General features: G+C 66.9%; 52 protein-coding genes and 1 tRNA gene (2 of these 53 cut by a window edge). 30 read left to right on the top strand and 23 right to left on the bottom strand.

All coding sequences use genetic code 11. The features are described 5' to 3' along the window. Both DZC73_RS02025 and DZC73_RS02020 read left to right on the top strand, forming a co-directional pair. A protein-coding gene (locus DZC73_RS02025; protein WP_124538520.1) for a purine-nucleoside phosphorylase crosses the window boundary here: on the top strand, window positions 1-960 show its 3' portion. It extends 96 nt beyond the left edge of the window; 960 of the gene's 1,056 nt are visible here — the last part of the coding sequence; its start codon lies off the left edge, out of view; it ends in the stop codon at window positions 958-960. A 92-nt stretch (window positions 961-1,052) separates the two neighbouring features. Continuing rightward, window positions 1,053-3,308, top strand: coding sequence for a TonB-dependent receptor (locus DZC73_RS02020; RefSeq protein WP_198414760.1), 2,256 nt, complete (start codon window positions 1,053-1,055; stop codon window positions 3,306-3,308). Here DZC73_RS02020 and DZC73_RS02015 read toward each other — a convergent pair whose 3' ends face one another. From DZC73_RS02015 to tsaE, 4 genes are read right to left on the bottom strand one after another with little or no spacing between them, the layout of a single operon-like run. Further along, window positions 3,309-4,241: a 2-hydroxyacid dehydrogenase gene (locus tag DZC73_RS02015; protein WP_124538519.1), complete on the bottom strand. Its 933-nt coding sequence runs from the start codon at window positions 4,239-4,241 to the stop codon at window positions 3,309-3,311. Next, on the bottom strand, window positions 4,241-4,747 hold the full coding sequence (locus DZC73_RS02010) for a GNAT family N-acetyltransferase (RefSeq protein WP_124538518.1): 507 nt from the start codon (window positions 4,745-4,747) through the stop codon (window positions 4,241-4,243). Before DZC73_RS02010 ends, DZC73_RS02015 begins: the two co-directional genes overlap by 1 nt. A gap of 12 nt (window positions 4,748-4,759) precedes the next feature. Further along, entirely contained in the window at window positions 4,760-6,160 is a 1,401-nt protein-coding gene (locus DZC73_RS02005) for an N-acetylmuramoyl-L-alanine amidase (protein ID WP_407924081.1), read from the bottom strand. Further along, on the bottom strand, window positions 6,157-6,636 hold the full coding sequence (gene tsaE, locus DZC73_RS02000; protein WP_235834954.1) for a tRNA (adenosine(37)-N6)-threonylcarbamoyltransferase complex ATPase subunit type 1 TsaE: 480 nt from the start codon (window positions 6,634-6,636) through the stop codon (window positions 6,157-6,159). The genes DZC73_RS02005 and tsaE overlap by 4 nt, the downstream gene beginning before the upstream one ends. On the opposite strand from tsaE, the gene queG reads away from it, so the two are divergent. The 7 genes from queG to sixA all read left to right on the top strand — a co-directional run bounded on the left by queG (window position 6,622) and on the right by sixA (window position 14,398). Next, window positions 6,622-7,734, top strand: a complete 1,113-nt coding sequence (gene queG / locus DZC73_RS01995; RefSeq protein WP_124538517.1) for a tRNA epoxyqueuosine(34) reductase QueG — start codon at window positions 6,622-6,624, stop codon at window positions 7,732-7,734. The two genes, tsaE and queG, sit on opposite strands and share 15 nt — an antisense overlap. Before the next feature lie 106 nt (window positions 7,735-7,840). Beyond that, the gene (locus DZC73_RS01990; protein ID WP_124538516.1) at window positions 7,841-8,815 is read left to right on the top strand and encodes a tripartite tricarboxylate transporter substrate binding protein BugE; all 975 of its coding nucleotides are present in this window, start codon (window positions 7,841-7,843) and stop codon (window positions 8,813-8,815) included. A 91-nt stretch (window positions 8,816-8,906) separates the two neighbouring features. Then, complete coding sequence (gene xerD / locus DZC73_RS01985; protein ID WP_124538515.1) at window positions 8,907-9,809, top strand: site-specific tyrosine recombinase XerD; 903 nt, start codon at window positions 8,907-8,909, stop codon at window positions 9,807-9,809. Between the two features lie 72 nt (window positions 9,810-9,881). Further along, window positions 9,882-10,745, top strand: coding sequence for a UDP-2,3-diacylglucosamine diphosphatase (locus tag DZC73_RS01980; protein ID WP_124538514.1), 864 nt, complete (start codon window positions 9,882-9,884; stop codon window positions 10,743-10,745). Window positions 10,746-10,803: 58 nt separating this feature from the next. Continuing rightward, entirely contained in the window at window positions 10,804-11,859 is a 1,056-nt protein-coding gene (locus DZC73_RS01975) for a glycosyltransferase family 4 protein (RefSeq protein ID WP_124538513.1), read from the top strand. Further along, complete coding sequence (gene ppk1, locus DZC73_RS01970) at window positions 11,856-13,937, top strand: polyphosphate kinase 1 (RefSeq protein ID WP_124538512.1); 2,082 nt, start codon at window positions 11,856-11,858, stop codon at window positions 13,935-13,937. The genes DZC73_RS01975 and ppk1 overlap by 4 nt, the downstream gene beginning before the upstream one ends. Continuing rightward, the gene (sixA, locus tag DZC73_RS01965; protein WP_124538511.1) at window positions 13,937-14,398 is read left to right on the top strand and encodes a phosphohistidine phosphatase SixA; all 462 of its coding nucleotides are present in this window, start codon (window positions 13,937-13,939) and stop codon (window positions 14,396-14,398) included. The genes ppk1 and sixA overlap by 1 nt, the downstream gene beginning before the upstream one ends. A 21-nt stretch (window positions 14,399-14,419) precedes the next feature. Here sixA and DZC73_RS01960 read toward each other — a convergent pair whose 3' ends face one another. Together DZC73_RS01960 and ppx are read right to left on the bottom strand one after the other, a co-directional pair. After that, on the bottom strand, window positions 14,420-16,060 hold the full coding sequence (locus DZC73_RS01960) for a hypothetical protein (protein ID WP_124538510.1): 1,641 nt from the start codon (window positions 16,058-16,060) through the stop codon (window positions 14,420-14,422). A gap of 149 nt (window positions 16,061-16,209) precedes the next feature. Further along, the gene (gene ppx / locus DZC73_RS01955; protein WP_124538509.1) at window positions 16,210-17,733 is read right to left on the bottom strand and encodes an exopolyphosphatase; all 1,524 of its coding nucleotides are present in this window, start codon (window positions 17,731-17,733) and stop codon (window positions 16,210-16,212) included. Window positions 17,734-17,849: 116 nt separating this feature from the next. Between ppx and DZC73_RS01950 the strand changes: the two genes are divergently transcribed. After that, window positions 17,850-18,623, top strand: coding sequence for a ZIP family metal transporter (locus DZC73_RS01950; protein ID WP_124538508.1), 774 nt, complete (start codon window positions 17,850-17,852; stop codon window positions 18,621-18,623). 7 nt (window positions 18,624-18,630) lie between these two features. On the opposite strand, the gene DZC73_RS01945 is transcribed toward DZC73_RS01950, so the two are convergent. The 4 genes from DZC73_RS01945 to DZC73_RS01930 all read right to left on the bottom strand — a co-directional run bounded on the left by DZC73_RS01945 (window position 18,631) and on the right by DZC73_RS01930 (window position 22,068). Further along, complete coding sequence (locus DZC73_RS01945; protein WP_124538507.1) at window positions 18,631-19,065, bottom strand: universal stress protein; 435 nt, start codon at window positions 19,063-19,065, stop codon at window positions 18,631-18,633. A gap of 101 nt (window positions 19,066-19,166) precedes the next feature. Then, entirely contained in the window at window positions 19,167-20,006 is an 840-nt protein-coding gene (locus DZC73_RS01940) for a sulfurtransferase (protein WP_124538506.1), read from the bottom strand. Next, on the bottom strand, window positions 20,003-20,905 hold the full coding sequence (locus DZC73_RS01935; RefSeq protein ID WP_198414759.1) for a DMT family transporter: 903 nt from the start codon (window positions 20,903-20,905) through the stop codon (window positions 20,003-20,005). Before DZC73_RS01935 ends, DZC73_RS01940 begins: the two co-directional genes overlap by 4 nt. A gap of 53 nt (window positions 20,906-20,958) precedes the next feature. Continuing rightward, window positions 20,959-22,068, bottom strand: coding sequence for an aromatic ring-hydroxylating oxygenase subunit alpha (locus DZC73_RS01930; protein WP_124538505.1), 1,110 nt, complete (start codon window positions 22,066-22,068; stop codon window positions 20,959-20,961). Between the two features lie 283 nt (window positions 22,069-22,351). Here DZC73_RS01930 and DZC73_RS01925 point away from each other — a divergent pair, with 283 nt between their 5' ends. From DZC73_RS01925 to folE2, 4 genes are all read left to right on the top strand, one after another. After that, window positions 22,352-22,594 carry an exodeoxyribonuclease VII small subunit gene (locus DZC73_RS01925; protein WP_124538504.1) on the top strand — a complete coding sequence of 81 codons (243 nt, stop codon included), beginning with the start codon at window positions 22,352-22,354 and terminating at the stop codon, window positions 22,592-22,594. Continuing rightward, the gene (locus DZC73_RS01920) at window positions 22,591-23,481 is read left to right on the top strand and encodes a polyprenyl synthetase family protein (protein ID WP_124538503.1); all 891 of its coding nucleotides are present in this window, start codon (window positions 22,591-22,593) and stop codon (window positions 23,479-23,481) included. The genes DZC73_RS01925 and DZC73_RS01920 overlap by 4 nt, the downstream gene beginning before the upstream one ends. 14 nt (window positions 23,482-23,495) lie before the next feature. Next, window positions 23,496-25,415, top strand: a complete 1,920-nt coding sequence (gene dxs / locus DZC73_RS01915; protein ID WP_124538502.1) for a 1-deoxy-D-xylulose-5-phosphate synthase — start codon at window positions 23,496-23,498, stop codon at window positions 25,413-25,415. A 132-nt stretch (window positions 25,416-25,547) separates the two neighbouring features. Beyond that, window positions 25,548-26,336, top strand: a complete 789-nt coding sequence (gene folE2 / locus DZC73_RS01910) for a GTP cyclohydrolase FolE2 (RefSeq protein WP_124538501.1) — start codon at window positions 25,548-25,550, stop codon at window positions 26,334-26,336. 135 nt (window positions 26,337-26,471) lie between these two features. Here the strand turns inward: folE2 and DZC73_RS01905 are convergent, their stop codons facing one another. Beyond that, window positions 26,472-27,998, bottom strand: a complete 1,527-nt coding sequence (locus DZC73_RS01905; protein ID WP_124538500.1) for a fumarate hydratase — start codon at window positions 27,996-27,998, stop codon at window positions 26,472-26,474. Between the two features lie 97 nt (window positions 27,999-28,095). Continuing rightward, on the bottom strand, window positions 28,096-28,692 hold the full coding sequence (locus DZC73_RS01900) for a TIGR00645 family protein (RefSeq protein WP_124538499.1): 597 nt from the start codon (window positions 28,690-28,692) through the stop codon (window positions 28,096-28,098). A 146-nt stretch (window positions 28,693-28,838) separates the two neighbouring features. Between DZC73_RS01900 and acs the strand changes: the two genes are divergently transcribed. Next, window positions 28,839-30,809, top strand: a complete 1,971-nt coding sequence (gene acs, locus DZC73_RS01895; RefSeq protein WP_124538498.1) for an acetate--CoA ligase — start codon at window positions 28,839-28,841, stop codon at window positions 30,807-30,809. A gap of 67 nt (window positions 30,810-30,876) precedes the next feature. Here acs and DZC73_RS01890 read toward each other — a convergent pair whose 3' ends face one another. After that, window positions 30,877-31,179, bottom strand: a complete 303-nt coding sequence (locus DZC73_RS01890; RefSeq protein WP_124538497.1) for a c-type cytochrome — start codon at window positions 31,177-31,179, stop codon at window positions 30,877-30,879. Window positions 31,180-31,299: 120 nt separating this feature from the next. Between DZC73_RS01890 and DZC73_RS01885 the strand changes: the two genes are divergently transcribed. After that, window positions 31,300-31,581 (top strand): TIGR04438 family Trp-rich protein, encoded by a 282-nt coding sequence (locus DZC73_RS01885; RefSeq protein WP_124538496.1) that lies wholly within the window; start codon window positions 31,300-31,302, stop codon window positions 31,579-31,581. Window positions 31,582-31,711: 130 nt separating this feature from the next. Here the strand turns inward: DZC73_RS01885 and ilvD are convergent, their stop codons facing one another. Then, window positions 31,712-33,391: a dihydroxy-acid dehydratase gene (gene ilvD, locus DZC73_RS01880; RefSeq protein WP_124538495.1), complete on the bottom strand. Its 1,680-nt coding sequence runs from the start codon at window positions 33,389-33,391 to the stop codon at window positions 31,712-31,714. A gap of 113 nt (window positions 33,392-33,504) precedes the next feature. Between ilvD and lgt the strand changes: the two genes are divergently transcribed. The 4 genes from lgt to DZC73_RS01860 all read left to right on the top strand — a co-directional run bounded on the left by lgt (window position 33,505) and on the right by DZC73_RS01860 (window position 37,291). Continuing rightward, window positions 33,505-34,308, top strand: coding sequence for a prolipoprotein diacylglyceryl transferase (gene lgt / locus DZC73_RS01875; protein ID WP_124538494.1), 804 nt, complete (start codon window positions 33,505-33,507; stop codon window positions 34,306-34,308). Then, window positions 34,305-35,009 carry a DNA polymerase III subunit epsilon gene (dnaQ, locus tag DZC73_RS01870; protein WP_124538493.1) on the top strand — a complete coding sequence of 235 codons (705 nt, stop codon included), beginning with the start codon at window positions 34,305-34,307 and terminating at the stop codon, window positions 35,007-35,009. Before lgt ends, dnaQ begins: the two co-directional genes overlap by 4 nt. 21 nt (window positions 35,010-35,030) lie before the next feature. After that, window positions 35,031-35,105: transfer RNA gene (locus tag DZC73_RS01865), tRNA-Val, on the top strand. 302 nt (window positions 35,106-35,407) lie between these two features. Continuing rightward, a complete protein-coding gene (locus DZC73_RS01860) occupies window positions 35,408-37,291 on the top strand; it encodes a carbohydrate-binding module family 20 domain-containing protein (protein ID WP_124538492.1) in 1,884 nt (627 codons plus the stop codon). Between the two features lie 21 nt (window positions 37,292-37,312). Here the strand turns inward: DZC73_RS01860 and DZC73_RS01855 are convergent, their stop codons facing one another. The 4 genes from DZC73_RS01855 to DZC73_RS01840 all read right to left on the bottom strand — a co-directional run bounded on the left by DZC73_RS01855 (window position 37,313) and on the right by DZC73_RS01840 (window position 40,964). Next, window positions 37,313-38,272 (bottom strand): quinone oxidoreductase family protein, encoded by a 960-nt coding sequence (locus DZC73_RS01855; RefSeq protein ID WP_124538491.1) that lies wholly within the window; start codon window positions 38,270-38,272, stop codon window positions 37,313-37,315. Continuing rightward, window positions 38,269-38,877 (bottom strand): glutathione transferase GstA, encoded by a 609-nt coding sequence (gene gstA / locus DZC73_RS01850; RefSeq protein ID WP_124538490.1) that lies wholly within the window; start codon window positions 38,875-38,877, stop codon window positions 38,269-38,271. Before gstA ends, DZC73_RS01855 begins: the two co-directional genes overlap by 4 nt. A gap of 106 nt (window positions 38,878-38,983) precedes the next feature. Next, window positions 38,984-40,516, bottom strand: coding sequence for a carotenoid oxygenase family protein (locus DZC73_RS01845; RefSeq protein WP_124538489.1), 1,533 nt, complete (start codon window positions 40,514-40,516; stop codon window positions 38,984-38,986). Between the two features lie 22 nt (window positions 40,517-40,538). Next, window positions 40,539-40,964 (bottom strand): DUF2141 domain-containing protein, encoded by a 426-nt coding sequence (locus tag DZC73_RS01840; RefSeq protein ID WP_124538488.1) that lies wholly within the window; start codon window positions 40,962-40,964, stop codon window positions 40,539-40,541. Window positions 40,965-41,158: 194 nt separating this feature from the next. Between DZC73_RS01840 and DZC73_RS01835 the strand changes: the two genes are divergently transcribed. Then, window positions 41,159-41,674 (top strand): hypothetical protein, encoded by a 516-nt coding sequence (locus DZC73_RS01835; RefSeq protein WP_198414758.1) that lies wholly within the window; start codon window positions 41,159-41,161, stop codon window positions 41,672-41,674. A 79-nt stretch (window positions 41,675-41,753) separates the two neighbouring features. On the opposite strand, the gene DZC73_RS01830 is transcribed toward DZC73_RS01835, so the two are convergent. Continuing rightward, window positions 41,754-42,833 (bottom strand): chitosanase, encoded by a 1,080-nt coding sequence (locus DZC73_RS01830; protein ID WP_328589468.1) that lies wholly within the window; start codon window positions 42,831-42,833, stop codon window positions 41,754-41,756. Between the two features lie 197 nt (window positions 42,834-43,030). Here DZC73_RS01830 and DZC73_RS01825 point away from each other — a divergent pair, with 197 nt between their 5' ends. The 4 genes from DZC73_RS01825 (at window position 43,031) to DZC73_RS01810 (ending at window position 47,425) form a co-directional block, all read left to right on the top strand. Then, on the top strand, window positions 43,031-43,471 hold the full coding sequence (locus DZC73_RS01825; protein ID WP_124538487.1) for an SET domain-containing protein: 441 nt from the start codon (window positions 43,031-43,033) through the stop codon (window positions 43,469-43,471). A gap of 115 nt (window positions 43,472-43,586) precedes the next feature. Continuing rightward, a complete protein-coding gene (locus DZC73_RS01820) occupies window positions 43,587-44,918 on the top strand; it encodes a dicarboxylate/amino acid:cation symporter (RefSeq protein WP_124538486.1) in 1,332 nt (443 codons plus the stop codon). Between the two features lie 34 nt (window positions 44,919-44,952). Then, window positions 44,953-46,311: a lytic murein transglycosylase gene (locus DZC73_RS01815; protein ID WP_124538485.1), complete on the top strand. Its 1,359-nt coding sequence runs from the start codon at window positions 44,953-44,955 to the stop codon at window positions 46,309-46,311. Window positions 46,312-46,318: 7 nt separating this feature from the next. After that, window positions 46,319-47,425 carry an NAD(P)/FAD-dependent oxidoreductase gene (locus tag DZC73_RS01810; RefSeq protein WP_124538484.1) on the top strand — a complete coding sequence of 369 codons (1,107 nt, stop codon included), beginning with the start codon at window positions 46,319-46,321 and terminating at the stop codon, window positions 47,423-47,425. A gap of 33 nt (window positions 47,426-47,458) precedes the next feature. Here DZC73_RS01810 and DZC73_RS01805 read toward each other — a convergent pair whose 3' ends face one another. From DZC73_RS01805 to DZC73_RS01790, 4 genes are read right to left on the bottom strand one after another with little or no spacing between them, the layout of a single operon-like run. Next, a complete protein-coding gene (locus DZC73_RS01805; protein WP_124538483.1) occupies window positions 47,459-48,196 on the bottom strand; it encodes an arginyltransferase in 738 nt (245 codons plus the stop codon). Continuing rightward, window positions 48,193-48,966, bottom strand: coding sequence for a leucyl/phenylalanyl-tRNA--protein transferase (gene aat, locus DZC73_RS01800; RefSeq protein WP_124538482.1), 774 nt, complete (start codon window positions 48,964-48,966; stop codon window positions 48,193-48,195). The genes DZC73_RS01805 and aat overlap by 4 nt, the downstream gene beginning before the upstream one ends. Next, window positions 48,944-49,342 carry an AtuA-related protein gene (locus tag DZC73_RS01795; protein WP_235834953.1) on the bottom strand — a complete coding sequence of 133 codons (399 nt, stop codon included), beginning with the start codon at window positions 49,340-49,342 and terminating at the stop codon, window positions 48,944-48,946. Before DZC73_RS01795 ends, aat begins: the two co-directional genes overlap by 23 nt. Then, complete coding sequence (locus DZC73_RS01790; RefSeq protein ID WP_124538481.1) at window positions 49,339-50,742, bottom strand: acyclic terpene utilization AtuA family protein; 1,404 nt, start codon at window positions 50,740-50,742, stop codon at window positions 49,339-49,341. Before DZC73_RS01790 ends, DZC73_RS01795 begins: the two co-directional genes overlap by 4 nt. 87 nt (window positions 50,743-50,829) lie before the next feature. Between DZC73_RS01790 and DZC73_RS01785 the strand changes: the two genes are divergently transcribed. The 5 genes in view from DZC73_RS01785 to DZC73_RS01765 are tightly spaced (at most 4 nt apart) and all read left to right on the top strand, a layout consistent with a single transcriptional unit that may run on beyond the window. After that, window positions 50,830-51,705, top strand: coding sequence for a branched-chain amino acid ABC transporter permease (locus DZC73_RS01785; protein WP_124538480.1), 876 nt, complete (start codon window positions 50,830-50,832; stop codon window positions 51,703-51,705). Between the two features lie 4 nt (window positions 51,706-51,709). Continuing rightward, window positions 51,710-52,786 (top strand): branched-chain amino acid ABC transporter permease, encoded by a 1,077-nt coding sequence (locus tag DZC73_RS01780; RefSeq protein WP_124538479.1) that lies wholly within the window; start codon window positions 51,710-51,712, stop codon window positions 52,784-52,786. After that, window positions 52,783-53,589 carry an ABC transporter ATP-binding protein gene (locus DZC73_RS01775; protein ID WP_124538478.1) on the top strand — a complete coding sequence of 269 codons (807 nt, stop codon included), beginning with the start codon at window positions 52,783-52,785 and terminating at the stop codon, window positions 53,587-53,589. The genes DZC73_RS01780 and DZC73_RS01775 overlap by 4 nt, the downstream gene beginning before the upstream one ends. Next, a complete protein-coding gene (locus DZC73_RS01770; protein ID WP_124538477.1) occupies window positions 53,586-54,356 on the top strand; it encodes an ABC transporter ATP-binding protein in 771 nt (256 codons plus the stop codon). The genes DZC73_RS01775 and DZC73_RS01770 overlap by 4 nt, the downstream gene beginning before the upstream one ends. Further along, window positions 54,353-55,516, top strand: the 5' portion of a protein-coding gene (locus tag DZC73_RS01765; protein ID WP_124538476.1) for an AMP-dependent synthetase/ligase. 690 nt of this gene lie beyond the right edge of the window; the window shows 1,164 of its 1,854 coding nt (coding positions 1-1,164); it begins with the start codon at window positions 54,353-54,355; its stop codon lies beyond the right edge, outside the window. The genes DZC73_RS01770 and DZC73_RS01765 overlap by 4 nt, the downstream gene beginning before the upstream one ends.

The following is a 55,516-nucleotide window of genomic DNA, read 5'->3' as shown; positions in this document are numbered from 1 at the left end:
GCACCACGAGCGCTCAAGGTGCTCATCATCACGATGTTCGAGCCCGAGGCCGCGCCGTGGATCGAGCCCTTGCACCTCACTGACAAGGTGCCCGTGCCCGGCCTGCTGCCTGACAGCCCGGCCCTGCGCTGCAACGCCGACGATGTGTGCCTGCTGACCGCCGGCATGGGGCACGCCAATGTGGCCGCGTCCACGCTCGCCGTGACGCTGGACCCGCGCTTCGACCTCACGCACACCTGGTTCCTCATCGCAGGCATCGCGGGCATCGACCCCGCACAAGGCACGATCGGCTCCGCGGCCTGGGCGCGGTACCTGGTGGACTTCGGCATCGCCCACGAGATCGATGCGCGCGAGATGCCCAAGTCGTGGAAGACGGGCTACTTCGGCATCATGACGAAGCAGCCCGGCGAGAAGCCGAAATTCGACTACCACACCGAGGCCTTCCAGCTCGACGAGGCCTTGCTGCAGAAGGCCCTGGCCCTGTCGCGCAACGCCACGCTGGAAGACAACGACAAGGCGCGTGCCTACCGCGCTCGCTACAAGTCGGCGCCGGCCAACCAGCCGCCGGCGGTCATCCAGTGCGACACGCTGGGCGGCGACACCTGGTGGCACGGGCACCGCCTGGGCGCGCACGCCCGCGAGTGGACCCGCCTGCTCACCGACGGCAAGGGCCGCTACTGCACCACGCAGCAGGAAGACAACGCCACCTACAACGCATTGATGCGTGCCGCCGCCGCAGGGCGCGTGGACATCAAGCGCCTGGCCGTGCTGCGCACCGGATCGAACTTCGATCGCCCCGCGCCGGGGCAATCCGCACATGCATCGCTCATCGCGTCGACCACTGGTGCATCGGGCGGGTTCATGCCGGCCACGCACAACCTCTACAAGGTCGGCGGCCCGCTGGTGGAAGACATCGTGCGCCATTGGGACCAGTGGCGCGAGGGCGTGCCGCCGCCCTGACATCCGTCCTGACAAACGTTTGTGCGAACGGCACCGCGCGTGGCATGACGGTTGCGAAAGACGGTGCATTACTTCAACAGAGGGACTGCCTCATGCCTTCACTCGCCATCCGAGCGGGCCGCGCCATCGTGGCCCGCCCAGCGCATTGCCCCGCCTTGCCGAGCCCGCTGCCCGCCATGCTGGCCCTGGCCTTCGCGGGTTCCGGTGTGCTTGCCCAGGACGCCAAGCCCAACGTGCTGGCACCGGTGGTCGTCACTGCCGAGCGGCGCGCCGAGAACATCAAGGACGTGCCAGTCTCGGTCAGTACCATCGGCGGCGAAACGCTGGACGTGCTGAACTCCGGCGGCGAGGACATCCGCTTCCTCTCCGGCCGCGTGCCCAGCCTGAACATCGAGTCGTCCTTCGGACGTGCCTTTCCGCGCTTCTACATCCGCGGCTACGGCAACACCGACTTCCGGCTCAATGCCTCGCAGCCCGTGTCGCTCATCGTGGACGACGTGGTGCAGGAGAACCCCATCCTCAAGGGCTTTCCCATCTTCGACACCGACAAGGTGGAAGTGCTCGCCGGTCCGCAGGGCACGCTGTTCGGACGCAACACGCCGGCCGGCGTGGTGAAGTTCGATTCGGTCGCCCCCAGCCAGAAGGCGGGGGGCTATTTCAACGGCGGCATCGGCAGCTTCAACAGCGTGAACCTCGAAGGGGCCTACACCGTGCCCTTGAATGCGCAGTGGTCCACGCGTGTGTCGGCCCAGGTGCAGCATCGCGGCGACTGGGTGAAGAACACCTTCGCCGCCGGACCCACGCAAGACCTGGAAGGCTATGACGACAGCGCGTTGCGAGGACAACTGCTGTACCAGCCCTCGCGCGACTTCAGCGCGCTGCTCAACCTGCACGCGCGCGACCTGAGCGGCAGCGCGCGGCTCTTCCGCGCGAACATCATCAAGAAGGGCAGCAACGACCTGGTGGATGGCTTCGACCCGAAGCAGATCTCCATCGACGGCAAGAACGAGCAGCGCGTCAACACCAGCGGCACCAGCCTGCGGCTGAAGTGGCAGCTCGATGGACTTGCACTGCATTCCATCACCGGCTATGAGACGGTGCGCAGCTTCAGCCGCGGCGACATCGATGGCGGCTACGGTGCCGCGTTCGCGCCGCCTTCGGGACCGGGCACGATTCCGTTCCCCTCCGAGACGGCCGATGCGATGCGGGGCCACGGCCAGTTCACGCAGGAGTTCCGCGTGGAATCCACCGCGGCCGGCCCCTTGAAGTGGCAAGGCGGCGTCTACCTCTTCCACGAGGACTACCACATCGACAGCAGCAGCTACGACTCGCTGGGTGGCGGTGCGCAAACGGGGCTCACCACCACGCGGCAGAAGAACGACGCGTGGGCGCTGTTCGGCTCGGTCAACTACGAGCTGAGCCCGGTGCTCAAGCTGCGCGGCGGCCTGCGCTACACGCATGACAAGAAGGACCTCGCGACCGATCCGGACCCGTCGCTGGATGCATCCAACGGCTTGTCCACCAACACGAGCGACTCCAAGGTGAGCTGGGACCTGAGCGGCACCTACGCGCTGACGCCTGAGGCCAACGTGTATGCGCGCATCGCCACGGGCTTCCGCGGCTCCAGCATCCAGCCTGCGTCGCCCTTTGGTGCCATGTCGTCGGCCGGGCCGGAGAGCACCACGTCCTACGAAGTCGGCGTGAAGGCCGACGTGTTCGATCGCCGTGCCCGCGTGGCCTTCAGCCTCTTCCACTACGACGTGCGCGACCAGCAGCTCACCGCGGTCGGCGGCACCAGCAACCTCACGCGGCTGCTCAACGCGAAGAAGTCGATGGGGCAGGGCATCGAAGGCACCGTCGAGGCTTACCTCGCGGACAACCTGCTGGTCACGCTCAACGGCAGCTACAACCTCACGAAGATCAAGGACCCGGGGCTGGCGGTGGGCGTGTGCGCCGCCTGCACCGTGCTGGATCCGGTCAACAGCTCAGGCCAGGCCCTGATCGACGGCAACCCGCTGCCCAACGCGCCGCGCTGGATCGGCAACGTCACCGTGCGCTACGGCGTGCCGGCGGCCAACGGCGGCGAGTACTTCGTGTTCACCGACTGGTCGTACCGCAGCAGCGTCAACTTCTTCCTCTACGAGTCAAAGGAATTCACAGGGCGCTCGCTGCTCACCGGCGGACTGCGCGTGGGCTACTCGTGGGCGAACGGCAAGTACGAGGCGGCGCTGTTCGGCCGCAACATCACCAACCAGATCCGCGTGACCGGCGGCATCGACTTCAACAACCTGACGGGCTTCATCAACGAGCCGCGCACCTGGGGGGCGCAGTTCAAGGCGATGTTCTGATCAGATCGGCGTGCGCAGAGGCCGGCCGGCGAAATGCAGGTCAGCGTTCTCCAGGAAGCATTCCAACGAAGCCTGCATCGACTCCGGCGACCAGCCGGCGATGTGGGGCGTGAGCACCACGTTCGCCAGGTCCAGCAGTTCGGCCGGTGGCTTGGGTTCGGTCTCGTAGACGTCCAGGCCGGCGCCACCGAGTTCACCGGCGCGCAGTGCGGCGGCCAGGGCCGAGGTGTCGACGACGCTTCCACGCGCGATGTTGACGAGGAAGCCTTGCGGGCCCAGCGCCTGGAGCACGGACGCGTCGATGAGGTGCTTCGTCGACGCGCCGCCGGGCGTGGCGATGACGAGGACATCGCACCATTCGGCCAGCGCCTGCACGCTGTCGAAGTAGCGGTGGGGCACGTCGTGGCGCGCTGACCGGTTGTGATAGCCAACCGGCATGTCGAAGGCGGCGCCGCGCTGCGCGATCTTCTTGCCGATGGTGCCCAGGCCCAGCACGCCCAGCCGCTTGCGTGCCAGCTGCGGGCGCATCGGCAGGTCATCTCGCCACAGGCCTTGGCGGCAGGCCTTGTCCAGCGCAGGAATGGCGCGCACGGTGGCGAGCATCAGCGCCAGCGCGTGGTCGGCCACGCAGTCGTCGTTGGTGCCGGCACCGTTGGCCAGGGCGATGCCGCGGGCGCGTGCATAGTCCACCGCCAGGTTCTCGTAGCCGGCGCCGAGTGCGCAAGCCAAGGTGAGCTTGGGCATTGCGTCGATCTCGTCAGCGCGCAGGCCAGTGACGCCATTGGTGAGGACGATCTCTACCCGTGTGCCATGTGAAGCCACCGCCGCAGCCCGCTCGGAAGCCGTGGGTGCATGGATCACCTCGAACCGCTCGTGCAGCGTGCTCAGGCTGCGCTCGCCCATGGTGATCAGCAGAAGCAACGTGCGTTTCATCATTCCGTCCCGAACAGCCGAACGTCTTCATCGCTGCCGGCAAGGCGGATCAGCTTCTCGAACTTCAGGCCTACCTTGCCCAGCAGCCGGATGGACTTGTCGTTGTCCACCGAGGTGATGGCCACCACGCGCGGCAGCTTCAGTGTCTGGAGGGCATGCGCCATCACCGCGTTGGCCGCCTCGAACGCATAGCCCTGGCCGCTGTGGCGCTCCAGGAAGGCGAAGCCGATGTCCACGTCGTCCAGCGTGTCGCGCTTGATGAGTCCGCACATGCCCAGCGTCGCGCCGTCGCTCTTGCGCTCCACCGCCCACAGCCCGAAGCCATGCTTGCCGTACATCGCGACCGGCCCTTTCTCGATGTACTCGCGCGCTGCGTCCTCGGTGCGGATGCCGCGGTCGCCGATGAAGCGCAGCCAGCCCGGCTCGTTCAGCAGTTCGAGGGTGAAGGCGGCGTCGCCTTCGTGGAGTTCGCGCAGTCGGGTGCGTTCGGTCTCGAGAATGCTCATGCGTTGGGTGTTCTACAGCGTGCGTTGCCGTGCCAGCGGCGGGTTCTTGGCGAAGTAGCGCTTGATGCCGGTGGTCAGCGCATCCACCAGCTGCGACTGGTACTTTGCGTCGCGCAGCTTGGTCTCTTCCTCGGGGTTGGAGATGAAGGCCGTCTCCACCAGGATGGACGGGATGTCGGGCGCCTTCAGCACCGCGAAGCCGGCCTGCTCCACCGAGCCCTTGTGCAGGCGGCCGACCTTGCCGATCTGCCCCAGCACCTCGTGGCCGATCTTCATGCTGTCCTTGATCTGCGCGGTGGTGCTCATGTCCAGCAGGGTGCGCATCACGCTCGCATCCTTGGCCTTGATGTTCACGCCGCCCACCAAGTCGGCGGCGTTCTCCTTGTCAGCCATCCAGCGCGCGGCGCTGCTGCTGGCGCCGCGCTCGCTCAAGGCAAACACCGACGCGCCGCGCGCCTCGGGCGTGAAGAAGGCATCGGCGTGGATGGAGACGAACAGGTCCGCCTGCACGCGGCGGGCCTTGCGCACGCGCTCGTGCAGCGGCACGAAGAAGTCGGCGTCGCGCGTGAGCATGGCGCGCATGCCGGGCACGGCGTTGATCTCATCGCGCAGTTGCAGGGCCACCTGCAGCACCACGTCCTTCTCGCGCAGGCCGCTGGGGCCGACGGCGCCGGGGTCCTCGCCACCATGGCCTGGGTCGAGTGCGACGACGACGAGGCGGTCGAACCTGGTCTGGTGCTGCTGGGCAGTGACGACGGCATTGGGTGTCGACGCGGCCGTCACCGGAACCGACGCCGGCGGCGCCGTCGCCAGGCCCACGCCCGATGCCGCGCTCATGGGCTTGTCCACCTTGCCGATGAACTCGCCCAGCGCATCGCGCACGGCCTTGGCCGCCTGCTGCTCCGCCGCTTCCTTGTCGCGGATGAGCGCGAGCAGCGGGTCATGCTCCTGCGTCGGGTATAGGTCGAACACCAGCCGGTGCTGGTAGGCCGCCACCGGCGACAGGGTGAACACCTGCGGCGCGGTGGGCTGCTTCAGGTCGATCACCAGGCGGACCACGCGCGGCAGGTTCTGCCCGACGCGCACGCCGGCGATGTAGGGGTCGTCCGAGCGCACCTTGCCCACCAGCTCGCGCAGGCTCGGGCTGAGTTCGAGGCCGTCCACGTCGATCACCAGGCGCGAGGGGTTCTCGGCCATGAAGTGCTTGGCGGACAAGGCGGCATCGGACTCGATGGTCACCCGCGTGTAGTCCTGCGCCGGCCAGACGCGCACGGCCACGATGCTCGCGCCGAAGGCCAGCTCGCGGCTGCCCAGCAGCAGGGCCAGCGTGCCCATGGCGCGCAAGGCGGCGCGGCGCGACATGCGCGGATCGGGCTGCATGGGCACGAGGTCGGGAAGTTCCGCGGCGCTCATTTCAGCAGCTCCTGTCCGAGCGGCGTCAGCGCCGCGAGGCTCACATGGCGCTCGTCATGCTCGCCGATGGCGATCGCCACGCGCAGGTCGGGCACGGGCAGCAACCCATGCGCCTTGTCGGGCCATTCGGTCAACTTGAGGCCTTCGGCAACGAACACGTCGCGAAAGCCGGCGTCTTCCCATTCCTGCGGGTCGTTGAAGCGGTAGAAGTCAAAGTGCCAGGCATTGAATTCCGGCAGCTCGTAGGGCTCCATCACCGCGTAGGTCGGGCTCTTGATGCGGCCTTCGACGCCCAGCGCATGCAGCAGGTGGCGCACGAAGGTCGTCTTGCCGGCACCCAGCGTGCCATGCAGTTCGATGAAGGCGCGCCGGATGGCAGGGTGGGCCGCCAGCCGGGCGGCGGTGGCGGCGCAATCGGCCTCGCCGGACCAGACGAGGCTTGCGGTTTCTAGAATCGGTGGATGACCGGTGCTCAAGACTTGAATGCGGATGCGTTGTTGCCCTTGCTGCGGCAATGGGCCGCGGCACTGGGATTTTCACAGATCGGTGTGGCCGATGTGGACCTGGCCAGCGCCGAGCCGGGGCTCATGCGCTGGCTGGACAACGGCTTTCACGGCTCCATGGACTACATGGCCACGCACGGACTCAAGCGCGCGCGTCCAGCAGAACTCGTGCCCGGCACGGTGCGTGTCATCACCGCGCGCATGGACTATCTTCCCTCGAACACGCCCGAGGGCTGGCAGGCCATCGAATGGCAGCGGCTGGCCGATCCAATGCAGGCCAATGTGTCGATGTACGCACGAGGCCGCGACTATCACAAGGTCTTGCGCTCGCGGCTGCAGAAGCTGGCCGACCAGCTGGCGGAGGAAGTCGGTCCCTTCGGCTTTCGCGTGTTCACCGATTCGGCCCCGGTGCTGGAGGTGGAACTCGCCTCGCGCAGCGGCATCGGCTGGCGCGGCAAGCACACGTTGACGCTGCACCGCGAGGCCGGCTCCATGTTCTTCCTGGGCGAGATCTACGTGGACATGCCGCTGCCGCTGACCGAGCCGGTGCAGGCGCACTGCGGCAGCTGCACCGCCTGCATCGACGTGTGCCCGACCAAGGCCATCATCGCGCCCTACCGGGTGGATGCGCGCCGCTGCATCGCCTACCTCACCATCGAAGACCGCGGCCCCATCCCCGTGGAGATGCGCGCGGCCATCGGCAACCGCATCTACGGCTGCGACGACTGCCAGCTCGTGTGCCCCTGGAACAAGTTCGCCCAACGCGCCACCGTGCCCGACTTCGATGCGCGCGAAGGCCTGTCCGATGCCCAACTGCTGCACCTGTGGGCCTGGAGCGAAGACGACTTCCTGCGCTACACCGAGGGCAGCCCCATCCGCCGCATCGGGCATGAGGCGTGGCTGCGCAACATCGCCGTGGCCCTGGGCAACGCGCTGCGGGCAACCGGCCGTGGGGACATCGCCGACGCGTTACGCTCGCGGCGAGAATCCGCCTGCGCGCTGGTGCGCGAGCACATCGACTGGGCCCTGGCCCAGGCCGGCCTCGGGGAAAACTCGGGGGGTGGATCGTAGTTCCCACAATCGCGCGATCAGCGCGCGGCGTCACCATGCTCGTCAACAAGAAGGCGGCGGGCGAGGGAGTCGCGCGGCGCCGGACGGCATCGCAACAGGAGACTTCATGCAACGCAGAACCGTGGTTCAAGCAGGCCTGGTGGCCGCCTCGCTCATCGCAGCAGGTGGCGCATGGGCAGAGACTTATCCGTCCAAGCCGGTGCGGCTGATCGTGCCGTTCGCACCCGGCGGCACCACCGACATCGTGGCCCGCGTGGTCGCCGAGAAGGCCGGCCCGGCGCTGGGCCAGACCATGCTGGTCGAGAACAAGGCCGGTGGCGGCGGCTCGGTGGGCGCCACCGAAATTGCGCGGTCCACACCCGACGGCTACACGCTGGGCATGGCCACCGTGTCCACCACCGCGGCCAACCCGGCCATCAACCCGAAGATTCCGTACAACCCGCTGACGGACTTCACGCCGATCATCAACGTGGCGGCCACGCCGAATGTGATCGCGGTGCATCCGTCCTTCCCGGCCAAGGACTACAAGAGTTTCCTGGCCCTGGTCAAGGCCAACCCCGGCAAGTTCAGCTACGGCACGTCCGGCACCGGCGGCATCGGCCACCTGCAGATGGAGCTGTTCAAGAGCCTGACGGGCACCTTCGTGACCCACATTCCCTACCGCGGTGCGGGCCCTGCGCTGAATGACACGGTGGCCGGCCAGGTGCCGATGATCTTCGACAACCTGCCGTCGGCGCTGCCCTTCATCAAAGACGGGCGGCTGATCGCCATCGTGGTGTCGGCGCCGACCCGCCTGCCGCAGCTGCCCAACGTGCCCACGTTCAAGGAAGTGGGCCTGGAGCCGGTGAACCGCATGGCCTTCTACGGCATCCACGGTCCGAAGGGCTTGCCCAAGGACGTGGTCGACAAGGTCTACGCGGCGGTGAAGAAGGCGGTGGATGACCCGGGCGTCAAGAAGCGCATCGAGGACACGGGCTCCATCATCATCGCCAACACGCCGGATCAGTTCGCCACGCAGATCAAGGCGGAGTACGACGTGTACAAGAAGGTGGTGGCCGACCAGAAGCTCAAGCTCGACTGAGGCCGGACCTCGTTGTCCATTCCAGGGGCCTGCGGGCCCCTTTCTCTTGGGCGCCTTTCTCTTGGTCGCCTGAAGCACAATCGCGTCACGCATGAGCATTCCCGCCGCCAGCCAGGAGAGCATCGACCGCTTCATCGACGCCCTGTGGGTCGAGGACGGCCTGTCCGCGAACACGCTCGCGGCCTACCGGCGCGACCTCACGCTGTATGCGCAGTGGCTGGGCAAGACGCACGAACGCGACCTCAGCGCCACGCGCGAGACCGACCTGCGCGAGTACAGCGTCGCCCGGCACGCCGGCAGCAAGGCCACCAGCAGCAACCGGCGGTTGACGGTGTTCAAGCGCTATTTCCGCTGGGCCCTGCGCGAGCACCTCGCCACGGCGGATCCGACCCTGCGGCTGCTGGCGGCCAAGCAGCCGATGCGCGTTCCGAAGGTCCTGAGCGAGTCGCAGGTGGAGGCCTTGCTGACCGCACCTGACGTGGACACGCCGCTGGGCCTGCGCGACCGCACGATGCTGGAGCTGATGTACGCCAGCGGCCTGCGGGTGAGCGAGCTGGTCGGGCTGAAGACCGTGCATGTGAGCCTGGCCGAAGGCGCGCTGCGTGCCACCGGCAAGGGGGCCAAGGAGCGGCTCGTGCCCTTCGGCGAGGAGGCGCATTCCTGGATCACGCGCTACCTGGCGGAGGCGCGCAGCGACATCCTGCAGGGCCAGGCCAGCGATGCCCTGTTCGTCACCGCCCGCGGCGGGCCGATGACGCGGCAGATGTTCTGGAAGCTCGTCAAGCAGCATGCGCTGCGCGGCGGCGTGCACGTGCCCTTGTCGCCGCACACGCTGCGCCACGCCTTCGCCACGCACCTGCTCAACCACGGCGCCGACCTGCGCGCGGTGCAGATGCTGCTGGGCCATGCGGACATCTCCACCACCACCATCTACACCCACGTGGCCCGCGAGCGGCTGCGCACCATGCATGCGCAGCACCATCCGCGTGGCTGAGGCCTCCGCCGTCATCGGTCTTTCACAAGCCTGCCATGACCGCGTCACCCGCGTGAGAAACCATGCGGGTCCATGCAACGCGACGCCAACTTCCTGCGCGCATGGAACGATGCCGCGCCCGACGCCCAGCCGGAGCCCGAGCCCCGGCTGAGGTTCCGCAGCGTCTGGATCTCGGACCTGCACCTGGGCACGCCAGGCTGCCAGGCGCATGCGTTGCTCGACTTCCTCAAGCACGTGGAGAGCGAGAACCTCTTCCTCGTGGGCGACATCATCGACGGCTGGCAGCTCAAGCGCAGCTGGTACTGGCCGCAGGCACACAACGACGTCATCCAGAAGCTGCTGCGCAAGGCCCGCAAGGGCACGAAGGTCGTCTTCATCCCCGGCAACCACGACGAGTTCGCGCGCCGCTACGTGGAGCACAACTTCGGCGGCGTGGACGTGGCCGAGGAGTGGGTCCACGAGACGGCTGACGGCCGCAAGCTGTGGATCATCCACGGCGACCTCTTCGATGCTGTCATCCAGTGCGCCAAGTGGCTGGCCTACGTGGGCGACAGCGCCTACGAGTTCACGCTGCGTCTGAACCGCTGGCTCAACTCGCTGCGTGCGCGGCTGGGGCTGCCGTACTGGTCGCTGTCCAAGTACCTCAAGCTCAAGGTCAAGCGGGCGGTGAGCTACGTGGGCGACTTCGAGAACGCCGTGGCGCGCGAGGCCCGCAAGCGCGGCATGCACGGCGTGGTGTGCGGGCACATCCACCATGCGGAGCTGCGCGACATCGACGGCATCCTCTACGCCAACGACGGCGACTGGGTGGAAAGCCTCACGGCGCTGGTCGAGCATGCGGATGGACGGCTGGAGATCATCGATTGGTCCAAGCCGCCACTGCCTGCGGCGCAGCCGGTGCTGGTTCAGGAACAACAACTGCCGGTGGCTGCATGAGCCCCGCCCGGCCGCCCGAAGGGGCTCGCGCCGCAGTGCGCAGCACGGAGGCTCCCAGATGAAGCTTGCACTTGTCACGGATGCCTGGTTGCCGCAGGTCAATGGCGTGGTCACCACCTTGCTGGAACTGCAGGACGGCCTGTGGTCCCGCGGGCACGAGGTGGCGGTCATCGAGCCCTCCGCCTTCCGGCGCTTCGCCTGCCCGGGCTACCGTGAGATCGAGCTGGCCTGGCTGCCCGGTGCCCAGGTCGAGCGCATGCTCGACGAGGCGCAGCCGGATGCGATCCACATCGCCACCGAAGGCCCGCTGGGCAGCGCCGCGCGCCGCTACTGCCTGAAGCGAGGCCTCGCCTTCACCACCGCGTTCCACACGCGCTTCCCCGACATCCTGGCCAAGGCGCTGCACGTCCCGCAAAGCTGGGGCTACGCCTGGTTCCGGCGTTTCCACGCACCGTCGTCGGGCGTGATGGTGCCCACCGAAGGCATGCTGAAGATCCTGCAGGGCTACCGGTTCCAGAACCTGCGCCAGTGGTCGCACGGCGTGGACCTGTCGCTGTTCCAGCCCACGCCGGATGCGGACCTGAAGATGCCGCACCCGGTCTTCCTGTACGTGGGCCGCGTGTCCTACGAGAAGAACCTGGAGGCCTTCCTGACACTGGACCTGCCCGGCACCAAGGTGGTCTACGGCGTCGGGCCGTTGCTGGACTCGCTGCGGGCGAAGTACCCCGAGGTGCAGTGGCGCGGCGTGGTCCCTCGGACCGAGCTGGTGAAGATCTACAGCGCCGCCGACGTCTTCGTCTTCCCAAGCCACAGCGAAACCTTCGGCCTGGTCATGCTGGAAGCCATGGCCTGCGGCCTGCCGGTGGCGGCCTTCCCGGTGCCTGGCCCCCTGGACGTGGTGGGGTCTTCCGACGGCGGCGTGCTGCACGACGACCTGCGCCACGCGGCGCTGGAGGCTTTGAAGATTCCCAGAGACCGGGCCCGCGCCAGGGCTTTGGAGTTCGACTGGAAGCCGGTGTGCGACCAGTTCATCAGCTTCCTGGTGCCCGTGGGCGCTGGCCGGGAGGGGACTGTCACGAAACCGTCGCGAAATGTTCATAAACTGAGTTCATGAGTCCCGACACTGCTGCGGTCAGTGCCTTGCCTGCACTGCTCAGCCGCGAACGCGCCATCCTTGAATTCAATCGCCGCGTCCTGGCCCAGGCCAGGCGGGTGGACGTTCCCTTGCTGGAACGGCTGCGCTACGTCTGCATCGTCTCGTCCAACATGGACGAGTTCTTCGAGGTGCGCTTCGCCGACTACATCGAGGCGGCCCGCCAGCCCGGCGCGGGCGTGTCCAACCGCGACCTCGAATCCGTCGCCGCCGAGGCGCACGCCATCATCGACGAGCAGTACGCCGTCTTCAACGACGAGGTGATGCCGCTGCTGCAGCGCGAAGGCATCGTCATCCTCAACCACTTCGACCGCAATGAGCAGCAGCGCAAGTGGGTGGACGACTTCTTCCAGAAGCAGGTGCGGCCGCTGCTGGTGCCGGTGGGGCTGGACCCCTCGCACCCCTTTCCGCAGGTCGCCAACAAGTCGCTGAACTTCATCGTGCGCCTGAGTGGGCGCGACGCCTTCGGCCGCGAGAACACCATCGCGATCGTGAAGGTGCCGCGGGTGCTGCCACGGGTCATCAAGCTGCCCGATGCGATCGCGCCCAAGGGCAAGCAAGCCTTCGTGCAGCTCACGAGCGTCATCCGCGCGCACCTGGAGGAGCTGTTCCCGGGCCGCGAGGTGGAGGCCTTCTCGCAGTTCCGCGTGACCCGCGATTCCGACCTGGAAGTCGACGAGGACGACGTCATCAACCTTCGCCAGGCGCTGCGCTCGGGCCTGACGACGCGCCACTTCGGCCAGGCCATCCGCCTGGAGGTGGTGAGCACCTGCCCGCCGGAGCTGTTCGAGTTCCTGCTGGAACAGTTCAGCCTGCCGCCGGCCGCGCTGTACAAGGTGAATGGCCCCGTCAACCTGGTGCGCCTGAACCAGCTCATCGACCAGGCCGATGCGCCCGCGCTGCGCTTTCCGGCCTTCGAGGGCGCCTGGCCGCAGGGCCGGCTGCCGCGGCAGGAATCGATCTTCGCCCGGCTGCGCCACAACGACGTGCTGCTGCACCATCCCTTCGAGTCCTTCGAGCCGGTGGTGCAGTTCCTGCGCGAGGCGGTGCACGACCCCGACGTGCTGGCCATCAAGCAGACCATCTACCGCACCGGCAGCGAATCGCCGCTGATGGACCTGCTCATCGAGGCCGCCCGCCGCGGCAAGGAAGTGATGGCGGTGGTGGAGCTCAAGGCCCGCTTCGACGAAGAGGCCAACATCAACTGGGCCGAGCGGCTGGAAGCCGTGGGTGCGCAGGTGGTGTACGGCATCGTCGGCCTGAAGACGCATGCCAAGCTGCTGCTGGTGACGCGCCGCGAAGAAGGGCGCCTGCGCCGCTACGCACACCTGTCCACCGGCAACTACAACCCCAAGACCGCGCGGATGTACACCGACGTGGGCTACCTCACGGCCGACCCCGACCTCACGTCCGATGCGGACGCCGTGTTCCAGCAACTGGCCAGCCTGGGCAAGATGAAGGCGCCCAAGCTGCTGCTGCAGGCGCCGTTCACGCTGCACCGGCGCACCATGCAGTACATCGCCATGGTGGGCGATGCGGCCGCCAAGGGGCAGCCGGCGCGCATCGTCGCGAAGATCAATGCGCTGACGGACGTGCCGCTCATCGAGGCGCTCATCCGCGCTTCGCAGGCCGGCGCGGAAGTCGACCTCATCGTGCGCGGTGCCTGCATGCTGCCGCCAGGGATCGCCGGCGTCACCGACCGCATCCGCGTGCGCTCGGTGGTGGGCCGCTTCCTGGAGCATTCGCGCATCCTGTACTTCCGCTGGGGTCCGAGCGAAGCAGACGAGGCCCTGTTCCTGTCCAGCGCCGACTGGATGAGCCGCAACATGTTCCGCCGCATCGAAGTGGCCTGGCCCATCCGCGATGCGGCGCTGCGCCAGCGCGTGATCGACGAGTGCCTCGTGCCCTACCTGCACGACGGCCGTGATGCCTGGACACTCGCGCCCGACGGCAGCTACGCCAGGGTCGGCACCGATGGCCCGAGCGCACAGCACGCGCTCATGCAGTGGTTCACGCCCCCTGTGGCAGCGGACGCCTGATGGACCTCATCCTCTGGCGCCACGCGGAAGCGCAGGTCGAGCGAGAGGGGCAGGCCGACGTGGACCGCCCGCTCACCTCCAAGGGCGAGCGTCAGGCGCAACGCATGGCCGAGTGGCTCAACCAGCGGCTGGCGCATTCCACGCGCATCCTGGTGAGCCCTGCGCTGCGGGCGCAGCAGACCGCCAAGGCACTGGGCAAGAACTTCAAGACGCTGGATGCGCTCGCACCCGACGCGACCGGCGAGGCCTTGCTGAAGGCCGCCCGGTGGCCGGATGCCGGCGAGCCGGTGCTGGTGGTGGGCCACCAGCCCACGCTGGGCCTGGTGGCGGCCTATCTGCTGTGCGAGCATCCGCAGCCCTGGGTCATCAAGAAGGGCGCGGTGTGGTGGCTCAAGAGCCGTGACAAGGAAGGCCTGTCGCAGGTGGTGCTGCAGGCCGTGCAGGGGCCGGACTACCTCTAGCGTTCGCCGCGCGCGATCGGTTCAGCCAGCGGCCAGCTTGTCCAACATCGCCTGCGGATCGAGCTTGACGGCATCACGCACGAATGGCGCGTAAGCCCGGGCCATGGCCTGCACACCGGCCTGCAGGGCTGCGGGATTTTCCGCTTGCAGCCTTCTTGACTGGGCTTCGAAGTTCTGAAGGGTCTGGCCCTCGATCATCGCGTTCAGGTCGGCATCCGTGGGCTCGGTCCAGTGCAGCGATTCGACCGTGGACTGCGGCCGGCTCAAGGCGTTGTCGGCCGCCGCCTTGCGCATCTTGATGTCGGCCGTCGCCACGCTCGTCAGTTCCCGGGCGACTTCCTGCGGGGTGCCGCGCGTGGCGTGGGCCGCGCCCATCACGCCATGGTCCTTGACCAGCTGTTCGATCATGGCCTGGCGGTCGTCGACGAACGGGGCATAGGCGTCCAGGACGCTCGCGATGACCTGTGGCAGCGCCGCCGGGTTGTTGGCCTTGGCTGCATCGATGAGATAGCCGAAGCTGCGCACGGTTTCCGCGTGGATCGTTTGCGGCGACGCGGCCTTCATCTTCAATCCATCCTCGGCCGCGAACTGATGCATCTTCTCGGCCACCTCGGCAGGCGTGCCATACAACGCGTGCGACAGGTCGGCGCTCTCCTGCAGTCCGTCGAGCAGCTCCTTGAGGGGCGGGTACTTGGCCAGGTCCAGGCCGCGGTCGGCAATGACCTGGTGCACCGCATGAAAGGGTCCGACCTTCGGATCGAGCCGCGGCTGGCAGACGGCCTCCATGCCGATGGGGCCTTTTGCACAGGTGAGGATCTGCAAGAGCATGGCCGCGATCCTGGCCTTGTCCTGGTCGGTCGCCGAGGGCATGTGGCTGGTCAGGCATGGCAGCTTGTTGAGCCCGAATTCTGCAGACACCAGCGTGCCGGTGCCGAACGCGCTCCCGAGCAGCTTCTCGAACCGTGCTGGCGTGCGTCCGGAGTCATTCGCGGCCAGCGCCTGTCCGAGCGCCTCTTGCAACACACGGGCCTGCTTGGCGATGTTGCGGCGGTTGTCGGGGGTGAGGCCCGCCCCGTTCGGGCCATTGGCCTCCTTGATGATGCGCGAGGAAGCCCGCAGCATGGCGTCGGCGAAGTCGGCCACGTTCGCCGCGCTGCCAGGATGCGTCTTCAGCTTGGCCGCCAGTTCGGCCATCGTCTTGAGCGTGTTGAATCCGTCCTGGAAGCCCATGTGCTCGATGTGCTTTGCAAAGCGCTCGCCCAACGCGGCCGCGCCTTGTGTCTGACTGGCCGGCGGCTGGCTGTCCAGCGCGACGCTCAGCGCGCTGAATTTTTCCGGCGTGCTGGCCGTCTCGATCTGGGCCTTCAAGGCGTGGTGCTCTGCCTCCAGGCCCTTGGATGCGGTGGCGATCAGGTCTTCGGCGGAGCGGGACCTGAAGAAGCTGGTCAGCGCCGTCGATCCGACCTGCCTGGCCTGTGACGCTTGCGCGTTGCCGGCAATGCCCGCGCGTGTGGACGGCATCGGGTTGGCATCGCTTCCCAGGCGCGAGGTGGAACTGGAGCGGGCCCGCGTGACAGGAGGCTGGTCGGCCCTCGCCTGGTGATGCAGCGCGGGGTCCGCGGGGATGTGAGAGGAAGAGTCGTTGCTGACGCTCTTTGGCATGACGGTGCCCCTGCGGCGTGGGATTGACCCACTGTACGAAGGCCGCACCATCTGGCGCACTGCCGCAGGCGCAATTCGCGATGGCGTTGCGAAGGCGCGCCTCGAGATCGCGCAGGCGCAGCCTGCGGCGCCACCAGGTGATGCGCGGCTCAGCGTCGGATGTGCAGGGCCAGTGGGCCGCCCTTGTCCCAGGCCGAGGCCTCTTCGGTCAGCAGGTGCAGGGTGCGTGGGTTCGCGGCCATCCAGTCGGCAGGTGCGGAGAGTGTCGCCACGCCACCCGCTGCATTCAGCCTGAGCCCGTCCGCCACCACCTCGCCGCGCGCATGGCAGGCAATGATGGCCAGCCGCAGGCACATCACCTGCCAGACGAAACCGGGCTGCGTCAGCAGGGGCTCGACCTTCTTCAGGCCGCCGCGCTGGGCGAGCACCAAGTCGGCCAGGCGTCGCTGCTGCGACTGCGAGAAGCCGGCGGCATCCACGTGGCCCACGACGTAGGCGCTGTGCCGGTGGTGGTCGTGGTGCGAGATCATCATTCCCGTCTCGTGCAGGGCGCAGGCCCACTGCAGCTCGCGGCGGGCGTCGTGCGTGGCCTTGGGCTGCACGCTCTCGTACATCGCATCTGCCAGCAACTGCACTCGGGCCGCCTGGTGGGTGTCGACCATGAAGCGGCGCTGGAGTTCGCGCACGGACGCATCGCGGATGTCGTGGCCGTCGACTTCCTTCGCCGCGGCCTGCAGGCGTTCGTCGAGGTCGAAGATCACCCCTTGGCGCAAGGCGCCGCGTGCAGGAAAAAGCTCGCCGATGCCGAAGTGGATGGCCAGCGTGTACAGGATGGCCAGCCCGCCGGCAATGACGGCGCGCCGGTCTTCCTTCAGTCCCGGCAGCGCCAGCTTGTCGACGCGGCCGGCCTTCAGGCATTGCTGCATCAGCCAGCGCAGGCCGTCGGGCGTGATGCGGCCGTCCGTGACCTGGCTGGCGGCCAGCAGTTGCGACACCGCGCCCACCGTGCCCGACGAGCCCAGCGCCTCGGTCCAGTGCGACGGGGCAAAGGGCTCCAGCGCTTCTTCCAGCTCGGCGCCCGCAGCAATCTGCGCGGCGCGGAAGGCAGCCTCGGTGAAGCGGCCGTCGCCGAAGTACTTCATCGACAGGCTCACGCTGCCCACCTGGAAGGACTCCGCGCGCAGCGGCTTGCGCCCGCGGCCGATGATCATCTCGGTGGAGCGCCCGCCGATGTCCACCACCAGGCGCGAGTGGTCCGATGGCTGCAGGCGCGCGACACCGGCGTAGATCAGGCGCGCCTCTTCGCGGCCGGAGATCACTTCGATCGGGTAGCCCAGCACCCGTTGTGCCTTGGCCAGGAAGGCGTCGCGGTTGCGCGCCTCGCGCAGGGTCTGCGTGGCCACCGCACGCACCTGCCAGGGCACGAAGCCTTGCAGCCGCTGGGCGAAACGGGCCAGGCAGGCGAGGCCGCGCTCGGTGGCCTCCTCGGTGAGGAAGCCGTTGGCATCCAGCCCTGCGCCCAGGCGAACCGTTTCCTTCAGATAGTCGATGCGGCGGTACTTGCCCTGGTGGGTCTGCGCCACTTCCAGCCGGAAGCTGTTGGAGCCCATGTCGATGGCGGCGAGTTGTCCGGGCCAGCGCACGCTTGCGGCGTCTGAGGGGTGCAAAGTCATGCGCGCGATTGTCTCTCGCAAAGCAGCATGCGCAGATGAATGGCCTGCGCGAAATCCTTGCGCCGCAACGCCCCATGCGCATGCAGCCTAAAATGCCCGGCCTTCGCGGTTCATCCATGACCCTTCTCTACATCGTCCTCGCCACGCTGGCTGGCGGCCTGCTCTCCGTCCTCATCGCCGCCAGCCTCACGCTGAACGTGCTGGCGCGCGTGGTGCGCGACCTGGTCAGCCTGTCGGCCGGCGTGCTGCTGGGCACGGCCTTGCTCAACGTGCTGCCCGAGGCCTTCGAGAGCAAGGCCAGCCCGCAAAGCCTCTTCGCCACGCTGCTGGGCGGGCTGTTGTTCTTTTTCCTGCTGGAGAAGGCCGAGCTGTACCGGCACCAGCACCACCACGAAGGCGACGAGCACCATCATCACCACGGTTTCGACAAGGCGCAGGCCGGGCGCGGCGGCTGGTCGGTGCTGATGGGCGACAGCATCCACAACTTCTGCGACGGCATCATCATCGCCGCCGCCTTCCTCACCGACCTGCGGTTGGGCGTGGTCACCTCGGTGGCGATCATCGCCCACGAGATTCCGCAGGAGGTGGGGGACTACATCGTGCTGCTGAACGCGGGCCTGTCGCGGCGCAAGGCGCTCATCTACAACGCCGCCTCGGGCATGGCGGCGGTGGTGGGCGGCGTCATCGGCTACTTCATCGTGGGGCCGTGGAAGGAACTCTTCCCGTACCTGCTGGTGGTGGCCTCCAGCAGCTTCGTGTACGTGGCCGTGGCCGACCTGATCCCACAGCTTCAGCACCGCCTGTCATGGCGCGATACCGCGGCCCAGCTCGCCTGGCTGGGCGGCGGGTTGGTGATCGTGGTGCTGGCGACGAGCTCGCTGCACCACTGAAGCCTCGCTACCTGACCACCAGCACCGGCAGCGTGCAGTGGGTCAGCACCTTCTGCGTCTCGCTGCCCAGCAGCAGCGCGCTCACGCCGCGCCGCCCGTGCGAGGCCATCACCAGCAGGTCACAGCCTTCGCGCTGCGCGTGCTCGATGATCGCTTCCCAGGGGTGAAGTGCCTCCACGGTGTGCGCCTCGCAGGGGACGCCGGCCGCTTCGCAGGTGCGGCGCACGTCACCGATGCGCTGCAAGGCGATGCGCTCCTGCGCATCGAAGAACTCCTGCGGCGGCGTGGGCTGCATCTCGGAGATGGCACTGTAGGGGAAGGGCTCCTTCACGCTGATGGTGAGGATGGTGGCCTTCACCGACTGGGCCAGCCGGATGGCGGTGTCGACGGCCTTCCTGGTGATGTCCGACCCGTCGGTGGGAACCAGAATGCGTTGGAACATGATCACCTCCTTGCGGTGTGGTGCCTGGAACCTCGGCACCGCAAGGATGTGCGCAGCTTCCGTGTCCGTCAAGCCCGCGGAGCAAAGGGCTTTGCGCTGGATCAGCCCTTGGCGATCGGACGCGCCGGATTGGCCGACCACTCGCTCCATGAACCGGGGTAGAGCGTGGAGGTTCCCAGCCCGGCCAGTTGCATCGCGAAAATGTTGTGACATGCCGTGGCGCCCGACCCGCACTGCTGCACCACCGGCAGGTCACCGGCCAGGAACGGCGACCATTCGGCACGCAACTGCTCGGCCGGCTTGAAGCGGCCTTCGGCATCGAGGTTGTCCTTGAAGAAGCGGTTCAAGGCGCCTGGGATGTGGCCGGCCTGCTTGTCGATGGGCTCCACCTCGCCGCGAAAGCGCTCGGCGGCACGGGCGTCGATGAGCCGGACCTTGCCGAGCTGGCTGGCGAGCGTGTCGCCGTCCATGCTGGGCACGAGGGAGGGCTTGAGCGGATAGGGCGGCAGTGCCTTCACCTCGGGGATGCTCGTCTGCACCTCGCCGCCGGCCTTCTGCCAGGCCTGGAACCCGCCGTCGAGCAAGGCCACCGCGGTGTGCCCCAGCCAGCGCAGCATCCACCACACGCGGGCCGCATACATCGCGCCCTGGCGGTCGTACGCGACGACCTGCGTGTGTTCGTCGATGCCCCAGGTGCCCACCGTCTTCGCGAAGGCCTCGCGCGTGGGCATGGGGTGGCGGCCGTTGAGTCCGGTCTTCTCGGCACTCAGGTCGCGGTCCAGGTGCGCGTGGCGGGCGTCCGGCAGATGCGCCCCGCCGTAGGCCCTCTCGCCGGCCGAGGGGTCCATGAGGTCGAAGCTGGCGTCCAGCAGCACGAGCTTCTTGCCCGCCTGGAGGAGTTCACGAAGCTGCGGGACGCTGATGAGGGTGTCGTAGGTCATGTGGAGAGGCTGTCGGGATTGGGGAGCGTGGAGTCGGCCGTGGCCCGCGGCTGCGAGCGCATGCGCGTGGCGAGCAATCCTGCCACCACGATGAGCAGCATGCCGCCGATGGCCAGCCCGGTGATGCGGTCATCGAAGAGCAACACGCCCCAGCCATACGAGAAGGCGATGCCCAGGTATTGCAGGCTGGCGTTCACCAGCGGGCGGCCGACGGTGTAGGCGCGTGTCATCAGCAATTGCGCCGCGGTGGCCAGCACGCCCACGGCCACCAGCAGCGCGATGCCATGCCAGGTGTGCGCATGCCAGCCGAGCGTGGAGGTGCTGAGCGCCCCGGCCACGACGCTGCCCAACGAGAAGTAGAAGACCACCCGGTGACCGGGTTCGCCCGCGCGGCCGAGGCCGCTGACCTGCAGGTAGGCCGTGGCCGAGAGCATGCCCGACAGCAGGCCGATGAGGGCGGGCCGGAACTGGTCCGCGTCGACGGTGGGGCGAAGGATCAGCGCCACGCCCACGAAGCCGATGAGCACGGTGGCGATCAGCCGCATCGGCACCCGTTGCGTGCCGATGACCAGCGAGCTGCCGATGAGGAACAGCGCCATCCACAGCGAGGAGGTGTAGTTCAGCGTGACCGCGGTGGCGATGGGCAGCTGGCCGATCGAATAGAACCACAGGCACAGCGCGGAGACGCCGGTGACGCTGCGCGTGAGGTGCATCAGCGGCACGCGCGTCTTCAGCGTGCCGCCCAGCTGCCAGGTGTGCACGGCCATCACCAGGGCGCCGATGGTGCCGCGGTAGAAGACGATCTCGCCGGTGCTGTAGGAGGCGGATGCGAGCTTCACGCACACGCCCATCAGCGAGAACAGCAGCGAGGAACCGACCATCAGCCAGGCAGCGGACATCGCGGCATTCTGCCGCGCGGGCCCGGCTTGTGCCGATGGCGGGACTTGCGCGATCAACGCCGCTTCATCACCTTGCGATACCACTCATGGAACTGCTGCATGCCGTCTTCCATGGGGCTCTGGTAGGGGCCGACCTCGTCGTCGCCGCGTTCCATCAGCGCCTTGCGGCCGGCGTCCATGCGCAGCGCGATCTCGTCGTCTTCCTCGCAGGTTTCCCAGTAGGCGGCCTGCTGGGCCCGCATGAACTCTGGCTCGAAGGCGGCGATTTCCTCGGGGTAGTAGAACTCGACCACGTTGACGGTCTTCTGCGGGCCCTTGGGATAGAGCGTGGAGATGACCAGCACGTGCGGATACCACTCGACCATGATGTTCGGGTAGTAGGTGAGCCAGATGGCACCTTGCTTGGGCGGCTCGCCGTCGCGGAAAGCCAGCACCGCGTCGTGCCACTTGCGGTAGATGTCGGAACCGGCCTTCGCGAGTGCGTTGTTCGCCCCGACGGTCTGCACCGAGTAGTGCGGCGCGAACTGCCACTCCAGGTCGTCGCAGGTCACGAACTGCCCGAGGCCCGGGTGGAAGGGGCCGACGTGGTAATCCTCGAGGTAGACCTCGATGAAGGTCTTCCAGTTGTAGTCGCACTCGTGAACCTGCACCTTGTCGAGCACGTAGCCTTCGAAGTCCAGGTCGGCACGCACGCCCAGGGTGGCCAGGTCGGCGGCGATGTCGCGGCCGTTGTCCTCGAAGACCATGCCGTTCCAGGTCCGTGTCTTGTAGCGGTTCAGGTTCAGGCAGGGGTCGTCGGCGAAATGCGGCGCGCCGATGAGTTCGCCCTTCAGGTCGTAGGTCCAGCGGTGCAGCGGGCACACGATGTTGCTGCGGGTGTTGCCGCGGCCACGCAGCATCACCGCCTGGCGATGGCGGCAGACGTTGGAGATGAGCTCGATGCCCGCGGGCGTGCGCACCAGTGCGCGGCCCTCGCCCTCGTGCTGCAGCGCGTGGTAGTCACCCACCTCCGGCACCGACAGCTCGTGCCCGAGGTAGCGCGGGCCGTGCTGGTAGATGAGCTCCATCTCCCTGCGGAAGATGTCCTCGTCGAAATAGGTGCTGACGGAAAGTTGTGAGCGGCTTCGCTCGAGAGCTTCAAGGGTGATGCTCAGGTCGGACATGATCCCCAGGATCTCCAAAAACCAATGTCGGCCCGCCCCAGGACCACGAAGGGCCCCTGCGTGTTTCCTGGGGAAGAAGAAAGGTGGAAGTGAAAAACCCGCCTCGAAGGGTCCTCGCTGGCGGGGACGCGGATTGTACCCGGAGGGGGCGGCTGCGGCATGTCAACGCCCCTCACGGCGCCTACCACGGCTTTCGGCGTGGAGGCGTCCCTCCAAAGGTGGTGACCGTCCAGGGGATTTACAAGGTCAGCGCTGACTACAATCGGGGTTTCACCTCGCAAAGATGGCAAGAGCAACCCCGTCTCCCGAAGAGGCAGCCGTTCCGCCCACCTACGAAGACGCCCTGGCCGAACTGGAGCGCCTGGTCGCCGCCATGGAAGGTGGTCAGCTGCCGCTGGACAAGCTGCTGGACAGCTACAAGCGCGGCGCGCAGTTGCTGAGCTTCTGCCGCGCCCGGCTCGAAGCCGTGGAGCAGCAGGTCAAGGTCCTGGAGGACGGCGAACTCAAGCCGTGGACAAGTGCATGAAGCGAGCAGACTTCGAACATTGGGTACGCAGTGAACTCGACGCGGTCGAATCCGCGCTCGAATCCTGGGTGCCGGCGGACAGCCCGGCAGGCCTGGGCGTGGCCATGCGCTACGGCGTGCTCGACGGCGGCAAGCGGGTGCGCCCCCTGCTGGTACTGGCGGCCTGCGAGGCCGTCAACGGCAACCGCGAAGCCGCCATGCGCGCGGCCTGCGCGGTGGAGTTGATCCACGCCTACTCCCTCATCCACGACGACATGCCCTGCATGGACAACGACGTCCTGCGCCGGGGCAAGCCCACCGTTCACGTGCAGTTCGGCGAAGCCCAGGCCATGCTGGCCGGCGACGCCATGCAGGCACTGGCCTTCGAGGTGCTGACGCCCGATGGCGACGCCGTGCCCGCCGCCCTGCAGGCCCGGCTGTGCAGCCTGCTGGCCCGATCCGCCGGCCACGCCGGCATGGCCGGCGGCCAGGCCATCGACCTCGCCAGCATCGGCAAGCCGCTGGACGAGCACACCCTGCGCGACATGCACCACCGGAAGACCGGCGCCCTGCTGCAGGCCAGCGTGCTGATGGGCGCGGCCACGGGCATCCCCACGGCCGGCCAGTGGGATGCCCTCTCGGCCTACGGCGACGCCCTGGGCCTGGCCTTCCAGGTGGTGGACGACATCCTTGATGTGACCCAGGCCTCGGAGACGCTGGGCAAGACCGCCGGCAAAGACCAGGACAACAACAAGCCGACCTACGTGACCGTGCTGGGGCTCGGAGCCGCCCGCCGCCATGCGGCCGAACTGCGCGACAAGGCGCAGGCGGCCCTGGCGCGCAGCGGCCTGGCCAATGCAGCATGGCTCAGCCTGCTGGCCGACAAGGTCGTCGACCGCGACAACTGACTCACGCTCTCCCCATGAACCACTCCCTGCTGCAATCCATCAACAGCCCGGCGGACACCCGCCGGCTGTCGCGCAGCGAGCTCAAGCAGCTTGCCATCGAGCTGCGCGACTACGTGCTGCAAAGCGTCTCCCAGACCGGCGGCCACCTGTCGTCGAACCTGGGCACGGTGGAGCTCACGGTTGCCCTGCACCACGTCTTCAACACGCCCTACGACCGGCTGGTGTGGGACGTGGGCCACCAGACCTACCCGCACAAGATCCTCACCGGCCGGCGCGACCGCATGGCCTCGCTGCGGCAGATCGGCGGCATCAGCGGCTTCCCGCGCCGCGACGAGAGCGAGTACGACACCTTCGGCACCGCGCATTCGTCCACCTCCATCTCGGCGGCGCTGGGCATGGCCGTGGCGGCCAAGATGAAGGGCGAGGCCCGCAAGTCGGTGGCCATCATCGGCGACGGCGCCATGACGGCCGGCATGGCCTTCGAGGCGCTGAACAACGCCGGCATGCCGCACGCCTGCGGCCTGGTCGACATGCTCGTGATCCTCAACGACAACGACATGTCCATCTCGCCGCCGGTGGGCGCGCTCAACCGCTACCTCGCCCGGCTGATGAGCGGCAAGTTCTACGCCGCCGCCCGTGAAGGCGCCAAGAGCGTGCTCAAGAATGCGCCGCCGCTGTTCGAGCTGGCCCGCCGCTTCGAGGAACACGCCAAGGGCATGGTCGTGCCCGGCACCATCTTCGAGGAGTTCGGCTTCAACTACGTCGGCCCCATCGACGGCCACGACCTCGATTCGCTCATCCCCACGCTGGAGAACCTGCGCGACAAGTCCGGCCCGCAGTTCCTGCACGTGGTGACCAAGAAGGGCTACGGCTACAAGCTGGCCGAGGCCGATCCGGTCAACTACCACGGCCCGGGCAAGTTCGATCCGGCGGTGGGCCTGCAGAAGCCCGCCGTCGCGCCCAAGACCACCTTCACCCAGGTCTTCGGCCAGTGGCTGTGCGACATGGCCGACAAGGACAAGCGCCTGGTGGGCATCACCCCGGCCATGCGCGAAGGTTCGGGCATGGTGGAGTTCGAGAAGCGCTTCCCGCAGCGCTACCACGACGTGGGCATCGCCGAGCAGCACGCGGTCACGTTCGCCGCGGGCCTGGCCTGCGAGGGCCTGAAGCCGGTGGTGGCGATCTACTCCACCTTCCTGCAGCGCGCCTACGACCAGCTCATCCACGACGTGGCCATCCAGAACCTGCCGGTGGTATTCGCGCTGGACCGTGCGGGGCTGGTGGGCGCTGATGGCGCGACCCACGCCGGGGCCTACGACATCGCCTACCTGCGCTGCATCCCGAACATGAGCGTGCTGACGCCCTCGGACGAGAACGAGTGCCGCCAGCTGCTGTACACCGCCTTCCTGCAAGACCACCCGGTGGCGGTGCGCTACCCGCGGGGCGCAGGCATCGGGGCCGAGATCAAGGCCGAGATGACCGAGGTTCCCTTCGGCAAGGGCGAGATTCGCCGCGAGGCCTCGCGCAACAGCGGGCAGGGCGGCAAGCGCGTGGCCATCCTGGCCTTCGGCACGCTGCTGCATCCCGCGCTGCAGGCTGCGCAGCGGCTGGACGCCACGGTGGCCAACATGCGCTTCGTCAAGCCGCTGGATGTCGCCCTGGTGACTGAACTGGCGCGCAGCCATGATGCAATCGTGACGGTGGAAGAAGGCTGCGCCATGGGCGGCGCCGGCAGCGCCGTGATGGAAGCGCTGAACGAAGCCGGCATCGAGGTGCCCGTGCTGACGCTGGGCCTGCCCGACGAGTTCGTCGAGCATGGCGACCCGGCCAAGCTGATGGCCCAGTGCGGGCTGGACGCCGCCGGGATCGAGCAATCGGTGCTCAAGCGTTTCGGGGCGCGTCCTGCCCTGGTGAGGCCGGCGGTCAACCACTAGGTTCGGCATTTTTCAACGCCGTGTTCATGCCCTTGCGGGGGCAAGGTTGGTCGAATGATGAGAAGCTTTCGACCATCCGACGAGTGGGGTCCGCGCCGCGCCCAGCGGCGCGCGGGGACTTGAATGAATCACATGAGCAATCTGAAAGACGCACTGCACATCCCGGACACGCAAAGCGAGCGTGACGAGCGCCATCTCGCCATCCAGCGGGTGGGCGTGAAGGACGTGCGCTATCCCGTCGAGCTGCGCATCGGCCGTGCGGTGTTGCCCACCGTGGCGCAATGGGACCTGGACGTGGCCCTGCCGGCCGAGCAGAAAGGCACGCACATGTCGCGCTTCGTGGCGTGGCTGGATGCGATCGAGGCGCCGCTGGACTTCACCAGCCTGCGCAACGGCTTCGACAGCATGCTCGAGAAGCTGCATGCCAATGAAGGCCGCATCGAGGCCCGCTTCCCCTTCTTCCTGCGCAAGCGGGCGCCGGTTTCCGGCGTGGAAAGCCTGCTCGAATACCAGGGCCGCTGGATCGCCGAGAAGCGCTCCGGTGTGACGGCGCTGTGGGCCGAGGCGGTGGTGCCGGTGAAGTCGCTGTGCCCCTGCTCCAAGGAAATCTCCGACTACGGCGCCCACAACCAGCGCTCGCACGTGACCATCCGTGTCGAGTTGAAGGAAGCCATCGAGTGGACCGAACTCGTGCGCTTCGCCGAGGAAAGCGCCTCCAGCGAAATCTGGCCGATGCTCAAGCGGGCTGACGAGAAGTGGGTCACCGAGCGGGCCTACGAGAACCCCAAGTTCGTCGAAGACCTGGTGCGCGATGTCGCGCTGCGACTCAATGCCGATTCGCGCATCGGGCGCTACAGCGTGGACGTCGAGAACTTCGAGAGCATCCACGCGCACTCGGCGTACGCACGGATAGAACGTTAGCCCCCCCCCGTCGCTGCGTTCCTGCCCCCGAGGGGCGCCACCCGACGGGCCGGCGGAGCCGGTCCCGTGGGCGTTGCTGGCTGGATGGGCGCGTCGCTGCGCTTGCGCTTTGAAAGGCGCCTTTGTGCCTCTGGCTCAGGCCGTCGCGACGGGGATCTTGCCGATCTTGGCCTGCCACTCCTTCGGGCCGGTCTGGTGGACCGAGATGCCTTCCGAATCCACGGCCACGGTGACGGGCATGTCGTTCACCTCGAACTCGTAGATGGCTTCCATGCCGAGGTCGCCGAAGCCCACGACCTTCGCGCCCTTGATGGCCTTGGCCACGAGGTAGGCCGCGCCGCCCACCGCCATGAGGTAGGCGCTCTTGTGCTTCTTGATGGCGTCGATGCCTGCGGGCCCGCGCTCAGCCTTGCCGATCATGCCGATGAGGCCGGTCTGCGCCAGCATCATCTCGGTGAACTTGTCCATGCGGGTGGCGGTGGTGGGACCAGCAGGGCCGACCACTTCATCGCGCACCGGATCCACCGGGCCGACGTAGTAGATGATGCGGTTGGTGAAGTCCACCGGCAGCTTCTCGCCCTTGGCCAGCATGTCCTGGATGCGCTTGTGCGCGGCGTCGCGGCCGGTGAGCATCTTGCCGTTGAGCAGCAACGTGTCGCCCGGCTTCCAGCTGGCGACTTCTTCCTTGGTCAGCGTGTCCAGGTTGACGCGCTTGCTCTTGTTGTAGTCGGGCGCCCACTTCACGTCGGGCCACAGGTCGAGGCTGGGCGGCTCGAGGTAGGCGGGGCCGGAGCCATCGAGCACGAAGTGCGCGTGGCGGGTGGCGGCGCAGTTCGGGATCATCGCCACCGGCTTGCTGGCTGCGTGCGTCGGGTAGGTGGCGATCTTCACGTCCAGCACGGTGGTCAGGCCGCCCAGGCCCTGCGCGCCGATGCCCAGGGCGTTGATCTTGTCGCACAACTCGATGCGCAGTTCCTCGACCTTGTTCTGCGGGCCGCGTGCCTTCAGCTCGTACATGTCGATGTCCTGCATCAGGCTTTCCTTGGCCAGCAGCATCGCCTTCTCGGCCGTGCCGCCGATGCCGATGCCCAGCATGCCCGGCGGGCACCAGCCGGCGCCCATGGTGGGCACGGTCTTGAGCACCCAGTCCACCAGCGAGTCGCTGGGGTTCATCATCACGAACTTGCTCTTGTTCTCGCTGCCGCCGCCCTTGGCAGCGACCTGCACGTCCACGGTATTTCCAGGTACCACGCTCATGTGGACGACGGCGGGCGTGTTGTCCTTGGTGTTCTTGCGCTCGAAGTGCGGGTCGGCCACGATGCTCGCGCGCAGCTTGTTCTCGGGGTCGTTGTAGCCGCGGCGAACGCCTTCGTTGACGGCGTCCTCGATGCTGCCGGCAAAGCCTTCGAAGCGCACGTCCATGCCGATCTTCAGGAACACGTTGACGATGCCGGTGTCCTGGCAGATCGGGCGGCGGCCCTCGGCGCACATCTTCGAGTTGGTGAGGATCTGCGCGATCGCGTCCTTGGCCGCCGGGCTCTGCTCGCTGGCGTAGGCGCGCGCGAGGTGGGCGATGTAGTCGGACGGGTGGTAGTAGCTGATGTACTGCAGTGCGGCGGCGACGCTTTCGACGAGGTCAGCGTAGCGGATGGTGGTGGTCATGGCTTTGTTCTGGAGAGGAGCGGAAGGGCCGGGGGGAACCCCGCGATTATCCCAAGGGGCGCTGACGCGGGACTGATGTGGAAATCACGGACGACGGTCAGTGGTTCTCATGGGCCGGTTGGGGCAGCAGCCGGTCCGTGGCCGCGATCGCCATGGCCGACAGCAGGAAGGCGATGTGAATGGTCGTCTGGGCGATCAGCACCTTGTCCGAGACATTGTCTGCATTGATGAAGGTCTTCAGCAGATGAATCGAGCTGATGCCGATGATTGCGGTGGCCAGCTTCACCTTCAGCACCGAGGCGTTCACATGGCTCAGCCACTCCGGCTGGTCGGGGTGGCCTTCCAGGTCCATGCGGCTCACGAAGGTCTCGTAACCGCCCACGATCACCATGATCAGCAGGTTGGAGATCATCACCACGTCGATGAGCCCCAGCACGACCAGCATGATGGTGGTTTCGGTCAGCTGGGTGGCCGTGGTACCGGGCGAGACCACGTCGACCAGGGCCTGCAGCGCGGTCTTGTCACCCATGGCCGCCTGGATCAGGTGAACCAGTTCCACCCAGAAATGGAAGACGTAGACCACCTGCGCCAGGATCAGACCCAGATACAGCGGCAACTGCAGCCATCTGCTCATGAAAATCAGGTTGGGCAGGGGGCGCAGCTTTGTCGGGCGCGGAGCAGGTGCTTCAGCCATGTGTGGGATGCTTCAGGGATTTGTCGGATTGCCCAAAATTGTAGGTGGGCCAACTATTCCGAAGGGTGCGCCCGGAGTAAGGCGTTCGTAAGAGCGCGTCCCTATGGTGCACGCCAATCGCAACTGAACCTCGCCAGGAGAGACGAATGTCTGAACATGCCAGCAAGTTGTACCCCGCGCCGGAGGCCCTCGCCCGGGCCGCCCACGTGCCGGGGATGGCAGCGTATGAAAAGTTGGTGGCCGAGGCTCGCGAAGACTACGAAGGGTATTGGTCGCGGCTGGCGCGCGAGCTGGTGAGCTGGAAGAAGCCCTTCACCAAGGCGCTGGACCAGAGCAACGCGCCGTTCTTCAAGTGGTTCGAGGACGGCACGCTCAACGTGTCGTACAACTGCCTCGACAAGAACGTCGAGGCGGGCCTGGGTGACAAGACCGCCATCATCTTCGAAGCCGATGACGGCAAGGTCACCAAGGTGTCGTACAAGGCCCTGCTGGACAAGACCTGCCAGATGGCCAATGCGCTGAAGGCGCAGGGCGTGAAGAAGGGCGACCGCGTCGTCATCTACATGTCGATGTCGGTCGAAGGCGTGGTGGCCATGCAGGCCTGCGCGCGCATCGGCGCCACGCATTCGGTGGTGTTCGGCGGTTTCTCTGCCCAATCGTTGCGCGACCGCATCGAGGATGCCCGCGCGGTCATGGTCATCACCGCAGACGAGCAACTGCGCGGCGGCAAACAGCTGCCGCTGAAGGCCATCGTCGACGAGGCCATCGGCCTGGGCGGCTGCGACAGCATCAAGAGCGTGATCGTCTACAAGCGCACCGGCGGCAACATCGCCTGGACCGCCGGCCGTGACCAGTGGATGCACGAACTCACCGCGCAGCAGTCCACCACCTGCGAACCTGAGTGGGTCAGCGCGGAGCATCCGCTTTTCCTGCTCTACACCTCCGGGTCCACCGGCAAGCCCAAGGGCGTGCAGCACTCCACCGGCGGCTACCTGCTGATGGCGGCGCTGACCACCAAGTGGACCTTCGACCTCAAGCCGGACGACATCTTCTGGTGCACGGCAGACATCGGCTGGGTCACCGGCCACACCTACATCGCCTACGGCCCGCTGGCGCTGGGCGCCACCGAGATCGTCTTCGAAGGCGTGCCGACCTATCCGGACGCCGGCCGCTTCTGGAAGATGATCCAGGACCACAAGGTCAGCATCTTCTACACCGCGCCGACCGCGATCCGCTCGCTCATCAAGGCGGCTGAAAGCAACGAGGCGGTGCATCCGAAGAAGTACGACCTGTCCAGCCTGCGCATCCTCGGTTCGGTGGGCGAGCCCATCAACCCGGCCGCCTGGGAGTGGTACCACGAACACGTGGGCGGCGGCCGCTGCCCGATCGTGGACACCTTCTGGCAGACGGAGACGGGCGGCCACATGATCACGCCGCTGCCGGGCGCCACGCCGCTGGTGCCGGGCTCGTGCACGCTGCCGTTCCCGGGCATCGACGCCGCGGTGGTGGACGAGACCGGCAAGGACGTGCCCTGGGGGCAAGGCGGCATCCTCGTCGTCAAGAAGCCCTGGCCGTCGATGATCCGCACCATCTGGGGCGACCCCGAACGATTCAAGAAGAGCTACTACCCGGCCGACTTCCAGGGCAAGTACTACCTGGCCGGCGACGGCGCCATCCGCGACGAGAAGACCGGCTACTTCACCATCACCGGTCGCATCGACGACGTGCTCAACGTGTCGGGTCACCGCATGGGCACGATGGAGATCGAATCGGCGCTGGTGTCGTGCACCGACCTGGTGGCCGAAGCCGCTGTCGTGGGCCGGCCGGACGAGACCACCGGCGAGGCGATCTGCGCCTTCGTCGTGCTCAAGCGTCCGCGTCCGACGGGTGACGAGGCCAAGGCCATCGCCAAGCAACTGCGTGACTGGGTGGGCAAGGAGATCGGCCCGATCGCCAAGCCCAAGGACATCCGCTTCGGCGACAACCTGCCCAAGACGCGTTCAGGCAAGATCATGCGGCGGCTGCTGCGCTCGGTGGCCAAGGGCGAGGCGGTGACGCAGGACACGAGCACGCTGGAAAATCCGGCCATCCTCGACCAACTGGGCCAAGCCTACTGAGCCTGTTCCATTGCCCAAAGCAAAGGCCCCGGAAACCGGGGCCTTTGTCATTTCTACACGGGGCAGATCACTTCTGCGACAGCACCCACTGAACGAGCGTCTTTGCTTCCGCTTCGTTCACTTGCGGATTGGCGGGCATCGGAACCTGGCCCCAGGCGCCGGAACCGCCCTTCATGACCTTCTGCGTGAGCTTTTCGACGGCGTCTTTCTGGCCGGCGTACTTGGCGGCCACGTCCTTGTAGGCGGGGCCGACGACCTTCTTGTCGACTGAATGGCAGGCCATGCAGTTCTTTTGCTGGGCGAGCTGCGGATTCGCGAAGGCCGACGTGGCGGCGGCAAGGGCAAGAATCGCGACGGACAGGGATTTCATGGGTTCCTTTCGCACCGTGTGCGGTTGGCCTGTGAGCTACAGTGGCACCAACGGATTGTAGGGACCTGGGGTTGACCCTCGCCTGGCAGCCGGTTTGATCCAAGTCGTGAGATTGTCATCATGGTCTTTGTCGTCATCGGCGTACTTCTCCTGCTCATGTGGGTCACCGACTTCGGCCCCGTCGGCGCCTGGCCCTGGTGGGCGATCTTCTGGCCGTTCATCGCGGCCGTGCTGTGGTGGTGGTTCGCCGACGCCTCGGGCTGGACCAAGCGCCGCGAGATGGACAAGATGGAAGACAAGAAGCGCAAGCGCCGCATCGAGACGCTGGACAAGCTGGGCATGGACGCCAAGGGCCGCCGCGGCCGCAGCGAATCCGCCAAGCAGGCACGCCGGAGGTTCTGAGCCCCCCAGTCGCTGCGCTCCTGCCCCAGGGGCCACGCAGGGGCCCCTTCGTGGCCCTTGGGCGCCACCCAGCGGACTGGCGGAGCCAGATCCGCAGGCGTTGCTTGATGGGTCGCGTCGCTTTGCTTGCTTATTCGAACTTGTCGAGCACTGCGCCGGAGCTGGCGCTCGATGCGCTCTTGGCGAACTTCGCCAGCACGCCGCGCGTGTAGCGCGGCGCCGGGCGCTTCCAGGCAGCGCGACGCTTGGCCAGCTCTTCGTCGCTCACGTTCAGCTGCAGCGTCAGCGTGTGGGCGTCGATGGTGATGGAGTCGCCTTCGTGTACCAGCGCGATGGTGCCGCCCTCGTAGGCTTCAGGCGCCACGTGGCCCACCACCATGCCCCAGGTGCCTCCGGAGAAGCGGCCGTCGGTGATGAGGCCGACAGACTCGCCCAGGCCCTGGCCGATGAGCGCGCCCGTGGGCGCCAGCATCTCGGGCATGCCCGGGCCGCCCTTGGGGCCCAGGTAGCGCAGCACCATCACGTCGCCGGCGACGATCTTCTTGGCCATGATGGCCGCCAGCGCCGACTGCTCGTCGTCGAACACGCGTGCCGGGCCGGTGATGACCGGGTTCTTCAGGCCGGTGATCTTCGCCACGCAGCCTTCGGTAGAGAGGTTGCCCTTGAGGATGGCCAGGTGGCCTTCCTCGTACATCGGGTTGCTGATGGGGCGGATGACGTCCTGGTCTGCGCGCAGCGGCGGGATGTCCGCCAGCGACTCGGCCACCGTCTTGCCGGTGATGGTCATGCAGTCGCCATGCAGCAGGCCGGCGTCCAGCAGCACCTTCATCACGGCAGGGATGCCGCCTGCGCGGTGCAGGTCCACCGCGAGGTACTTGCCGCTGGGCTTGAGGTCGCACAGCACGGGCACCTTCTTGCGGATGCGCTCGAAGTCGTCGATGGTCCATTCCACGCCGGCGGCATGCGCGATGGCGAGGAAGTGCAGCACCGCATTGGTGGAGCCGCCCGTGGCCATGATGACGGCCACCGCGTTCTCGATCGCCTTCTTGGTGACGATGTCGCGCGGCTTCAGGTCTTTCTTGATCGCCTCGACCAGCACCCGCGCCGATTCGCGCGTGGAGTCGGTCTTCTCGTCATGGACGTTGGCCATGGTGGAGCTGTAGGGCAGGCTGATGCCCAGGGCCTCGAAGGCCGAGCTCATGGTGTTGGCGGTGTACATGCCGCCGCACGAGCCGGTGCCGGGGATGGCGCGGCGCTCGATCTGGCAGAAGTCTTCCTCGCTCATGTTGCCGGCGCTGAACTGGCCCACGGCTTCGAAGACGCTCACGATGTTCAGGTCCTGGCCCTTGTAGTGGCCAGGGAGGATGGTGCCGCCGTACACGTAGATGGCCGGCACATTCGCACGCAGCATGCCCATCAGGCCGCCGGGCATGTTCTTGTCGCAGCCGCCGATGACGATGACGCCGTCCATCCACTGGCCGCCCACGCAGGTCTCCACGCAGTCGGAGATGACCTCGCGCGACACCAGCGAATACTTCATGCCCTCGGTGCCCATGGCCATGCCGTCGCTGATGGTGGGCGTTCCGAAGAGCTGCGCATTGGCGCCGGCCTGCTTCAGGCCTTCAACGGCTGCATCGGCCAGCTTCTGCAGGCCCGAGTTGCAAGGCGTGATGGTCGAGTGGCCGTTGGCGACGCCGACCATGGGCTTGCCGAAGTCGCCCTCCTCGTAGCCCATGCCGTAGTACATGGAGCGGTTGGGCGCGCGTGCGACGCCCTCGGTGATGTTCTTCGAGCGGCGATTGAAGCTCATGGGTGGATCTCGTCGTGTCACAGGGAAGGCAGCCGGCAATGATACCGGGCGCCGCCCAGCCGACGCCGGCGTGCGCCTTATCATCGCGCTTCAATTCCCACTCCCGCCAGCGCATGCTCGTCCATCCGCAGTTCGATCCCGTCGCCGTGAAGATCGGCCCGCTGGCCATCCACTGGTACGGCATCTCCTACCTCGTGGCCTTCGGGCTGTTCCTGTGGCTGGCGTCCCTGAAGGTGAAGCAGCCGCAGTTCGCCGAGCGCGGCTGGACGCGCCGCGACGTGGAAGACCTGCTCTTCTTCGGCGTGCTCGGCGTCGTCGTTGGCGGGCGCCTGGGCTACGTGCTCTTCTACGTGTTCCCGGACAACCCGCTGGACATCTTTGCGGTGTGGAAGGGCGGCATGTCCTTCCATGGCGGCCTGCTGGGCGTCATCGTCGCGATGATGCTGTACGCATGGCGCCGTGGCCGGCAGTTCTTCGAGGTGACCGACCTCATTGCACCCTGCGTGCCCACGGGCCTGGCCTCGGGGCGCATCGGCAACTTCATCAACGGCGAGCTGTGGGGGCGGGCGGCTGATCCGTCGCTGCCATGGGCCATGATCTTTCCGCAGGCACATGAGGCGACGCCGGTGCCGCGCCATCCGTCGCAGTTGTACCAGTTCGCGCTCGAAGGCATCGCGCTGTTCGTGATCCTCTGGCTCTACTCGAAGAAGCCGCGCGCCACCGGTGCGGTGTCGGGCGTGTTCCTCATCGGCTATGGCCTCTTCCGCTTCATCGTCGAATACTTCCGCGAGCCCGATCGCGAACTGGGCTTGCAGGCCCTGGGCATGAGCCGTGGACAATGGCTGTGCGTGCCCATGGTGCTCGCGGGCATCGCGATCTGGTGGTGGGCGAACCGCAAGAAGGCACTCAAGGCATGAGGCAGATTTTTCTCGACACTGAAACCACGGGCCTGAGCCCGGAGTCCGGCGACCGCATCATCGAGATCGGTTGCGTGGAGATGGTCAATCGGCGCCTCACCGGGCGCAACCTGCACTTCTACCTGAACCCCGAGCGCGCCAACAGCGAAGACGCGGTGAAGGTGCACGGCCTGACCGACGAGTTCCTCGCCGACAAGCCGCTCTTCGCGGCCATCGCCGACGAGTTCACCGAGTACGTGTCGGGCGCGGAGATCATCATCCACAACGCGGCCTTCGACGTGGGCTTCCTCAACGAGGAACTGCGCCGCCTGGGCCGCGGCAAGTTCACCGGGCTCGTGTCCGGTGTGCGCGACAGCCTCACGATGGCGCGCGAGATGTTCCCCGGCAAGTCCAACTCGCTGGACGCGCTGTGCAAGCGCCTGGAGGTGGACAACAGCAACCGCTCGCTGCACGGCGCCTTGCTGGACGCGGGGCTGCTGGCCGAGGTCTACATCAACATGACCCGCGGGCAGGATTCGCTGGTCATCGACGCCACCGAAGCCGCGAGCAGCGAGATCGCGATCGCCGCGATCGACTTCAGTGCATTCACGCTGCCGGTGCTGCTGGCCACCGAGGAAGAGTCCGCCGCGCATGTGAACGTGCTGGCTGAGCTCGACAAATCTTCCGGCGGCAAAACGATCTGGAAATCAGTTATGGCATAATCCAAGGCTTTCCCGGATTCCGGGTGGTTAGCTCAGCGGTAGAGCACTGCCTTCACACGGCAGGGGTCACAGGTTCAAACCCTGTACCACCCACCAGACGCAAAGCCCCGCAGGTCGCAACGACCGCGGGGCTTTTTGCTGGCCACGCCGATTCTGCGTGTCTGTCGTGAGACTACAGCCGGCGCCATTTCCTGCATCGACGCTCCAAGCGAAGCCCTGCTGTCTTGTCCCCGTAGTTACTTCAGGTACTTTTGTAAGCGACCTTGTTTTTGCGGGTGAACCACCTTGTGTTCATGTTGATGACGTAATCAAACTACTTGCGTTGGTTCACAAAGGACCAGCCAAGAAGCGCCAAAGAGCGCTTCGCCGTCACCCCCCAACGGACAAGGAAGAGACAAATGAACCTGCGACTTGCGCGGACCGCCCGCGCCATCCTCGCTTGCGCCGCGATTGCGGCTTCGGCGTCACCGGCCTTCGCGGCCAACTTCAACCCCCGCGACACCTCCGTCCAGCTCTTCGAATGGAGCTGGAACGACATCGCCACCGAGTGCACGCAGTGGCTGGGGCCCCAGGGCTACGGCGGCGTGCAGATCTCGCCGCCGCATGCGTCCAAGAATGCCAACGGATGGTGGGGTGTCTACCAGCCGGTGAACTACGTGAATCTCACCAGCCGCATGGGCAACGAGTCGCAGCTCAAGACCATGATCGACACCTGCCACGCCGCCAAGGTGCGGGTGTACGTGGACGTGGTGTTCAACCAGATGGCCGACGGCTCCAGCGCCAGCAACGGCGTGGCCACCGACGGGTCGAGCTGGAACTCCGCCACCTTGAGCTACCCGTTCTTCAGCAGCAGCGACTTCCACGGCAACTGCAACATCAACGACGCGGACTACAACTCGCCGTCCGGCCGCAACAACGTGATGTTCTGCCGCCTGGGCGGGCTGCCTGACCTGGCCACCGAGAGCAGCTATGTGCAGGGCCAGATCACCAACTACCTGAACAAGCTGATGGCATTGGGTGTCGATGGCTTTCGCATCGATGCGGCCAAGCACATGCAGCCCTCGGCGTTGCAGAGCATCCTCAACTCGGTGAAGTCCACGCATCCGCTCACCAACTCTGGCGAAGCCCTGTGGGTCACCTCCGAAGTGCTGCCCGATGGCGAAGTGACGCGCTCGGACTACTTCGGCATCGGCACCATCAACGAGTTCCAATTCACCTTCGCGATGCGCGATGCCTTCCGCAACTGGAACGGCCTCACGCTGTCGTCGATTCCTTCGGTGATGGGCACGTGGGGCAACTGGGGCGGCACCTGGGGCTTCGTGCAGCCGCAGAACGCCACCATCCTCATCAACAACTGGGACACCGAGCGCAATGGCAGCTCGCTGAACGCGAGCAACTACACCGGCAGCGTGCCCAATGACACGCAGGGTACCCAACGGTACCACCTGGCCAACATCTTCATGCTGGCACAAGGCTATGGCGAGGCGCAGGTGCAGTCGGGCTTCCGCTTCACGAACAAGGATGCCGATCGTCCGACGGCCAGCCCCTACCTGAACGGCCAGGCGCAGATCAACGTGAACTGGGACTTCATCCATCGCTGGACCGGCCTGTCCAACATGGTGAAGTTCCGCTCGGCCACGGCCAACCAGGCGCAGGCGAACTGGCAGACGGGCAATGCCAACCAGGTCGCCTTCAGCCGTGGCAACGTGGGCTTCGCGGCCTTCAACAACACGACCGGTTCGTGGACCAAGACCTTCACCACCGGCCTGGCGTCGGGCACGTACTGCAACATCGTGAGCGGCAGCGTGCTGAATGCGGCGGGGACAGCCTGCACGGGCGACAGCGTGACGGTGAACTCCAGTGGCAGCGCGACCATCACCGTGCCGGCTGACGGCGGCTCGGTGCCGCCGGCGGTGGTCATCTACACCGGCCAGAAGGTCAGCGGCGGTGGCGGCGGCAACTGCACGGTGACCTTCACCATCGCCAACGCCAACACCACCTTCGGCCAGAACCTGTACGTGGTGGGCAACCAGACGGCGCTGGGCAACTGGACGCCCGCGAGCGGCTACGCGCTGGCCATCCAGGGCTCCGGCGCCAACGTGCCCTGGACCGGCTCGGTCGCGCTGCCGGCGAACACGGCGGTGCAGTACAAGTACGTGAAGTGGAACGGCTCCGCCGCAGTGTGGGAGAGCAACCAGTCCACCTCCAGCGGCAACCGCGAGTTCACCACCTGCGCTGCCGGCACCACGCAAAGCCGCAGCGACGGCAACTTCAAGTTCTGAGCTGCCGACGGCGCCGGGCCTTCAGGGAATGAGCAGCACCTTCCCGCTGGAGGCCCGGCTTTCCAGGCGCTGATGGGCGAGGGCGCCGTCGGCCAGTGCGAAGCGCGAATCGATGTGCACCTTCAATGCCCCGCTGCGAACCCGCGCGAAGAGATCTTCGGCGCGGGTTTGTCGTTCCTGGGCGCTGGTGAGCACGTTCCACAGGTCGCCGCCGCTCAGGTGCTTGGAGGTGTCCATCAGCATGCGCGGATCGATGTGCGGCGGATCACCCCCCGCCATGCCGTAGAACACCACGTGCCCGCGCTTGCGGGTGGCCGCGAAGCTGAGCATCAGCGTCGAGCCCACCGAGTCGTAGGCCACGTCGACGCCGCCGTCGCTCAGCGACTGCACCTGCTCCACCCAGTCGTCGCCATAGAGCAGCACGGCCTGTGCACCGGCTTCCATGACGGCTCGGGCCTTGTCGTCGGTGGACGTGAGCCCGATCACCTTCGCACCGAGCGAGGCGCACCATTGGGTCAGCAGCAGGCCCACGCCGCCTGCAGCCGCATGCACGAGCACGCGGTCGCCGGACTTCACGGCATGGCTGTCGCGCACGAGGTACTGCGCGGTCAGGCCTTGAAGGAGCACCGCGGCGGCGGTGTCCAAGGAGATGTCGGCGGGCAGCGGGATGAGCCTGGCCGCATCCACCGCCACGAGCTCGGCATTGGCGAAAGGCATGTCGGCGAAACCCACCGGCTGCCCTTCGATGAAGCCGCTGCCCGCGGACGCCGACACCACCACTCCGGCGGCTTCGTAGCCCGCGATGAAAGGCGGTGAGCCCGCCAGGTGGTAGGTGCCCTTGCGCCGGTACACATCGGCGAAGTTCAGGCCGATGGCCTTCGTGCGGACCAGCACTTGTCCGGAGGTCGGTTGCGGATCCGGCACCTCGCGGACGTGCAGCACTTCGGGCGGCCCGAAGCGGTCGAACACCAGGGCCCTCACTTGGTGAGGCCTTCGTGCTTCATCGCGGCTTGTGCGGAGGGCCGGGCGCCCACGCGGGCATGGTGGGCAGTGAGATGCTTCAAGCCGGAGATGTCCAGGCCCAGGGGCTTGGTCCAGTTCGTCACCACGAAGAGGTAGCAGTCCGCGACGGTGAAGGTGTCGCCCATGAGGAACTGCTTGCCTTCGAGCTGCTGGTCCACGTAGGCGAAGCGCCCGAGGATCTTCTCGCGGTAGATGGCCTTGGCTTCCTCGGGCATGTTGGGAATGAACAGCACGCCCGCGGCCTTGTGGATCTCGGAGGTGATGAAGTTCAGCCACTCCATCAGGCGGTACCGTTCCTTCGTGCCCGCGGGTGGCGCGAGCTTCTTCTCGGGCACCTGGTCGGCGATCCACTGCACGATGGCCGGCCCTTCCGTGAGCCGCGTGCCGTCGTCGAATTCCAGCAACGGCACGTAGCCCTTGGGGTTGATGCCGTAGTAGTCCGTGCCGTCGGCGAGCTTGTGCGACTTGGTGCTGGTCAGCACGTGCTCGAAGGGCAGGCCGGCCTCGTGCAGGGCAATGTGCGGCGAGAGTGAACAGGCGCCGGGGGAGTAGTAGAGCTTCATGGGGTGTCTCCTTCGTTCGATGTGGAACGAACGATTGTGAGGACTTGAAGAAACCCCAAGGCGGTGTCGGGTGGGCAACGCCGCCCAGTCGCTGCCCACCCGGCCGTCAGGCTCCCACGAAGATCGAATGGAAACCCAGCGGCATCACCCGGTCCATCGTCGCCTGGGCGATCGGGCCCTTGGACAGGTGCATTGCGTCGAACACCGACAGCAGCATCGCCTTCTTCTTCAGGTCCAGCGCGGTGCCCACCAGCCAGCCGTCGCCTTCCTTGCCGGAGCCGCCCGGCTTGGGCACGAAGACGTGCTCCTCCACCATCACGTCGGTGCCGTAGCGGTAGCGGTCGGTCTTGCCGCTGGCCACGTCCATGCGCATCACCGCGTCGAAGCCCGGGCGAGGGCCGGTGTCCAGGCGCAGCGTGGTGAAGAGCTGCGAATGCTTCACGCCCACCACGCGCGGGTCCACGCGGGGGAACTCGGTCTCCTGGTTGACCAGCGTCTGGTTGGCGCGGCCAGTCTTGAGGTTCAGGCCGACGAAGGCGATGCCCGCATTGCCCGTGCGCTCGAATCGGCCGCTCATCACGTCGCGCAGGCCATGCAGCGGCGACCAGGCATCGGGCGAGCGGATGTAGTCCAGGCGGATCGTTCCGGCGGTGGTGTCTTCCCAGGCGTTGCCCACGTGGAAGACGAAGCCCGCGGGCAGGTCGAACCATTGCGGCTGGTCCAGGTGGTCCTTGGGCAGCACCAGCACGCGCATGCCCAGCTGCGGCTTCCAGACGTGGCAGTCCAGGAAGGTCTCGCCTGAACGCGCACGGTCGCGGTCGAACACCAGCGGCGGCAGCAGGAAGACCAGGTGCTGCTCGGTCACGGCAAAGTCATGCACCATCGCGATGTCGCGCACCTTGATGGTCTCGGTCTTCAGCACCTCGCCCGACGGCGCGATGCGGTACACCGACAGCAGCCCGAGGTGGCTGGTGACGCCGAAGTTCCACAGCGTGCCGTCGCGCTCGATCTTCGGGTGCGCCGAGAAGGCCATGCCCGCGTACTCGGGCGACAGCACCTTGGGGCCCAGCGTGTCCAGCGTCTGCGCGTCCAGCTTGATGGCCGAGCCGCCTTCCCACAGGGCCATCAGCTCGCCGCCATGGCTCACCACGCTGGTGTTGGCCACGTTCAGGGAATCCGGCCCCGTGATGGGCTGGGCGTCGGGTGGGTTGGTGCCGAAGGTCTGGCGCACCGGCTTGCCGGCCTTGCTGTCGGCGATGAATTTCTCCGTGCGCACGAACTTGCCTCGGTGGGTGATGCCGGCGTCGGTGATCTCGTACTTCTGCACCATGCCGTCGCCATCGAAGAGATGGTGGTAGCGCACGCCGCCGATGGAATGGCGCGATGGCCCATTGCGGTAAAGCGCGCCGCGCAGGCCTCGCGGCATCTGCCCGCGCAGGCTGAGCGTCATGGGGGCGGCATCGGCCTGCAGGCCTTCGTAGCCCATCTGCCAGGAGTGCTGGGGCAGGGCGTCGGCGAAGGCCTTGAAGACGGGGTCCGTCGCTTCCGCGGCGGCGGTCTCGGCGACGGTCTCGGCAGCGATGGCGCCGCTGAAGGTGAGGGCGCCCGCGGCGCCTGCGATGAAGTTGCGGCGGTTCATGGTCTGGCTCCTCATGGCGGGCTCAGCGCAGGGTGACGGTGATGGTGGTGTCGGCCTGCAGGTCGACCACTGCGTCGGAGAAAGAGGGCGGCGCCATGTTGCCCTTGGCGTCGCGGCTGAAGCCGTAGCGCTCGGTCGGGAAGCCCACGACGTTGGTGTCCAGCTTGCCGTTGCCGTTCTCGTCATGGAACACGCTGATGGCGTAGGAACCGGCGGGCAGGTTGCGGTACACAAGCACCGCCTTTTCCTTGGCCGTGTCCATCGCGCCTTGCACCTGCTGGCCATCCTTGAGCCAGGCGGCCGGCGTGCCGTACACCGCACCGAGGATCGTGCCCTTGTCGGATTTCGCATTGACCACCTCGACGCGCAGTTCAAGGGCCTGGGCGGCAGCGGACATGCCGAAGAAGACGGCGGTGGTGGCGAGGACTTGGGTGACAGCTCGGTTCATGGTTTCGCTCCTGGGGTGTGGGTTGGACGGAGCGAACTGTCGGATTCCGGCGCGAAATGCACGAGCGCCATGTGACGAACTGCGGATGGGCGTCGCGAGTTGCACCGCCGGTGGCGCGAGGCGATACCCGATCTGCAGCCTCTGGCGGCTGTCAACGCTTGTGACAGACTGAAGCCCTCACTGCAAGGAGGACCATGCGTTCTGCCCTGATCCCGCTCGTGATGGCGGGGACCCTGCTGACCGGCTGCGCCACCACTTCGGCCAACGAGCCCGGCTCACCTCCCACGGCGCTCAAGCCGTTCACCACCGATGGCTGCAGCATGTTTCCCGACCGCTCCGCGGCCATGAAGGCCGACTGGTGCCACTGCTGCGTGGTGCATGACCTGGCCTACTGGCGCGGTGGCACTGCCGACGCCCGCCTGTCCGCCGACCGCACGCTGCAGGCCTGCGTGCTCCAGGCCACCAACGACCAGGCCTTCGCGGACCTCATGTTCAACGGCGTGCGCGTGGGCGGTGGCCCGGGCCTTCCCACACCGTACCGCTGGGGCTATGGCTGGCCGTACGGGCGTGGCTACAAGCCGCTCACGCCTGACGAAGAGGCGCAGGCCCAGGAACTGGAAGCCGACTACCGCAGCAAGCACCCGACGCTGCCGTGTCCCTCGGCGCCGGCTTCATCCGCGAGCGCGGGCGCAAAGACCTGCACCCAATGAACAACGCCGCCGGACCATCGCGTCCGGCGGCGTGTTCACCCCCCGACTCCCCCTCAGGAGTCGATCCGAAACACCCTGTTCACTTGATGCTGTACGGGTCGCCGTAGGTCTTCCAGCTCAGCGGCGTGTTCAGGTCCAGGTTGCCCTCGTTGAGGAACTTGCGCTGCTCGGTGTCCACGCGGCTGGTGTCGTCATGCGCGGCTTCGGTCAGCATCGCGGCCTTGCGGGCATCGAGGAAGGCGTTGAGGTACTTGGTCTCGTCGCCGCCTTGCGCCGGCGTCTTGGCCTTCTTCATCGCGGTCTTGCGGATGCCGCCGAAGCTCACGCTGTCGTCGCCCGGGCCATGCATCACGATCGCGTCGTAGTAGATGAACTGGCCCAGCGCGCGCAGGCCGTCGGCCTTGGCCTGGTTCACCGCGGGGTTGAAGTACACGCGGTCGCGTTCATGGTCCTGCGAGGATTGGAACGCCGAGTCCTTCGCCGCGGTCTTCCAGTCCTTGGTGAAGTTCGGGTCCAGGCCGGAATGCGATGCGCTGCCGTTGACCTTCTTCAGCGCCGGCAGGTACTTGGACAACACGTTGCCCGGCTTGTTGTCGGTGTAGTACTGCACCAGGTCCAGCATGTCGCCGGTGCCCGAGCAGAAGCCGATGATGCCGCCGGTGTAGCCGCGGCCGTCCTTGATGTCCTCGATGTAGGCGTACTGCGCGCGCCAGTCGAGCGACGAGTTCTCCGCGCTGGACACCAGCTCCATCGCGATCTCCTTCTTCTTCGGATCGTTCAGGTCGCTCTTGTTGCCGCCGCCGCTGTCGCTGGTGGACTTGAGGTCGCAATGCTTGCTCGTGCCCACCGCCGGGTCCTTGCCGAAGAAGGAATTGGTGCACTTGCCCGAGCCGCTGACCGACTTCTCCACGTACTTGCCGTTGGCGCCGAAGCGCACGGTCTGGATGCCGTTGACGGTGAAGCTCTTGCCTTCGGTGGCGATCTGCGTCCACGTCACCGTGACGGCTGCGGCGCGCGCCGTGCCCTCCTCGGCACTGGCCGTGGCGGTCGGGTCCGACGACGCATCGCCGCCGCCGCACGCGGACATCAGCAGTGTGCTGGCCACGGCCACGGCGCTCAATGCAAGGCGATGGTGAACGGCAAGGAAAGATCGGTTCATGGGGCCTCCTGGTTGTGTGCGACGAATTCTGGAAGTCGCCAAAAGGCCCCATATCAGGTCTTGTACTGGTATTGCTCGGTTAACACCGGGGCGGCTAGCCTAGAGTGAATCGACAAGGCTAGGACAAGACCAGTGCCAAGCCATGCCAGCCTAACAAGGCCATCGAGAATAGCCATCCACTCATCGAGGCTCCGCAGATGTCTTCCATCCCGATGCCGGCCGTGGCACGGCCCGACTACCAGAAGTTCGACGTCGCCGTGAAGCCCAGTGCCATCGACGGCCACGGCGCCTTCGCGGCCGAGCGCATCCCGGCGCGCCGCAAGATCGGCGAGATCCGCGGGCAGTCGATGAGCGTGGAGGACGCGCGCATCCGCGCCACGCGCTACGAACGCATCATGATCGTGGAGGTCTCGGAGCGCCGCGCCATCGACTTCGCGAAGTCCACCGACCCCTTGCGCTTCGTCAACCACTGCTGCGCGCCCAATGCCCGGCTGTGCATCCGGCAGCGGCGCGTGGAGTTCCATTCGCTGCGCGAGATCGCGCCGGGCGAGGAGATCACGGTGGACTATGGCCACTCTCACCATGAGGGCAAGCTGGTCTGCCAATGCGGGGCGCCCACCTGCAAGGGCCGCCTGTGATCGCCTGGTGCTGACCCCGCACTGACCAGCAGTTGACCCGGTGTTGTGGTCACTACGGACGCCCAGGCGGGGGCGTTCGACGCACACTCCCGTGCTTGCAAGCCAGGAGACCACCGTGAGCGGCAAACCACTCTACAAATCCCTCTACTTCCAGGTCATCGTCGCCATCGTCATCGGCGTGCTGGTGGGCCACTTCGCGCCGGCCACCGGCGAGTCGCTGAAGCCCCTGGGCGATGCGTTCATCAAGCTCATCAAGATGATGATCGCGCCCATCATCTTCTGCACGGTGGTGGTGGGCATCGCCGGCATGGAAGACATGAAGAAGGTGGGCAAGACGGGTGGTCTGGCGCTGCTGTACTTCGAGGTGGTGAGCACGGTCGCCCTCATCGTGGGGCTGGTCATCGTGAACGTGGTGCAACCGGGCTCGGGCATGAACATCGACCCGAAGTCGCTGGACACCAAGGGCATCGCTGCCTATACCGGCCCGGGGAAGATGCAAGGCACGGTGGACTTCCTGCTCAACATCATCCCGACCAACTTCATCGACGCCTTCGCCAAGGGCGAGATCCTGCAGGTGCTGCTGCTGGCCGTGCTGTTCGGTTTCGCACTGCACCGCTTCGGCGGCCGCGGCACACCGGTGTTCGACTTCATCGAGAAGGCCTCGCACGTGCTCTTCACGATGGTGGGCTACATCATGAAGCTCGCGCCCCTGGGTGCCTTCGGCGCGATGGCCTTCACCATCGGCAAGTACGGCGTGGGCTCGCTGCTGTCGCTGGGCAAGCTGATGGGCTCGTTCTACGCCACCTGCCTCATCTTCATCTTCGTGGTGCTGGGCACCATCGCGCGGGTGCACGGCTTCTCGGTGTGGAAGTTCATCAAGTACATCAAGGAAGAGCTGCTCATCGTGCTGGGCACCTCGTCGTCGGAGTCCGTGCTGCCGCGCATGATGGCCAAGCTGGAGAACCTGGGCGCCCGCAAGTCGGTGGTGGGCCTGGTGATTCCCACGGGTTATTCGTTCAACCTCGACGGCACCTCCATCTACCTCACCATGGCCGCGGTGTTCATCGCCCAGGCCACCAACACGCCGATGACCATCGTGCAGCAGCTCACCCTGCTGGCCGTGCTGCTGCTCACCTCCAAGGGCGCGGCGGGCGTGACGGGCAGCGGCTTCATTGTGCTGGCGGCCACCTTGTCGGCCGTGGGCCACGTGCCGGTGGAAGGGCTTGCGCTCATCCTGGGCATCGACCGCTTCATGTCCGAGGCACGCGCGCTGACCAACCTCGTGGGCAACGGCGTGGCCACCGTGGTCGTGGCCAAGTGGACCGGCGACCTCGACGCTGCCCGCATGCAACGGCAACTCGACGGCGAGACCGACGAGGCCGCGCAGGCACCCGAAGACCTGCTGGAAGATGCGCACCCCCCGGTGCAGGCTGTTACCCGCGCCTGAACGGGTGGTCGCCGCGGGCGCATAGACTGCGCTGATGCACAGTCTTCGCCCGCTCATCGCGCTCCTTTCGGCCACGGCCGTCGCCGCCCCGCTTCGCGCCGACGCGCAGACCTTCGAGCCCCTGTCGACCTGCGTCTCCTCGCTGCGGCAGGAGCTGCCCGCCAAGGTCAAGCCCGAGACCTTCGAGACCTTCACCCGCGACGCGCAGGACCTGCGCCCGGTGGTGGACACCGCCACCAAGACCCAGCCTGAATTCCAGCTGCCCATCTGGGACTACATCGCCCGCCGCACCGACGAACAGCGCGTGGCGCAGGGCCGCGACATCGTGAAGAACGAGCAGGCGGCGCTCGCGTCCATCCAGCAGCGGCACGGCGTCGATGGCGCCACGACGGTGGCCGTGTTCGGCGTGGAGACCGACTATGGCCGCGTGCGTGGGGCCTATCCCGTCATCGATGCCACGCTCAGCCGCGCCTGCCTGAACCTGCAGAGTGCCGAACGCAAGGACCACTTCTTCACCGCACTGTGGCTGGTGCAGGAGGGCGTGGTGCGCGTCGACGAATTCAAGGGCTCGTGGGCCGGCGCCTTCGGCATGACGCAGTTCATGCCCGGCACCTTCGCGAAGTACATGAGCGCGGCCGATGACAAGGGCCGCGTGGACATCATCCACAGCGTGCCCGACGCGCTGGCCACCACCGCGCGCTACCTGCGCGGGCTGGGCTGGATCGAAGGCGTGCCCTGGGCGGTGGAGGTGCGGGTGCCGCCGTCGGTGGCCCAGCGCTGGAATGCCACCGAGAGCGAGCACGGCTGCCTGACGCAGCAAAGCCCCGTGGGCAAGTGCCGGCGCGTCGCCGAGTTCGCGGTTGATGGCGTGACGCGTGTGGATGGGCAGCCGCTGGTGCGCCCCAACTCGCTGCTCGGCCAGCAGCTGGAGCCCTCGCTCAATGCCGCGCTGCTGATGCCCGCGGGCGCGCAGGGGCCGGCCTGGCTCGTCACGCCCAACTACCAGGCCATCTGGCGGTACAACCGGGCCGATGCCTATGCGCTGGCCATCGGCCTGCTGTCGGATGCCTTGCGCGGCAGCGCGCCGCAGCGCACGCCCTGGCCGACCGACGATGCTGGCCTGTCGCGCGCGGAGTTCCGCGACCTGCAGGCGATGCTGCTCCGGTTGGGGCATTGCGACGTGGTGGTGGATGGTGCGTCCGGCCCGAAGACGAGCGCGGCGATCCGCGACGAGGAGCGCAAGCTGGGTTGGGTTGAAACGGGGCGAGGCGGGCAGAAGGTCTTCATTGCCTTGAAGAAGAGCAGTGCGCCGGAGGTGGCCTGCGCGGCGGCGGTGCCGGCATCGGCCCCTGAGTTGGCCGCGAGCGCCGCGGCATCGGCGGCGTCGCGCTGACGGCTGCATGGACCGCGTCGATGCCCTCGTGATCGGCGCCGGCGTGGTCGGCCTGGCCACCGGGCGTGCGCTGGCGCAGCGCGGGCTGGACACCATCGTGCTGGAGCAGGCCGACGCCATCGGCACCAGCACCAGCTCGCGCAACAGCGAGGTGATCCATGCCGGCATCTACTACCCCAGCGGATCGTTGAAGGCGCGGCTGTGCGTGAACGGGCGCGACCAGCTCTACGCCTTCTGCGAGTCGCATGGCGTGGCGCATCGGCGCTGCGGCAAGCTCATCGTGGCGTCGGGCGAGGCGCAGGTTGGCAAGCTGGGCGAGATCGAGCGCCAGGCAGCAGCCAATGGCGTGCACGACCTTCAGCGGCTCAGCGGTGAAGAGGCGAGGGCGATGGAGCCCGTGCTGTCTGCCGACGCTGCCTTGCTCTCTCCTTCCACCGGCATCGTGGACAGCCATGGGCTCATGCTGGCCCTGCAAGGCGATCTCGAAGCGGCGGGTGGTGTGCTGGCGGTGATGTCGCCGGTGCTGGGCATCGATGCATCAGGCGGTGAACTGGTGGTGAGGGTGGGCGGCGAGTCGCCCACCGAACTGTCGGCACGCATCGTCGTCAATGCGGCCGGCCTGTGGGCGCCATCGCTTGCGGCCAGGACCCGCGGCCTCGATGTACGCCACGTGCCGACGCCGCGCTTCGCCAAGGGCAACTACTTCTCTCTGAGCGGCCGCTCGCCGTTCTCGCGGCTCATCTATCCCATGCCCGAGGCGGGCGGGCTGGGCGTTCATCTGACGCTGGACCTGGCCGGCCAGGCACGCTTCGGTCCTGACGTGCAATGGCTGGACATCGATCGACCCGAGGACATCGACTACCGCGTGGATGCGACCCGAGGCGATGCCTTCTACGCTGCCATCCGCAGCTACTGGCCCGCATTGCCGGATGGTGCGCTGCAGGCCGCCTACAGCGGCGTTCGTCCCAAGCTTGATGGCACCACCGACTTCATCATCCAGGGCCCACGCGCTCACGGCGTGCCGGGTTTGGTCCATCTGCTGGGCATCGAGTCGCCGGGATTGACGAGTTGCCTCGCGATTGCGGATGAGGTGGCGAGGACCTTGGAAGAATGACCTGCGGCGGGCGAGAGTGGGCTTTCGACAAGCTCACTCGCTGCGCGTCCACTTCCCATCGACGAGCTGCTCATTCGGCTTGAACTGCGCCTTGTAGGCCATCTTGTCGCTCTCCGCGATCCAGTACCCCAGGTACACGTGCGGCAGCTTCAGCAGCTTGGTCTGCTCGATCTGCCACATCACGTTGTAGGTGCCGTAGCTGGTGCGGGCCTCGGGCTCGTAGAAGGTGTAGACGGCAGACAGACCGTCGTTGAGGATGTCCAGGATGGACACCATCTTCAACGCGCCGACCGTGCCGTCGGGCTTGCGCTCGCGGAATTCCACCAGCCGCGAATTCACCCGGCTTTGCAGCAGGAACTGGGTGTACTGGTCGATGCTGTCGTGGTCCATGCCGCCGCCGCTGTGGCGGCCGGCCTGGTAGCGCAGGTAGAGCTGGTAGTGCTCGGGCACGAAGCACAGCCGCAGCACCCGGGCCTGCAGGTCGGCATGGGCCTTCCAGGCGCGGCGCTGGCTGCGGGTGGGCTGGAAATCCTTCACGGGGATGCGCAGCGGTACGCAGGCGCGGCAGCCGTCGCAGTAGGGCCGGTAGGTGAACATGCCGCTGCGGCGAAAGCCGTTGGCGACCAGGCCCGAGTAGGCGTCGGCGTGGATGAGGTGGCTGGGCGTGGCCACCTGCGAGCGCGCCATGCGGCCATCGAGGTAGCTGCACGGGTAGGGCGCCGTCGCGTAGAACTGCAGTGATGCGAGCGGAAGCTCTTTCGGGTGGGTCACTCGGGTCCATCCTTCTGCGCGCCGCTGCCTGCGTCTGACTTCAGCAGGTGGCGCCACATCGAACCATCATAGGTCCAATCGGCAATGGCTGGAGCCCCGAGAGCGAGGGAGAGTCGACGCTCGAACTCGTCTCGTGGCAGCTCGCGGCCCCCCAGCGACGCCAGGTGGCCGGTGCGCTGCTGGCAGTCGATCATGTGCACGCCGTGTTGCCGGCAGAAACAAATCAGGGCGCACAGTGCGATCTTTGATGCATCCGTCCGGTGCGCAAACATGGATTCGCCGAAGAACATCCGGCCCAGGCTGACGCCGTACAGGCCGCCGGCCAGCTCGCCGTCCACCCAGGTCTCGAAGCTGTGCACGCTGCCCAGGCGGTGCCAGCGGCGGTAGGCCTCGACCATGGCCGGCACGATCCAGGTGCCGTCCTGGCCTTCGCGCGGGGTGCCGGCACAGGCGCCGATGACCTCGGGAAAGGCAGCGTCGATGCGCACTTCGCAGCCCGGGGTGCGCACGAACTTCGCCAGCGTCTTGCGCAGCGAGCGCGAGAACTTGAACTCGTCGACCAGCAGCACCATGCGCGGGTCGGGCGACCACCACAGCACGGGCTGGCCCTCGCTGTACCAGGGGAAGATGCCGTGGGAATAGGCCTCGGTCAGGCGCTGCGGCGTGAGCTCGCCGCCGGCGGCCAGCAAGCCCGGCGCGTCGGAGCCGCGCGGCAATGCCTGCCGCGTATCGGGCAAGGGCTCGGCATCACTGTGCAGCCAGGGGATCATTCGGCCACCAACCGACACGTGGCTGCGCCTGGCAGATTTCCCACTCCTCATCGCTCAGCTCGATCGTCATCCGCAGCAGGGCGCCGGCCATGGCCTTGCCCAGGTTGTCCATGCGCAGGTTGCGCGCGCCGCCGCCTTGCAGGGCGCCGCGCAGCACCAGCTTGACGGCCAGGATGTTGGGCAGCAGCCAGCAATCCACCTGCCCTGGCAGCCAGGCCTCGAAATGCGAGCGTACACGCTCGGCGGTGACTTCACGCGCCAGCACCTCATAGCCCGCAGCATTCCAGGCGAACAGGCCGAAGTCCACCCAATCGGCCTTGTCCCCGCTGCGCGCGTGGGCGATGTCGGCCAGTCGGATGGTTTTCATCTTGCTCATGTGGGGGTGGCCTCCACGATGTCGATCTTCACGTTGGCCTCGACTTCCGCGCGCGGCAGCCGGGTGGGCCAGATGCCCAGCAGCTCGCCGGTGTTGTGCAGGCCGCTGAAGCCGCAGGTGTAGGCCGGGCCGCTCAGCCCCATCCAGGGGAAGAGGCGGCCGAAGCCGTCGGCAGCCGCCTTGTGCTGGGTTCGAAGCACGAGGCGCACCCAGACCTCGTTGAGGTCGTCGATGTTCGCCGGCCGTGGGGCGAGCGGACCGTGGGCGGAGTCCAGCCCCGGGAACTCGATGAAGAGTTCGTCGTGCGGCACGCGCTTTTGCGCGAGCTGGGCCTTCGCCATGCCGATGGCCGCTTCCGCCTTGGCCATGGCATCGGGCCAGCTGAAGCCCCAGGTGACCTCGGCCTTGAAGCCATCCTTGAAGCCGGCCACGACCTTGAGCTGCCCGGGCGGCGGCCGGCCGCTGGCGCCTTCGATCTTCACGCGGTCCTCGCCGAGGTCGGTCATGCGCAGCGTGCTCATGTCCAGCACCACGTCGGGCGAGAGGTAGGCGTGCGGGTCGTGCACCTCGTACAGCAGCTGCTGGCGCACGGTGTCGAAGTTGACCCGGCCGCCTGTACCGGGTGCCTTGGTGATGATGGCCGTGCCGTCCTCGCTCACCTCGGCGATGGGGTAGCCAATGTTCGCGAGATCAGGAATCGCCTTCCACGCCCCCAGGCTGCCGAAGTTGCCGCCGCTGCCCTGGCCGGAACATTCGAGCAGGTGGCCCACCGTGAGACCCTGCGCCAGCAGCGACAGCTCCTGCGGCGTGCGGGCGTCCTCCAGCGTCCAGCCGAACTCGTGCACCAGCGGCGCGAGGAACAGCGCCGCATCGGCCACGCGGCCGGTGAGGACGATGTCCGCACCTTGCCGCAAGGCATTCACGATGGGGCGCGCACCGAGGTAGGCGTTGGCGAAGACGAGCCGCTCGCGCGTGGCGTCATCCAGCGGCTGGCCGCCGAAGAGGTGTGCAAATCGTGCCTGCTGCCCAGGGGCCTGCATGGCGGGCAGCACGTCGTCGCCGGTCACCACCGCAATGCGCGCCTTCAGCCCCTTTGTCACCAAGGCGACACCCAGGGCCTGCGCGGCACCCGCAGGATTCAGCCCGCCGGCGTTGCAGATGAACTTCACGCCGCGCTGCTGCATGGCCGGCCACAGCCTGAGCAGCATGGGCACGACGTCGCGGGCGTAGCCGAGCGTTGGGTCCTTCTCGCGGTCCTTCGCGAGGATGGCCAGCGTCAGTTCCGCCAGATGGTCGCTGGCGACGTACTGGATGCCCCCGCGCTCGACGGCGCTCATCACCGGGTCCCAGGAGTCGCCGTAGAAGCCCAGGCCCGAGGCGATGCGCACGGTGCGGGTCATGCACGGTCTCCGGAACAACCACTAGCGAAATCCACGACCTGCCAAGTCAGAATTTGCCGGCGCGAAGGAGGCACCAAAGGAGCCGATTTGCAGTTTCTCCAACTCATCCTCAGCGGGGCCTCCCAAGGGTGTATCTATGGCCTGATCGCACTGGGGTTCGTGCTGATCTACAAGGCCACCGAGACGGTGAGTTTCGCGCAAGGCGAGCTGATGATGCTCGGCGCATTTGCCGGCTTGACGGGCATGAGCTTTCTGGGGCTGCCGTTCTGGGCCGCGGCGCCGCTGGCGGTCGCGGCGATGGCGCTGCTGGGCGTCCTGGCCGAGCGCGTGGTAATCCGCCCCATCCTCGGGCAGCCTGCGTTTTCCATCGTGATGCTCACCATCGGCCTGGGCTACGTGGCGCGTGGGCTCATCACCATGGTGCCCAACGTCGGCACCGACACCCACACCCTGGCCGTGCCCTACAAGGACCAGGCGGTGAACCTGGGCGCGCTGGTGCTCAACGTGGAGCAGATCGTCATCATCGCCAGCACCGCGGTGCTGTGCGCGCTGCTGTTCGTGATGTTCAAGTACAGCAAGCTGGGCATTGCCATGCAGGCGTCGTCGCAGAACCAGTTGGCCGCCTACTACATGGGCATTCCGGTGAAGCGGCTCAACGGGCTGGTGTGGGGCCTGGCCGCAGGCGTGGCGGCGCTGGCGGGGCTGCTGCTGGCGCCCATCACCTTCGTGCACGCGAACATGGGGTTCATCGGGTTGAAGGCGTTTCCGGCGGCGGTGGTGGGAGGCTTCGGGAGCTTGCCGGGGGCGATTGTTGGTGGCTTGCTGATCGGCGTGGTGGAGTCTCTGTCGGGCTTCTATCTGCCTGATGGATTCAAGGACACCGCCGCATACATCGTGGTGTTGATCATGCTTGTCGTGAAACCCAACGGCCTCTTCGGCGAGCGCCTGCGCAAGAAAGTCTGACGCGATGCGCTTCATCTTCAAGACCGACTACGAGCAGGACATCCGCCTGGCCAAGCACGGCGGCCATGTGTTCTGGTATTCGCTGCTGGTCGTGGCATTGCTGCTCGCGCCATGGGTGGTGAGCGAATACCTGCTGGCGCAGCTGCGGCTGATCTTCATCTACGCCATCGTCGGCCTGGGGCTGATGCTGCTGGCGGGCTTCACCGGCCTGTTTTCGCTGGGGCATGCGGCCTTCCTGGGCGTCGGTGCGTACACGCAGGCGGTGCTGACCGGCGCAGGCTGGCCATTCCCGCTGGCGCTGGCCCTGGCCGGTGCGCTGTCTGCCGCCGTGGGCATGGTGGTGGGGCTGCCGGCCCTGCGCGTGAAGGGCATCTACCTCGGCATGGCGACGCTGTCCTTCGGTTTCATCGTCGAAGAGATCTTCGCGCGATGGGAAGGCGTGACGGGCGGCAACTCCGGCAAGCACCTCACGTCGCCGGACATCTTCGGCTGGAAGGTGGACTCCGGCGAAGGCTTCTACTTCCTGTGCATGCTCATCGCCATCGCGGCGACGCTGCTCATCCTCAACCTGCTGCGCTCGCCCACCGGCCGGGCCTTCGTCGCCATCCGCGACTCCGAGGTGTCGGCGCAGAGCATGGGCATCCACCTCGCGCGCTACAAGACCCTGTCCTTCGCCATCTCCGCGGCGCTGGCGGGCATCGGCGGCGCGCTGTATGCGCACGAGCTGAAGTTCATCTCGCCCGACCAGTTCAGCATCCTGCAGTCCATCGACCTCCTGCTGATGGTGGTGATCGGCGGCCTCGGCTCGGTGCACGGCGCCTTCCTCGGTGCGATCTTCCTCATCAGCATGCCCCAGCTCATCGCCGCGGTGAAGGACGTCCTGCCGCCCGCCATCGGCCAGGCGCCCGGCCTGCAAGGCCTGGTCTACGGCGCGGTGCTGATCGCCTTCGTCCTGTTCGAGCCACTGGGCTTGTACGGTCGCTGGCTCAAGGTGCGCACCTATTTGCAGACCTTCCCGTTCTATCGCGCCGGCACCTTCAAGCGGCAGAAGAGCTTCCAGAAATCGGAACGCCTGAGATGAGCGCCGAGCCCGACGTCCTGCTGTCCGCGCGCGAGATCAGCGTGCGCTTCGGCGGCGTGCTGGCTGTCAACCAGGTGAGCTTCGACGTGCGGCGCGGCGAGGTCTTCACGCTCATCGGCCCCAACGGTGCGGGCAAGACCACGGTGTTCAACCTCATCAGCCGCATCTACGTGCCCAGCACCGGCGAGATCGAGTTCGAGGGGCGCCAGTTCTCGCAGGTGGCGCCGCACGAGGTGGCGAAGCTGGGCATCGCGCGCACCTTCCAGAACATCGAGCTGTTCGAGCACGCCACGGTGCTGCAGAACCTGCTGATCGGGCGGCACACGCATCGCCAGACGGGTTTGTGGAGCGACCTCTTCTTCACCGCGAAGACGCGCCGCGCCGAGCTGGCCGCGCGTGAGAAGGTGGAGCAGGTGATCGACCTGCTGGACCTGCAGCACCACCGTGAATCCCTGGTGGCCGGGCTGCCCTACGGCGTGCGCAAGGTGGTGGAGCTGGCGCGTGCGCTGTGCACCGAGCCCAAGCTGCTGCTGCTGGATGAACCCTCGTCGGGACTCAACACCGAGGAGACCGACGACATGGTGTTCTGGATCCGCGACATCCAGCACGAGCTGGGCGTCACGGTGCTGATGGTGGAGCACGACATGGGCCTCGTGTCCAAGGTGTCGGACCGCGTGCTGGCGATGAACCAGGGCGAGATGCTGGCGCTGGGGACACCGGCGGAAGTGCAGGCGCATCCGGGCGTGATCGAGGCTTACCTTGGTTCGGTGGATGAGGTGTCCAGCTTGCGGAGAGCTGCATGACCGACATGCTGCAGCTCCTCAATGTCGAGAGTTCCTACGGCCCCATCCGCGCCATCCGCGGCGTGAGCCTGAAGGTGCGCCAAGGTGAGATCGCCACGGTGCTCGGCTCCAACGGCGCGGGCAAGACCACCATCCTCAAGACCATTTCCGGCATCATCGACCCGCTCAAGGGCAGCGTGGAGTTCAAGGGCACAAACATCACCGCGAAGGACCCGGCGGCGATCGTGCAGATGGGCCTCACCCACGTGCCTGAAGGCCGCGAGGTGTTCCCGCTGCTGTCGGTGCACGACAACCTTCTCATGGGTGCCTACACCCGGCACGACAAGGACGGCGTGGCGCGCGACATGGAGACGGTGTTCGGCTACTTCCCGATCCTTCGCGAACGTGCAGCGCAGGAGGCGGGGCTGCTCTCCGGCGGCCAGCAGCAGATGCTGGCGATCTCCCGCGCGCTGATGGCCGCGCCCGAGCTGATGCTGCTGGACGAGCCCAGCCTGGGCCTGAGTCCCAAGCTTACCAAGGAGATCTTCGAGATCGTGGTGCGCATCAACCGCGAGCGCGGCACCACCATCTTGCTGGTCGAGCAGAACGCCAACATGGCGCTGAACGCCGCCGACTACGGCTACGTGCTGGAGAACGGCCGCATCGTGATGGAAGACGCCTGCGACAAGCTGCGCGAGAAGGACGACATCAAGGAGTTCTACCTCGGCATGAAGGAAGCCGGCATGCGCAGCGAACGCCGCTGGAAAAAGAAGAAGACCTGGCGATGAGCAACCTGTGGGACCTGCGCCAACCCGTCGCCGCGACCGGCATCGTCGTGGAAGGCGAGACCGTGCCTGCGATGTTCTGGAATGCGGCGGCCCAGCGCGGCGACCTCGTCTTCATGCGGCAGAAGAAGCTGGGCCTGTGGCGCAGCTGGACCTGGAACCAGACCGCCCGCGCGGTGAAGGAGATCGCCCATGGCCTGCTCGCCCTGGGCTTCGAGCCGGGCGAGTGCGCCTCCATCCTGTCGCACACCGTCATCGAATGGGTGCTGGCCGACCTGGCGGTGCTGAGCGTGGGCGGCGTCTCCAACGGCATCTACCCGACCGATGCTTCCAACCAGGTGCACTACCTGTGCGACGACTCCCGCACCGCGGTGTTGTTCGTGGAAGACGACGAACAGCTGGACAAGGCGCTGGAGGTGCGCACGCAGCTGCGGCGCCTGCGCAAGATCGTGGTCTTCGACATGGAAGGGCTGCGCGAGCTGAACGACCCGCAGGTGATGAGCCTGGACCGGCTGCGCGAAGCCGGCCGGGCCCACATGGCCTTGCATCCCAGTGAGCTCGAGGAGCGTGTCGCCGCCTGCAAGCCCGAAGACCTCGCCATCCTCGTCTACACCTCCGGCACCACCGGCAAGCCCAAGGGCGCAATGCACAGCCACCGGGGCATCGTGCACACCGTGCGCGGCTACCTTGCCATCTCCCCGCAGGACGAGCGCGACGAGCGCATGTGCTTCCTTCCGCTGTGCCACATTGCCGAGCGCATCGGCGGCGAATACTTCGGCGTGTACAGCGGGTCCAAGCTCAACTTCGTCGAGAACCCGGAGACGGTGCCGGAGAACATCCGCGAGATCGCGCCGACGGTCATCACTGCGGTGCCGCGGGTGTGGGAGAAGTTCTATTCCGGCGTGACGATTGCATTGCGCGATGCCACGGCCTTGCAGCGCAAGGTCTACGACTGGGGCATCGGCGTGGGCATGCGCATCGCCGATCTCGTGCTGGCGGGTCAGCCGGTGCCGTTGTCCCTCAAGCTGAAGTTCCGCATCGCGCGCATGCTGGCGCTGGACAACGTGCGCAAGGTCATCGGCATCCACCGCGCCCGGCTGCTGTTCACCGGCGCCGCGCCCATCTCGCCCGACCTGGTGAAGTGGTATCTCGCGCTGGGCCTG

Source organism: Rhizobacter terrae (assembly GCF_003852895.1).
In the GTDB taxonomy this organism is placed as follows: Bacteria; Pseudomonadota; Gammaproteobacteria; order Burkholderiales; family Burkholderiaceae_C; genus Albitalea; species Albitalea terrae.
This window is presented reverse-complemented; position numbering and strand designations above follow the sequence as displayed.

Excerpts from the sequence above, each read along its gene's own strand:
- sixA (WP_124538511.1), top strand. The coding sequence starts at position 13,937 with ATGGACCTCATCCTCTGGCGCCACGCGGAAGCGCAGGTCGAGCGAGAG.
- DZC73_RS01980 (WP_124538514.1), top strand. The coding sequence starts at position 9,882 with ATGCAACGCGACGCCAACTTCCTGCGCGCATGGAACGATGCCGCGCCC.
- DZC73_RS02015 (WP_124538519.1), bottom strand. The coding sequence starts at position 4,241 with ATGAAACGCACGTTGCTTCTGCTGATCACCATGGGCGAGCGCAGCCTG.
- aat (WP_124538482.1), bottom strand. The coding sequence starts at position 48,966 with ATGATCCCCTGGCTGCACAGTGATGCCGAGCCCTTGCCCGATACGCGG.
- dnaQ (WP_124538493.1), top strand. The coding sequence starts at position 34,305 with ATGAGGCAGATTTTTCTCGACACTGAAACCACGGGCCTGAGCCCGGAG.
- DZC73_RS01860 (WP_124538492.1), top strand. The coding sequence starts at position 35,408 with ATGAACCTGCGACTTGCGCGGACCGCCCGCGCCATCCTCGCTTGCGCC.
- ilvD (WP_124538495.1), bottom strand. The coding sequence starts at position 33,391 with ATGAGCTTCAATCGCCGCTCGAAGAACATCACCGAGGGCGTCGCACGC.
- DZC73_RS02020 (WP_198414760.1), top strand. The coding sequence starts at position 1,053 with ATGCCTTCACTCGCCATCCGAGCGGGCCGCGCCATCGTGGCCCGCCCA.
- DZC73_RS01930 (WP_124538505.1), bottom strand. The coding sequence starts at position 22,068 with ATGTCCGACCTGAGCATCACCCTTGAAGCTCTCGAGCGAAGCCGCTCA.
- DZC73_RS01840 (WP_124538488.1), bottom strand. The coding sequence starts at position 40,964 with ATGAACCGAGCTGTCACCCAAGTCCTCGCCACCACCGCCGTCTTCTTC.
- DZC73_RS01830 (WP_328589468.1), bottom strand. The coding sequence starts at position 42,833 with ATGAACCGATCTTTCCTTGCCGTTCACCATCGCCTTGCATTGAGCGCC.
- DZC73_RS01845 (WP_124538489.1), bottom strand. The coding sequence starts at position 40,516 with ATGAACCGCCGCAACTTCATCGCAGGCGCCGCGGGCGCCCTCACCTTC.
- ppk1 (WP_124538512.1), top strand. The coding sequence starts at position 11,856 with ATGAGTCCCGACACTGCTGCGGTCAGTGCCTTGCCTGCACTGCTCAGC.
- DZC73_RS01835 (WP_198414758.1), top strand. The coding sequence starts at position 41,159 with ATGCGTTCTGCCCTGATCCCGCTCGTGATGGCGGGGACCCTGCTGACC.
- DZC73_RS01950 (WP_124538508.1), top strand. The coding sequence starts at position 17,850 with ATGACCCTTCTCTACATCGTCCTCGCCACGCTGGCTGGCGGCCTGCTC.
- DZC73_RS01920 (WP_124538503.1), top strand. The coding sequence starts at position 22,591 with ATGAAGCGAGCAGACTTCGAACATTGGGTACGCAGTGAACTCGACGCG.
- DZC73_RS02010 (WP_124538518.1), bottom strand. The coding sequence starts at position 4,747 with ATGAGCATTCTCGAGACCGAACGCACCCGACTGCGCGAACTCCACGAA.
- DZC73_RS01935 (WP_198414759.1), bottom strand. The coding sequence starts at position 20,905 with ATGTCCGCTGCCTGGCTGATGGTCGGTTCCTCGCTGCTGTTCTCGCTG.
- DZC73_RS01945 (WP_124538507.1), bottom strand. The coding sequence starts at position 19,065 with ATGTTCCAACGCATTCTGGTTCCCACCGACGGGTCGGACATCACCAGG.
- acs (WP_124538498.1), top strand. The coding sequence starts at position 28,839 with ATGTCTGAACATGCCAGCAAGTTGTACCCCGCGCCGGAGGCCCTCGCC.
- DZC73_RS02005 (WP_407924081.1), bottom strand. The coding sequence starts at position 6,160 with ATGAGCGCCGCGGAACTTCCCGACCTCGTGCCCATGCAGCCCGATCCG.
- DZC73_RS01960 (WP_124538510.1), bottom strand. The coding sequence starts at position 16,060 with ATGCCAAAGAGCGTCAGCAACGACTCTTCCTCTCACATCCCCGCGGAC.
- DZC73_RS01885 (WP_124538496.1), top strand. The coding sequence starts at position 31,300 with ATGGTCTTTGTCGTCATCGGCGTACTTCTCCTGCTCATGTGGGTCACC.
- DZC73_RS01815 (WP_124538485.1), top strand. The coding sequence starts at position 44,953 with ATGCACAGTCTTCGCCCGCTCATCGCGCTCCTTTCGGCCACGGCCGTC.
- DZC73_RS01790 (WP_124538481.1), bottom strand. The coding sequence starts at position 50,742 with ATGACCCGCACCGTGCGCATCGCCTCGGGCCTGGGCTTCTACGGCGAC.
- xerD (WP_124538515.1), top strand. The coding sequence starts at position 8,907 with ATGAGCATTCCCGCCGCCAGCCAGGAGAGCATCGACCGCTTCATCGAC.
- DZC73_RS01905 (WP_124538500.1), bottom strand. The coding sequence starts at position 27,998 with ATGACCACCACCATCCGCTACGCTGACCTCGTCGAAAGCGTCGCCGCC.
- gstA (WP_124538490.1), bottom strand. The coding sequence starts at position 38,877 with ATGAAGCTCTACTACTCCCCCGGCGCCTGTTCACTCTCGCCGCACATT.
- DZC73_RS01780 (WP_124538479.1), top strand. The coding sequence starts at position 51,710 with ATGCGCTTCATCTTCAAGACCGACTACGAGCAGGACATCCGCCTGGCC.
- DZC73_RS01770 (WP_124538477.1), top strand. The coding sequence starts at position 53,586 with ATGACCGACATGCTGCAGCTCCTCAATGTCGAGAGTTCCTACGGCCCC.
- queG (WP_124538517.1), top strand. The coding sequence starts at position 6,622 with ATGACCGGTGCTCAAGACTTGAATGCGGATGCGTTGTTGCCCTTGCTG.
- DZC73_RS01775 (WP_124538478.1), top strand. The coding sequence starts at position 52,783 with ATGAGCGCCGAGCCCGACGTCCTGCTGTCCGCGCGCGAGATCAGCGTG.
- DZC73_RS01825 (WP_124538487.1), top strand. The coding sequence starts at position 43,031 with ATGTCTTCCATCCCGATGCCGGCCGTGGCACGGCCCGACTACCAGAAG.
- folE2 (WP_124538501.1), top strand. The coding sequence starts at position 25,548 with ATGAGCAATCTGAAAGACGCACTGCACATCCCGGACACGCAAAGCGAG.
- DZC73_RS01925 (WP_124538504.1), top strand. The coding sequence starts at position 22,352 with ATGGCAAGAGCAACCCCGTCTCCCGAAGAGGCAGCCGTTCCGCCCACC.
- lgt (WP_124538494.1), top strand. The coding sequence starts at position 33,505 with ATGCTCGTCCATCCGCAGTTCGATCCCGTCGCCGTGAAGATCGGCCCG.
- DZC73_RS01795 (WP_235834953.1), bottom strand. The coding sequence starts at position 49,342 with ATGAGCAAGATGAAAACCATCCGACTGGCCGACATCGCCCACGCGCGC.
- DZC73_RS01890 (WP_124538497.1), bottom strand. The coding sequence starts at position 31,179 with ATGAAATCCCTGTCCGTCGCGATTCTTGCCCTTGCCGCCGCCACGTCG.
- DZC73_RS01940 (WP_124538506.1), bottom strand. The coding sequence starts at position 20,006 with ATGACCTACGACACCCTCATCAGCGTCCCGCAGCTTCGTGAACTCCTC.
- DZC73_RS01975 (WP_124538513.1), top strand. The coding sequence starts at position 10,804 with ATGAAGCTTGCACTTGTCACGGATGCCTGGTTGCCGCAGGTCAATGGC.
- DZC73_RS01990 (WP_124538516.1), top strand. The coding sequence starts at position 7,841 with ATGCAACGCAGAACCGTGGTTCAAGCAGGCCTGGTGGCCGCCTCGCTC.
- DZC73_RS01900 (WP_124538499.1), bottom strand. The coding sequence starts at position 28,692 with ATGGCTGAAGCACCTGCTCCGCGCCCGACAAAGCTGCGCCCCCTGCCC.
- DZC73_RS01810 (WP_124538484.1), top strand. The coding sequence starts at position 46,319 with ATGGACCGCGTCGATGCCCTCGTGATCGGCGCCGGCGTGGTCGGCCTG.
- ppx (WP_124538509.1), bottom strand. The coding sequence starts at position 17,733 with ATGACTTTGCACCCCTCAGACGCCGCAAGCGTGCGCTGGCCCGGACAA.
- dxs (WP_124538502.1), top strand. The coding sequence starts at position 23,496 with ATGAACCACTCCCTGCTGCAATCCATCAACAGCCCGGCGGACACCCGC.